Annotated in this window: 55 protein-coding genes, 2 tRNA genes, 2 pseudogenes and 1 other annotated feature (1 of these 60 cut by a window edge); of the genes and pseudogenes, 42 read left to right on the plus strand and 17 right to left on the minus strand. The window is 59.6% G+C overall.

Going from position 1 to position 55,558, the window contains the following annotated elements; all coding sequences use genetic code 11:
- Positions 1-111: 111 nt before the first annotated feature.
- The 4 genes from tal to BN1124_RS04085 all read right to left on the minus strand — a co-directional run bounded on the left by tal (position 112) and on the right by BN1124_RS04085 (position 5,014).
- Positions 112-1,065 (minus strand): transaldolase, encoded by a 954-nt coding sequence (tal, locus tag BN1124_RS04070; RefSeq protein WP_042639448.1) that lies wholly within the window; start codon positions 1,063-1,065, stop codon positions 112-114.
- A gap of 62 nt (positions 1,066-1,127) precedes the next feature.
- Positions 1,128-2,627, minus strand: coding sequence for an L-arabinose isomerase (gene araA, locus BN1124_RS04075; RefSeq protein WP_042639450.1), 1,500 nt, complete (start codon positions 2,625-2,627; stop codon positions 1,128-1,130).
- Positions 2,628-2,642: 15 nt separating this feature from the next.
- Positions 2,643-3,341, minus strand: coding sequence for an L-ribulose-5-phosphate 4-epimerase (locus BN1124_RS04080; protein WP_042639452.1), 699 nt, complete (start codon positions 3,339-3,341; stop codon positions 2,643-2,645).
- On the minus strand, positions 3,338-5,014 hold the full coding sequence (locus BN1124_RS04085; RefSeq protein WP_042639454.1) for a ribulokinase: 1,677 nt from the start codon (positions 5,012-5,014) through the stop codon (positions 3,338-3,340). The genes BN1124_RS04080 and BN1124_RS04085 overlap by 4 nt, the downstream gene beginning before the upstream one ends.
- 385 nt (positions 5,015-5,399) lie before the next feature.
- Here BN1124_RS04085 and BN1124_RS04090 point away from each other — a divergent pair, with 385 nt between their 5' ends.
- The 6 genes from BN1124_RS04090 to BN1124_RS04115 all read left to right on the plus strand — a co-directional run bounded on the left by BN1124_RS04090 (position 5,400) and on the right by BN1124_RS04115 (position 12,793).
- The gene (locus tag BN1124_RS04090) at positions 5,400-6,383 is read left to right on the plus strand and encodes an arabinose ABC transporter substrate-binding protein (RefSeq protein ID WP_042639456.1); all 984 of its coding nucleotides are present in this window, start codon (positions 5,400-5,402) and stop codon (positions 6,381-6,383) included.
- 72 nt (positions 6,384-6,455) lie between these two features.
- Positions 6,456-7,955, plus strand: coding sequence for an L-arabinose ABC transporter ATP-binding protein AraG (gene araG, locus BN1124_RS04095; protein ID WP_042639458.1), 1,500 nt, complete (start codon positions 6,456-6,458; stop codon positions 7,953-7,955).
- 50 nt (positions 7,956-8,005) lie between these two features.
- Positions 8,006-9,007 (plus strand): L-arabinose ABC transporter permease AraH, encoded by a 1,002-nt coding sequence (gene araH / locus BN1124_RS04100; protein ID WP_042639460.1) that lies wholly within the window; start codon positions 8,006-8,008, stop codon positions 9,005-9,007.
- Between the two features lie 132 nt (positions 9,008-9,139).
- Positions 9,140-10,051 carry an arabinose operon transcriptional regulator AraC gene (gene araC / locus BN1124_RS04105; RefSeq protein WP_042639461.1) on the plus strand — a complete coding sequence of 304 codons (912 nt, stop codon included), beginning with the start codon at positions 9,140-9,142 and terminating at the stop codon, positions 10,049-10,051.
- A 386-nt stretch (positions 10,052-10,437) separates the two neighbouring features.
- Positions 10,438-11,826: a glycoside-pentoside-hexuronide (GPH):cation symporter gene (locus BN1124_RS04110; protein WP_042639463.1), complete on the plus strand. Its 1,389-nt coding sequence runs from the start codon at positions 10,438-10,440 to the stop codon at positions 11,824-11,826.
- On the plus strand, positions 11,798-12,793 hold the full coding sequence (locus BN1124_RS04115) for a glycoside hydrolase family 43 protein (RefSeq protein ID WP_231553595.1): 996 nt from the start codon (positions 11,798-11,800) through the stop codon (positions 12,791-12,793). Before BN1124_RS04110 ends, BN1124_RS04115 begins: the two co-directional genes overlap by 29 nt.
- A gap of 141 nt (positions 12,794-12,934) precedes the next feature.
- Here BN1124_RS04115 and BN1124_RS04120 read toward each other — a convergent pair.
- Positions 12,935-13,011, minus strand: a tRNA-Arg gene (locus BN1124_RS04120).
- Between the two features lie 50 nt (positions 13,012-13,061).
- Complete coding sequence (locus BN1124_RS04125; protein ID WP_042639465.1) at positions 13,062-14,216, minus strand: flagellar assembly protein FlgT; 1,155 nt, start codon at positions 14,214-14,216, stop codon at positions 13,062-13,064.
- Positions 14,217-14,490: 274 nt separating this feature from the next.
- Between BN1124_RS04125 and BN1124_RS04130 the strand changes: the two genes are divergently transcribed.
- Both BN1124_RS04130 and BN1124_RS04135 read left to right on the plus strand, forming a co-directional pair.
- A complete protein-coding gene (locus BN1124_RS04130) occupies positions 14,491-15,111 on the plus strand; it encodes a FlgO family outer membrane protein (protein ID WP_042639467.1) in 621 nt (206 codons plus the stop codon).
- A gap of 13 nt (positions 15,112-15,124) precedes the next feature.
- Entirely contained in the window at positions 15,125-15,550 is a 426-nt protein-coding gene (locus tag BN1124_RS04135; RefSeq protein ID WP_042639468.1) for an LPP20 family lipoprotein, read from the plus strand.
- A 282-nt stretch (positions 15,551-15,832) separates the two neighbouring features.
- Here BN1124_RS04135 and pheA read toward each other — a convergent pair whose 3' ends face one another.
- On the minus strand, positions 15,833-17,005 hold the full coding sequence (gene pheA / locus BN1124_RS04140; RefSeq protein ID WP_042639470.1) for a prephenate dehydratase: 1,173 nt from the start codon (positions 17,003-17,005) through the stop codon (positions 15,833-15,835).
- Positions 17,006-17,043: 38 nt separating this feature from the next.
- Positions 17,044-17,166: a sequence feature (Phe leader region), on the minus strand.
- A gap of 149 nt (positions 17,167-17,315) precedes the next feature.
- Here pheA and BN1124_RS04145 point away from each other — a divergent pair.
- The 20 genes from BN1124_RS04145 (at position 17,316) to galE (ending at position 34,818) form a co-directional block, all read left to right on the plus strand.
- Positions 17,316-17,915 (plus strand): HAD family hydrolase, encoded by a 600-nt coding sequence (locus tag BN1124_RS04145; RefSeq protein WP_042639472.1) that lies wholly within the window; start codon positions 17,316-17,318, stop codon positions 17,913-17,915.
- Positions 17,916-18,032: 117 nt separating this feature from the next.
- On the plus strand, positions 18,033-18,893 hold the full coding sequence (locus BN1124_RS04150; protein ID WP_082041420.1) for an adenine nucleotide alpha hydrolase family protein: 861 nt from the start codon (positions 18,033-18,035) through the stop codon (positions 18,891-18,893).
- A gap of 102 nt (positions 18,894-18,995) precedes the next feature.
- The gene (locus BN1124_RS04155) at positions 18,996-19,553 is read left to right on the plus strand and encodes a DUF3157 family protein (protein WP_042639476.1); all 558 of its coding nucleotides are present in this window, start codon (positions 18,996-18,998) and stop codon (positions 19,551-19,553) included.
- Between the two features lie 185 nt (positions 19,554-19,738).
- On the plus strand, positions 19,739-20,368 hold the full coding sequence (locus tag BN1124_RS04160) for an outer membrane beta-barrel protein (protein ID WP_042639478.1): 630 nt from the start codon (positions 19,739-19,741) through the stop codon (positions 20,366-20,368).
- 153 nt (positions 20,369-20,521) lie between these two features.
- Positions 20,522-21,481 carry a YbgA family protein gene (locus tag BN1124_RS04165; RefSeq protein WP_042639480.1) on the plus strand — a complete coding sequence of 320 codons (960 nt, stop codon included), beginning with the start codon at positions 20,522-20,524 and terminating at the stop codon, positions 21,479-21,481.
- Positions 21,482-21,570: 89 nt separating this feature from the next.
- On the plus strand, positions 21,571-22,425 hold the full coding sequence (locus BN1124_RS04170; protein ID WP_042639481.1) for a MerR family transcriptional regulator: 855 nt from the start codon (positions 21,571-21,573) through the stop codon (positions 22,423-22,425).
- A complete protein-coding gene (gene phrB, locus BN1124_RS04175) occupies positions 22,422-23,858 on the plus strand; it encodes a deoxyribodipyrimidine photo-lyase (protein ID WP_042639482.1) in 1,437 nt (478 codons plus the stop codon). Before BN1124_RS04170 ends, phrB begins: the two co-directional genes overlap by 4 nt.
- 1 nt (position 23,859) lies before the next feature.
- Entirely contained in the window at positions 23,860-24,288 is a 429-nt protein-coding gene (locus BN1124_RS04180; protein WP_042639484.1) for a nuclear transport factor 2 family protein, read from the plus strand.
- Positions 24,285-25,001 (plus strand): SDR family NAD(P)-dependent oxidoreductase, encoded by a 717-nt coding sequence (locus BN1124_RS04185; protein ID WP_042639486.1) that lies wholly within the window; start codon positions 24,285-24,287, stop codon positions 24,999-25,001. Before BN1124_RS04180 ends, BN1124_RS04185 begins: the two co-directional genes overlap by 4 nt.
- A gap of 14 nt (positions 25,002-25,015) precedes the next feature.
- On the plus strand, positions 25,016-26,266 hold the full coding sequence (locus tag BN1124_RS04190; protein ID WP_042639488.1) for an NAD(P)/FAD-dependent oxidoreductase: 1,251 nt from the start codon (positions 25,016-25,018) through the stop codon (positions 26,264-26,266).
- Positions 26,263-27,000 carry a DUF1365 domain-containing protein gene (locus BN1124_RS04195; RefSeq protein ID WP_042639490.1) on the plus strand — a complete coding sequence of 246 codons (738 nt, stop codon included), beginning with the start codon at positions 26,263-26,265 and terminating at the stop codon, positions 26,998-27,000. The genes BN1124_RS04190 and BN1124_RS04195 overlap by 4 nt, the downstream gene beginning before the upstream one ends.
- Entirely contained in the window at positions 27,000-28,256 is a 1,257-nt protein-coding gene (locus tag BN1124_RS04200) for an SAM-dependent methyltransferase (protein ID WP_042639492.1), read from the plus strand. The genes BN1124_RS04195 and BN1124_RS04200 overlap by 1 nt, the downstream gene beginning before the upstream one ends.
- Positions 28,257-28,259: 3 nt before the next feature.
- Complete coding sequence (locus tag BN1124_RS04205; protein WP_042639494.1) at positions 28,260-28,739, plus strand: DUF2878 domain-containing protein; 480 nt, start codon at positions 28,260-28,262, stop codon at positions 28,737-28,739.
- The gene (locus tag BN1124_RS04210; protein WP_033130210.1) at positions 28,736-28,954 is read left to right on the plus strand and encodes a TIGR02450 family Trp-rich protein; all 219 of its coding nucleotides are present in this window, start codon (positions 28,736-28,738) and stop codon (positions 28,952-28,954) included. Before BN1124_RS04205 ends, BN1124_RS04210 begins: the two co-directional genes overlap by 4 nt.
- A complete protein-coding gene (locus BN1124_RS04215; protein ID WP_042639496.1) occupies positions 28,911-29,447 on the plus strand; it encodes a chalcone isomerase family protein in 537 nt (178 codons plus the stop codon). The genes BN1124_RS04210 and BN1124_RS04215 overlap by 44 nt, the downstream gene beginning before the upstream one ends.
- 14 nt (positions 29,448-29,461) lie before the next feature.
- On the plus strand, positions 29,462-30,004 hold the full coding sequence (locus BN1124_RS04220) for a DUF3833 domain-containing protein (RefSeq protein ID WP_042639498.1): 543 nt from the start codon (positions 29,462-29,464) through the stop codon (positions 30,002-30,004).
- A 130-nt stretch (positions 30,005-30,134) separates the two neighbouring features.
- The gene (locus BN1124_RS04225; RefSeq protein WP_021140949.1) at positions 30,135-30,602 is read left to right on the plus strand and encodes a Dps family protein; all 468 of its coding nucleotides are present in this window, start codon (positions 30,135-30,137) and stop codon (positions 30,600-30,602) included.
- A 246-nt stretch (positions 30,603-30,848) separates the two neighbouring features.
- Positions 30,849-32,498, plus strand: coding sequence for a hydroxylamine reductase (hcp, locus tag BN1124_RS04230; RefSeq protein ID WP_042640826.1), 1,650 nt, complete (start codon positions 30,849-30,851; stop codon positions 32,496-32,498).
- Between the two features lie 203 nt (positions 32,499-32,701).
- Positions 32,702-33,709 carry an FAD-binding oxidoreductase gene (locus tag BN1124_RS04235; protein ID WP_042639502.1) on the plus strand — a complete coding sequence of 336 codons (1,008 nt, stop codon included), beginning with the start codon at positions 32,702-32,704 and terminating at the stop codon, positions 33,707-33,709.
- 83 nt (positions 33,710-33,792) lie between these two features.
- Entirely contained in the window at positions 33,793-34,818 is a 1,026-nt protein-coding gene (gene galE, locus BN1124_RS04240; RefSeq protein WP_042639504.1) for a UDP-glucose 4-epimerase GalE, read from the plus strand.
- Between the two features lie 128 nt (positions 34,819-34,946).
- Here galE and BN1124_RS04245 read toward each other — a convergent pair whose 3' ends face one another.
- Positions 34,947-35,696 carry a DsbA family protein gene (locus tag BN1124_RS04245; RefSeq protein ID WP_042639506.1) on the minus strand — a complete coding sequence of 250 codons (750 nt, stop codon included), beginning with the start codon at positions 35,694-35,696 and terminating at the stop codon, positions 34,947-34,949.
- 198 nt (positions 35,697-35,894) lie between these two features.
- Between BN1124_RS04245 and BN1124_RS04250 the strand changes: the two genes are divergently transcribed.
- The 10 genes and pseudogenes from BN1124_RS04250 to BN1124_RS04285 all read left to right on the plus strand — a co-directional run bounded on the left by BN1124_RS04250 (position 35,895) and on the right by BN1124_RS04285 (position 44,859).
- A tRNA-Ser gene (locus BN1124_RS04250) sits at positions 35,895-35,982 on the plus strand.
- A 63-nt stretch (positions 35,983-36,045) separates the two neighbouring features.
- A pseudogene (locus BN1124_RS21625) lies at positions 36,046-36,291 on the plus strand (YgjV family protein); the annotation flags it as partial.
- 579 nt (positions 36,292-36,870) lie between these two features.
- Entirely contained in the window at positions 36,871-37,635 is a 765-nt protein-coding gene (locus tag BN1124_RS04260; RefSeq protein WP_042639508.1) for a LuxR family transcriptional regulator, read from the plus strand.
- Positions 37,625-37,783 (plus strand): hypothetical protein, encoded by a 159-nt coding sequence (locus tag BN1124_RS21170; protein WP_156128054.1) that lies wholly within the window; start codon positions 37,625-37,627, stop codon positions 37,781-37,783. The genes BN1124_RS04260 and BN1124_RS21170 overlap by 11 nt, the downstream gene beginning before the upstream one ends.
- 86 nt (positions 37,784-37,869) lie before the next feature.
- Positions 37,870-38,388: a type VI secretion system effector Hcp1 gene (gene hcp1 / locus BN1124_RS04265; protein WP_042040620.1), complete on the plus strand. Its 519-nt coding sequence runs from the start codon at positions 37,870-37,872 to the stop codon at positions 38,386-38,388.
- Between the two features lie 225 nt (positions 38,389-38,613).
- Positions 38,614-40,524: pseudogene (locus tag BN1124_RS04270) on the plus strand (type VI secretion system Vgr family protein); the annotation flags it as partial.
- Positions 40,525-40,605: 81 nt separating this feature from the next.
- Complete coding sequence (locus tag BN1124_RS21630) at positions 40,606-41,382, plus strand: ADP-ribosyltransferase (RefSeq protein ID WP_231553615.1); 777 nt, start codon at positions 40,606-40,608, stop codon at positions 41,380-41,382.
- Positions 41,379-42,179: a DUF4123 domain-containing protein gene (locus tag BN1124_RS04275; protein ID WP_042639511.1), complete on the plus strand. Its 801-nt coding sequence runs from the start codon at positions 41,379-41,381 to the stop codon at positions 42,177-42,179. Before BN1124_RS21630 ends, BN1124_RS04275 begins: the two co-directional genes overlap by 4 nt.
- Positions 42,179-44,173, plus strand: a complete 1,995-nt coding sequence (locus BN1124_RS04280; protein WP_042639513.1) for a phospholipase effector Tle1 domain-containing protein — start codon at positions 42,179-42,181, stop codon at positions 44,171-44,173. Before BN1124_RS04275 ends, BN1124_RS04280 begins: the two co-directional genes overlap by 1 nt.
- The gene (locus BN1124_RS04285) at positions 44,173-44,859 is read left to right on the plus strand and encodes a DUF2931 family protein (protein WP_156128056.1); all 687 of its coding nucleotides are present in this window, start codon (positions 44,173-44,175) and stop codon (positions 44,857-44,859) included. Before BN1124_RS04280 ends, BN1124_RS04285 begins: the two co-directional genes overlap by 1 nt.
- Positions 44,860-44,883: 24 nt before the next feature.
- On the opposite strand, the gene BN1124_RS04290 is transcribed toward BN1124_RS04285, so the two are convergent.
- Complete coding sequence (locus BN1124_RS04290) at positions 44,884-45,444, minus strand: DJ-1 family glyoxalase III (protein ID WP_042639515.1); 561 nt, start codon at positions 45,442-45,444, stop codon at positions 44,884-44,886.
- Between the two features lie 160 nt (positions 45,445-45,604).
- Positions 45,605-46,552, minus strand: a complete 948-nt coding sequence (locus tag BN1124_RS04295; RefSeq protein ID WP_042639517.1) for a ketopantoate reductase family protein — start codon at positions 46,550-46,552, stop codon at positions 45,605-45,607.
- Between the two features lie 213 nt (positions 46,553-46,765).
- Here BN1124_RS04295 and BN1124_RS04300 point away from each other — a divergent pair, with 213 nt between their 5' ends.
- Positions 46,766-47,248, plus strand: coding sequence for a YajQ family cyclic di-GMP-binding protein (locus tag BN1124_RS04300; RefSeq protein WP_042639519.1), 483 nt, complete (start codon positions 46,766-46,768; stop codon positions 47,246-47,248).
- A gap of 102 nt (positions 47,249-47,350) precedes the next feature.
- Here BN1124_RS04300 and BN1124_RS04305 read toward each other — a convergent pair whose 3' ends face one another.
- From BN1124_RS04305 to BN1124_RS04330, 6 genes are all read right to left on the minus strand, one after another.
- Positions 47,351-48,169 (minus strand): nucleoside-specific channel-forming Tsx family protein, encoded by an 819-nt coding sequence (locus BN1124_RS04305; RefSeq protein ID WP_042639521.1) that lies wholly within the window; start codon positions 48,167-48,169, stop codon positions 47,351-47,353.
- 157 nt (positions 48,170-48,326) lie between these two features.
- The gene (locus tag BN1124_RS04310) at positions 48,327-49,718 is read right to left on the minus strand and encodes an AmpG family muropeptide MFS transporter (protein WP_042639523.1); all 1,392 of its coding nucleotides are present in this window, start codon (positions 49,716-49,718) and stop codon (positions 48,327-48,329) included.
- Between the two features lie 85 nt (positions 49,719-49,803).
- Positions 49,804-50,130 (minus strand): hypothetical protein, encoded by a 327-nt coding sequence (locus BN1124_RS04315; RefSeq protein WP_042639525.1) that lies wholly within the window; start codon positions 50,128-50,130, stop codon positions 49,804-49,806.
- A gap of 115 nt (positions 50,131-50,245) precedes the next feature.
- Positions 50,246-50,797, minus strand: coding sequence for a peptidylprolyl isomerase (locus BN1124_RS04320; protein ID WP_042639528.1), 552 nt, complete (start codon positions 50,795-50,797; stop codon positions 50,246-50,248).
- A gap of 14 nt (positions 50,798-50,811) precedes the next feature.
- Positions 50,812-51,384, minus strand: a complete 573-nt coding sequence (locus BN1124_RS04325) for a YajG family lipoprotein (RefSeq protein ID WP_042639529.1) — start codon at positions 51,382-51,384, stop codon at positions 50,812-50,814.
- A 12-nt stretch (positions 51,385-51,396) separates the two neighbouring features.
- On the minus strand, positions 51,397-52,536 hold the full coding sequence (locus BN1124_RS04330; protein WP_042639531.1) for a methyltransferase: 1,140 nt from the start codon (positions 52,534-52,536) through the stop codon (positions 51,397-51,399).
- A 206-nt stretch (positions 52,537-52,742) separates the two neighbouring features.
- Between BN1124_RS04330 and BN1124_RS04335 the strand changes: the two genes are divergently transcribed.
- Positions 52,743-53,051 carry a BolA family protein gene (locus BN1124_RS04335; protein WP_042640832.1) on the plus strand — a complete coding sequence of 103 codons (309 nt, stop codon included), beginning with the start codon at positions 52,743-52,745 and terminating at the stop codon, positions 53,049-53,051.
- Positions 53,052-53,209: 158 nt separating this feature from the next.
- Here BN1124_RS04335 and BN1124_RS21175 read toward each other — a convergent pair whose 3' ends face one another.
- Positions 53,210-53,452 (minus strand): hypothetical protein, encoded by a 243-nt coding sequence (locus BN1124_RS21175; protein WP_156128058.1) that lies wholly within the window; start codon positions 53,450-53,452, stop codon positions 53,210-53,212.
- Positions 53,453-53,484: 32 nt separating this feature from the next.
- Here BN1124_RS21175 and BN1124_RS04340 point away from each other — a divergent pair, with 32 nt between their 5' ends.
- Both BN1124_RS04340 and BN1124_RS04345 read left to right on the plus strand, forming a co-directional pair.
- Positions 53,485-54,828: a Na(+)-translocating NADH-quinone reductase subunit A gene (locus tag BN1124_RS04340; RefSeq protein ID WP_042639533.1), complete on the plus strand. Its 1,344-nt coding sequence runs from the start codon at positions 53,485-53,487 to the stop codon at positions 54,826-54,828.
- 3 nt (positions 54,829-54,831) lie between these two features.
- Positions 54,832-55,558, plus strand: the 5' portion of a protein-coding gene (locus tag BN1124_RS04345; protein ID WP_042639535.1) for an NADH:ubiquinone reductase (Na(+)-transporting) subunit B. 503 nt of this gene lie beyond the right edge of the window; the window shows 727 of its 1,230 coding nt (coding positions 1-727); it begins with the start codon at positions 54,832-54,834; its stop codon lies beyond the right edge, outside the window.

The following is a 55,558-nucleotide window of genomic DNA, read 5'->3' on the forward strand; positions in this document are numbered from 1 at the left end:
CATCTGTATCTCCTGCGATTATTTCATGTGAAGTGGCAATGACGGGGGCTCGAAACAGGGCGGTCCACCCGTGCTGAATGGCCGCCACTGGATGCTCAATGTCTCACGGGATCAGGCCAGCCTGGCCGCCAGCAACTGCTCCAACTTCTGTTGATCGATGGCAAAGGCCCGGATCCCTTCGGCCAGTTTTTCCGTCGCCATCGCATCTTCGTTGTGCTGCCAGCGGAAGGCCGCCTCACACAAGGGCGCGGGCCGCTCGCGGCGTTCACCGCCATCGTTCAGCTGGCGGCTAACCGCGCCTTGTTGGTTGGCAAGTTCATCGAGCAGCGCCGGGCTGATGGTGAGCCGATCGCAACCTGCCAAGGCAAGCACTTCTCCCACGTTGCGGAAGCTGGCACCCATGACCACCGTCTCGTAGCCGTGCTGTTTGTAATAGTGGTAAATGTCGCGCACCGAGATAACGCCTGGGTCTGTTTTGGCATCATAGTCCTGGCCGGTTTTGGCCTTGTGCCAGTCGAGGATGCGGCCGACAAAGGGCGAGATGAGGTAGACACCGGCCTCGGCGCAGGCCCGCGCCTGGGCGAAGCTGAACAACAGGGTCAGATTGCAGTTGATCCCTTCTTTTTCCAGCTGTTCGGCGGCGCGGATCCCTTCCCAGGTGGCAGCCATCTTGATGAGCACTCGCTCCTTGCCGATGCCTTGTGCCCCGTAGAGCGAAATCAGCTTGCGCGCCTTGGCCACGGTCGCGTCTGTATCAAAGGAGAGGCGGGCATCCACCTCGGTGGAGATCCGCCCCGGAATATGGCTCAGCACCTCGCAGCCAATCGCGACTATCAGTCGGTCGGCGGTCTCCATCACCCGATCCGTTAACGGGCTGCTGTGCTGTCTGGCCTGTTCTATGGCGTTTGCCAGCAAAGGGGCGTAGTCCGGATGGGACACCGCCTTGAGGATCAGGGAAGGATTGGTGGTGGCATCTTGTGGCTGGAATACCTTGATGGCCGCGAGTTCGCCCGTATCGGCAACCACTGTGGTGAGGGCGCCAAGCTGCGCCAACAAACTGGTCATAACGTTGTCCTTGGGAAAATGAGGGCAATAAAAAGCCCCCGGGAGCGGGGGCTTGCAAGGGGTTATTGGCAGATCTTGTAGTAGACCTCGTTCCAGCGGATCTCTTGCTTGAACGCCGGGATCTGGGTGGTTTCATCGATCACCAGGAATTCGATGCCCATGATGTCGGCGAAGGTGCGCAACTGCTCGATGTCCACCGATTGGCTAAAGACCGAGTGGTGGGCGGCGCCAGCCAGGATCCAGGCCTCTGCGCTGGTTTGCAGATTTGGCATGGGGTTCCACAGCGCGCTCGCCACCGGCAGATTTGGCATGGATTCCGGCAGATCCACCACTTCGAGCTGGTTGACCACCAGGCGGAAGCGATTGCCCATGTCGATCAAGCTGGCATTGATGGCTTTGCCGGCGGGTGCCGAGAACAGCAGGCGCGCCGGATCGGCCTTCTTGCCGATCCCCAGATGCTTGGCATCGAGCACCGGCTTGGCGGCGGCGATGGAGGGGCAGACTTCCAGCATGTGGGCGCCCAGCACCAGGTTGTTACCGGCCTCGAGATGGTAGGTGTAGTCCTCCATGAAGGAGGTACCGCCTGGCAGGCCATGGCCCATGATCTTGAGGGTGCGCAGCAGGGCCGCGGTCTTCCAATCCCCCTCCCCACCAAAGCCGAAACCTTGTTGCATCAAGCGTTGGCAGGCCAGCCCCGGCAACTGATGCATGCCGTAGAGATCTTCGAAGGTGGTGGTGAAGGCACCGAAGTTGCCGTCGGTGAGGAATTTTTTCATCCCCAGTTCCTGACGAGCCGCCTCATACAGGGATTCACGCTGTGGGCCGCCCGCTTGGACCGCCTCGGTCAGGGTGTAGCTCTGCTCATACTCGGCCAGCAGCGCCTCGATATCGGCGGCGGGGACGGCGTCGATGACTTTGACCAGATCGCCGACCGGGTGATAGTTCACCTGATAGCCAAACCGGATCTGAGCCTCCACTTTATCCCCTTCGGTGACAGCGACGTTGCGCATGTTGTCACCGAAACGGGCGACTTTCATCTTGCGGCTGTCGTGAATGGCAGCGGCGATACGCATCCAGTTGCCGATCTTGGTGTGGGCCTCCTCATCCTGCCAGTGACCGACCACTATGGTGCGCGGCAGGCGCAGGCGAGCGCCCATGAAACCGAATTCGCGGCCGCCGTGGGCGGTCTGGTTGAGGTTCATGAAGTCCATGTCGATCTCGCCCCAGGGCAGATCGCGGTTGAACTGGGTGTGGAATTGCAGCAGGGGCTTCTGCAACTGGCTGAGGGCCGGGATCCACATCTTGGCGGGGGAGAAGGTGTGCATCCACACCATCAGCCCTGCGCATTGCTCGCTGTGATTGGCATCGCGGGCGACGCTACTTATCTCATCGAGGGTGGTGCTGGTGGGCTTGAGCACGATCTTGAGGGGGAGACCCGCGTGCTCGTTGAGTTGCTTGGTGATGGTGTCGGCGTGATCGGCGACCTGCTTCAGGGTGTTGGCGCCATACAGGTGCTGGCTGCCAACCAGGAACCACACTTCCAGTTGCTTCATAAATTCCATGTTCTTATCCTCTGCTTAGGCTTTTGTCTGGCCGTAGTAGGCGTGTTTGCCATGTTTGCGCTGGTAGTGTTTTTCCAGCATGTAGTCGGGCAGGTTGTTTGCCTGCGGATTGATTTGATGGGTGAGCCAGGCCATGCGCGCCACCTCTTCCAGTACTACGGCGTTGTGCACCGCCTCATGGGCATCCTTGCCCCAGCTGAAGGGGCCATGGTTTGCCACCAGTACGCCCGGCATGGTGAGGATGGGGATCTGCTGCAAGGTCTCGACGATGAGGTGGCCGGTGAGCCCCTCATAATCTTCACCGACCTCACTCGGGGTCAGCAGGCGGGAACAGGGCACGGCACCGTTGAAATAGTCGGCCTGGGTGGTGCCAAAAACGGGAATGGCACGACCCGCCTGGGCCCAGGCGGTGGCGTGGGTGGAGTGGGTATGCACCACACCGCCGAGTTCGGGGTAGGTACGATAGAGCACCAGATGGGTTGCGGTGTCGGAGGAGGGGCGCAACGCACCCTCGACCTGTCTGCCCGCCAGATCCAGCACCACCAGATCCTCCAATAGCATCTTGTCGTAGCTGACCCCGCTCGGCTTGATGACCACCAGACCCTGCTCGCGATCGATACCGCTCACATTGCCCCAGGTGAAGGTCACCAAGCCGTGTCTCGGCAGGTCGAGATTGGCGGTGAGCACCTGCTCTTTGAGTCTTTTGAGGTTCATGCCAGGGCTCCTTCGTTGTAGAGGGGCTCGGCGGCATCGCTCCAGTGGAGGTAGCGCTGATACAGCAGTTCGTACTCGGCCACCCTCTCGGCCTGCGGCTGATGGGTGCGTTCAATGCCGCTGGCCATATCCACCTGCGCATCGGCCACATTGGCGTAGATCCCGGCGGCGACGGCGGCAAAGATGGCGGCGCCGAGGGCGCAGCACTGATCCGATGCCACCACCTGGATGGGGCGATTCATCACGTCGGCACAGGTCTGCATGACGGTGGCGGATTTGCGGGCGATGCCGCCGAGGGCGATCACCTGCTCAACCGGCACCTGCTGGCTGGTCATGCACTCCATGATGCTGCGAGCACCAAAGGCGGTGGATGCCACCAGGGCGCCAAACAGATCGGCGGTGTTGGAGCCGAGGTTAAGACCCGTGATGGTGCCTTGCAGGCGTTGGTTGGCGTACGGGGTACGGCGGCCATTGAACCAGTCGAGCACCACCGGCAGATGTTGCAAGTCGAGTTGCTGGTCCCAGGTCGCGGCGAGGCTTGGCAGCAGCTGCTGTTTCTGGGTTTCGACGGCGGTGTGCAGCTCGGGATATTGCTCTGCCAGCCGATCCAGTGGCCAGCTCAGCAGGCGTTGGTACCAGGCATAGATATCGCCAAAGGCGGATTGTCCCGCCTCCAACCCGACCATGCCGGGCACCACGCTGCCATCGACCTGGCCACAGATCCCTTTGATCGCCCGCTCACCAATGGTCTCTTCATCGGCGATCAGAATGTCGCAGGTGGAGGTGCCGATGACTTTCACCAGCGCATTCTTGCTGGCTCCTGCGCCCACCGCCCCCATGTGGCAATCGAAGGCGCCGCCGGCAATGACGACATCACAGCTCAGATTGAACCGCTCGGCCCACGCCGGCGTCAGCCTGCCCACCGGCACATCGGCGGTCCAGGTATCGGTAAACAGCGGGAAATCCAGCGTCTGGGTCAGCAGCGGATCCAGGGCATCGAGAAACTCGGCAGGGGGCAGGCCACCCCAGCTCGGGTGCCACAGGGACTTGTGACCCGCAGAGCAGCGACCGCGCTTGATGTTGGCCGGCGACTCGGTGCCACTCAGGATGGCGGGGACCCAGTCACAGAGTTCCACCCAGTTACAGGCGGCTTCACGTACTGCGGCATCCGCGCGGGAGACGTGCAAGATCTTGGCCCAGAACCACTCGGAGGAGTAAATGCCCCCGATATAGCGGCTGTAATCGGCAAACTGGCCACCGTGGCAGAGGGCGGTGATGGCCTCGGCCTCCTCGATGGCGGTGTGATCTTTCCACAGCACGAACATGGCATTGGGGTTGTCGGCAAATTCGGGGCGCAGTGCCAGTACTCGGCCTTCGTCATCGATGGGGGCGGGCGTCGAGCCCGTGCTGTCGACCCCGATGCCACGGACGGCGGCACGCTGCGCGGCGGACAGCTGGCCGACCACATTGACCACGGCTTGTTCCATCGACTCCATGTAGTCGCGGGGGTGGTGGCGGAACTGGTTCTGGATCGGCTGGCAATATTGTCCGGCCTGCCAGCGCGGGTAGTAGACAACGTGAGTGGCGAGTTCGGCGCCGTCGTGACAACGAACGGCGAGTGCCCTGACCGAGTCGCTACCGAAGTCGAGTCCGATGACGATGTGCTCAAGCATGCTGTGCTCCTGACCATTAATGAATGGGGTGACTGGGGAGCAACCATAGGAGATGAGGCGAGAGGGGAGTTATCAATAGGCTGCTAAAAATATGGATATTTAAGCTGTTAATGTAAGGGTGTGACCGCGTACTTAAATCCGATATATGACGATTTAGCTAAAGATATAGACTAAATAGCTACGATCCCATGGCGTGATCCTGCTCTCAAACTCCCACCGGAAAAACTACTAAAACTAAGCTCGCTCATAGGCACTGAATAACGAAATAAGAATAACATTATGTTTTGAAATGTTTTTATGCTCGCTGTGAATTGAGTGAAGCAAATAAATCAATAAGCAGCTCCTCTTAGATACATGGATTGATTGAACGATTGGAGACAATGGCATGAACAAAATAGTTAAAAGCATGATTGCTGTCGGATTGGCACTTGGCATAGCAAATACTGCTTTTTCTGCCGAACAATTGAAGCTGGGTTATTTGGTCAAGCAGCCGGAGGAGCCCTGGTTCCAGACCGAGTGGAACTTCGCCGACAAGGCGGGTAAAGACCTCGGCTTCGACGTCATCAAGATAGCCGTGCCGGATGGCGAGAAGACGCTGAATGCGATCGACAGCCTGGCGGCAAACGGTGCCAAAGGATTCGTTATCTGCACCCCGGATCCCAAGCTCGGGGCGGCCATCATGGCCAAGGCCAAGAGCATGGATCTGAAAGTCATCACGGTGGACGACCAGTTCGTCAATGCCAAGGGCCAGCCGATGTCGGATGTGCCGCTGGTGATGATGGCCGCCACCAAGATCGGTGAGCGCCAGGGCCAGGAGCTCTACAAAGAGATGCAGAATCGCCAGTGGGATCTGAAGGAATCGGCCGTGCTCGCCATCACCGCCGATGAGCTGGATACCGCCCGCCGCCGCGTCGAAGGCTCCCTGAGTGCCTTGAAGGCCGCAGGTTTCCCCGATGCCCAGATCTATCGCGCCCCGACCAAGGCCAACGACATTCCAGGTGCCCTGGATGCGGCGAACTCCATGCTGGTACAGCATCCAGAGGTGAAGAACTGGCTCATCGTCGGCATGAATGACAACACCGTACTGGGCGGCGTGCGTGCCACCGAAGGGCAGGGCTTCAAGGCCGAGAGCGTCATCGGCATCGGCATCAACGGGGTGGATGCGGTGAATGAGCTGTCCAAGTCGAAGGCGACTGGCTTCTTCGGTTCCCTGCTGCCAAGCCCCGACGTGCATGGCTACAAGAGCATCCAGATGCTGCACGACTGGGTGACCAATGACGTCGAACCCGCCAAGTTCACCGAAGTGACCGATGTGGTGCTGATCACCCGCAACAACTTCAAGGAAGAGCTACAGAAGAAAGGCCTGTAATAGTCGTCATTCGTACTGGCACCGATACCGGCATGGCGCAGAGCCGCCATGCCGGTTGCTTGGAGTGAACACATGAATCAGTCAGTTCCTTATTTGGAGTTTTGCGGCATCAGCAAGGAGTTTCCTGGTGTCAAGGCGCTGCAAAACGTCTCCTTTTCCTGCCATCAGGGCACGGTCCATGCGCTGATGGGAGAGAATGGAGCCGGAAAATCCACCCTGCTCAAGATCCTGAGTGGCTTTCAGGCGCCGACCACCGGGGTCGTCAAGTTGGCTGGGCAGGATCAGGTCTTCCAGAGCACGGTCGATGCCCTGGAGAGCGGGATCGCCATCATCTATCAGGAGCTGCATCTGGTGCCTGAGATGACGGTGGCGGAAAACATCTATCTCGGTCAGCTGCCGACCCGACGCGGGGTCATAGACCGGGAAAAACTCTATCAGGATGCGGCTAAACAGCTGACCCGGCTGGGGATGGATGTGGCACCAGAAACGCCACTCAAATACCTGTCGCTCGGTCAGTGGCAGATGGTGGAAATCGCCAAGGCGCTGACCCGCGATGCCAGCATCATCGCCTTCGATGAGCCGACCAGCAGCCTCTCCGCCCGCGAGATCGAGCAGTTGTTCCGGGTCATTCGCCAGCTGCGCGACGAAGGCAAGGTGATCCTCTATGTCTCCCACCGCATGGACGAAATTTTCGAGCTGTGCGACGCCATCACTGTGTTCAAGGATGGCCAGTTCGTGCGCACCTTCGCCTCCATGGCCGAGGTCAACCGGGATCTGCTGGTCAAGACCATGGTGGGGCGCGAGCTGACCGATATCTATGGCTATAGCCCGCGCCCGCTCGGCGAGGTGGGCTTGCAAGTCAGTGAGCTGATGGGCCCCGGGTTGAAGGCACCCGTCTCATTCGAGGTCAAACGCGGGGAGATCCTCGGCATCTTCGGACTGGTCGGTGCCGGCCGCAGTGAGCTGATGAAGCTCATCTTCGGCGCCGACAAGATGGTGTCTGGCGAGATCTCCATCTTCGGCAATCCGGTGACGATCCGTAGTCCCATCGACGCCATCCGCAGCGGGATCATGCTCTGCACCGAAGATCGCAAGGCGCTCGGCATCATTCCCATCCACTCGGTACAGGAAAATATCAACATCAGCGCCCGTCGCCACAAGGCGTGGGGAGGCTTCTGGATCAACCAGAAGTGGGAGGATGAGAACGCCAGGCTGCGGATCCGCGACATGCGGGTCAAGACCCCGTCACCCCAGCAGGCCATCATGAACCTCTCCGGCGGTAACCAGCAGAAGGCCATTCTGGGGCGCTGGCTCTCGGAAGACATGAAGGTGATCCTGCTCGATGAACCGACCCGGGGCATCGACGTCGGGGCCAAGAACGAGATCTACAACGTGATTTACGATCTGGCCAAGGTCGGCATTGCCGTGGTGGTGGTGTCGAGCGAGCTGCCGGAAGTGCTGGGCGTGGCGGACCGCATCATGGTCATGCGGGAAGGGCTGATCGCGGGGGAGCTATCCCACGATGAGGCCGACGAAATAAAGGCACTGAATCTGGCGATGCCAGCGCGGTAATCCCTTATCACCCCATTCGACAGCGACCCAGAATAACAAGGAGCAATACCATGACTACCACCACCTCAACCGGACAGCAATCGAGCCTGTCCACGGCAAACAGCCCGCGACTGCAATTGGCCCGTATCTGGGATCAATACGGCATGCTCGTGGTCTTCGCCATCCTGTTTCTGCTGGCCTGTGCCCTGGTGCCCAACTTTGCCAGCCTGATCAACATGCGCGGGCTGGGCCTTGCCGTCTCCATGTCCGGCATGGTGGCGTGCGGCATGCTGTTCTGCCTGGCCTCCGGCGAGTTTGACATGTCGGTCGGCTCGGTAGTTGCCTGTTCCGGCGTGGCCTGCGCCGTGGCGATCAACGCGACCGAGAGCATCACGGTCGGCATCTTTGCCGGCATGGCGGTCGGGGTGCTGTTTGGCCTCATCAACGGGATAGTGGTGGCCAAATTCAAGATCAACGCCCTGATCACTACGCTGGCGACCATGCAGATGGCGCGCGGGGTGGGTTATATCATCTCGGACGGCAAGGCGGTCGGCATCGTCGAAGAGGGCTTCTTCGATCTGGGCAACTCCGCCCTGCTGGGCATTCCGACCCCGGTCTGGTTGACCGCACTCTGTTTCATCCTGTTCGGTCTGTTGCTCAACAAGACCACCTTTGGTCGCAATACCCTGGCGATGGGGGGTAATGAAGAAGCGGCGCGGCTGGCCGGGGTCAACGTGGTGCGCACCAAGATCATCATCTTCGCCATGACGGGCCTTATCGCCTCGATCGCCGGCATCATACTCGCCTCCCGCATGACCTCGGGGCAACCCATGACCTCCATCGGCTTCGAGCTGGTGGTCATCTCGGCCTGCGTGCTGGGCGGGGTGTCCATGAAGGGGGGGATCGGCAAGATCTCTTATGTCATCGCGGGGGTATTGATCCTGGGGCTGATGGAGAACGCCATGAACCTGCTCAACATCTCGCCGTTTGCCCAGTACGTGGTTCGGGGCTTGATCCTGTTGGCCGCCGTGCTGTTCGACCGCTACAAACAGGTGCGCAAGGCCCGTATCTGACCCTCATACCAGGCCAGCCTCCCGCTGGCCTGGTTGTTTGCACTGTGTTTCATGTCAATGATTGTGATCCAGCTCAATTATCCCGCATCGGGCTGGCCGCCAGATGGCGTATTCGGAGGATGAATCTCTACAATGGCTGACGCTGATTTTTTTACTGAAACGCTTTTCTCTGCCATGTCCTCGATACAGAAAGACAAGCCAAAACAACTCAACCCCTTGTTGCCGGGATACGCATTCAATGTGTTCCTCGTATCCGACATGACGCCCATCGAGAAGGGCAGCGCGCTCGACTTCATCATCGATCGCCCTGGCGGCATGAAGGGTTTCATCGTCAATCTGACCATCAAGGGAAAGGGGCAGATCTTCCAGGGCGATCAGGCTTTTACGGTCGAGCCAGGCGATCTCTTGCTGTTCCCGCCCGCGGCGGTGCACTGTTACGGCCGGGCGCAGGATGCGCAGGAGTGGCATCATCGCTGGGTCTATTTCAGACCGAGGGCCTATTGGGCCGACTGGCTCAAGTGGCCGCAGGTGGTCGAGAAGGTGGGGCGATTGAACCTGGCCGATGCGCAGTTGCTCCAGGAGTTTGACGATCTCTTCATCGATATCGCGGAGACCCACAAGCAGATCCGCCCCATGTCTGAACAGCTGGCTATGAACCTGCTGGAGCGCCTGCTGATCCGCTGCCATGAAGTGACCTCCCTGACGGAATATTCTCCTATCGATCACCGTGTTCATGAGGCCTGCCAGATCCTGAGCGAGTCGCTCTCGGCAGAAATCTCCATTGAAGCGCTGGCTGAGAGAGTGTTTCTCTCCCCTTCACGCCTTGCCCATCTATTCCGGGATCAGGTGGGGGTGAGCATAGTGCGCTGGCGCGAGGATCAACGGATCATGCGTGCCAAGCTGCTGCTGCAAACCACCCCCCTGGCGGTGGCGGTCATCGGCCAGCAAGTGGGTTATGACGATCAGCTCTACTTCTCGCGAGTCTTCAAGAAGCGGGTCGGGGTTAGCCCGACCGAATATCGGAAATGTGCCGCTCCGCTCTGATGGTTTCATTGCCCCATGAGATCCAATTCTGAGTGCCCGGATGACCCCGGTTATAAAATAGCGATATTGTCACCCTGCCTGGGAATATGGCGGGGTGACGATATTATTTCAGGATGACCGGAATATCGGCTGGTGAGTCAGGGACAGTTCAGGTAAGCGGGTGGTTTATATCCATTTGGCATTGCAATTAAATTAATGCATGCCCAGACAGATTTAAATGATACCCAGCCAACTATTCTCTTTATTATTTTCCCCGGATCCAGCGAACATCACACTTTACTGCCCATGACAACATCATCCATATTCGCAGCACATTCTTGGCAGGTAAGATTTTCATCGAAGATGAATAATGCTGTCCACGCACTTATTGCTCGGGAGAGCTGACGATGGAAAGCAATCGACTATCGGTGAGAGAAAAAATCGGTTATGGAATGGGCGATGCAGGATGCAATATTCTGTTTGGCACCATAATGCTCTTTGTGAATTATTTTTATACCGACGTATTTGGTCTAGCGCCGGCCCTAGTGGGGGTGCTGTTACTCTCGGTGAGAATCATCGATGCAATAACAGACCCTATTATGGGGGCCATCGCCGATCGAACACAGAGCCGATGGGGTCGTTTTCGCCCATGGCTATTATGGATGGCCCTGCCCTTTGCCATCTGCAGCATTCTGATGTTCACGACTCCCGACTGGAGTTATGAAAGCAAGGTTATCTATGCCTTTGCGACCTATTTCCTGTGCTCCCTTGCCTACACAGCCGTCGGTGTGCCTTATTGCTCATTGGGCAGCGTGATTACCAACGATCCGAAAGAGCGTGTCTCCTGCCAATCCTACCGCTTCGTCATGGTAGGTATAGCAACCTTGATCCTATCGCTGACGCTGTTACCCATGGTCGAGTGGTTTGGGGATGGCGACAAGGCGAAGGGCTATCAAATGGCCATGGCGGTGCTCGCTGTCCTCGCCATGTGCATGTATTTATTCTGCTTCGCGACCGTCCGCGAGCGTATTCGTCCGGCGGTGCCAACGAACAGTGATCTCAAATCTGATTTGAAAGACATCTGGAAAAATGATCAGTGGGTACGGATTTTATTGCTGACGCTGTGCAATGTCTGCCCTGGTTTTATTCGCATGGCCGCCACCATGTATTACGTCCTCTGGGTCATGCAACAGAGTACCAGCTTTGCCACTATGTTCATCAGCCTGGGCGTGGTCGGCATGATGGGTGGCAGCATGCTTGCCAAGACCCTGACCGACCGGTTCTGCAAGTTGAAGGTGTTCTTCTGGACGAATATCGCGCTGGCCCTCTTCTCCTGCGGCTTCTATTTCCTCGACCCCCATGCCACCGTGCTGATCGTGGTGATGTATTTCTTGCTCAATATCCTGCACCAGATCCCTTCCCCGCTGCACTGGTCACTGATGGCCGATGTGGATGACTATGGTGAATGGAAAACCGGTAAACGTATTACGGGTATCAGCTTCTCCGGTAACCTGTTCTTCCTGAAACTGGGCCTGGCGATAGCGGGTGCCATGGTTGGCTTCTTGCTCTCCTGGTACGGCTATGACGCGAGTGCACAGCACCAAAATCCGGATGCGGTCCATGGCATCGTCATGTTGTTCACCATCATTCCGGGCATTGGATACCTGATCACCGCCGGGGTCGTGCGGCTGCTTAAAGTCGACACGAAATTGATGAAGCAGATTCAAGAAGATTTGAAGAAACGCCGTACCAATTATCAAGAACTCAATGGTCAATCCGTTGAAGCTGGAATATAAGGAACATCAAATGATGCAACAATCGTGGCCAAACCCCTTCATCGAGCAGCGTGCAGATCCATTTATTCTATACCATGAAGGGCGCTATTACTTTATTGCATCGGTGCCGGAATACGACAGGCTCGAAATTCGCTGTGCCGCCACTCTCGAGGGGTTGGCCAATGCTGCCGCTGTTGTGGTGTGGCGCAAGCCAGATATAGGCCCCATGAGCAACCTTATTTGGGCGCCAGAACTGCACCATATTGATGGAAAATGGTATATCTATTTCGCGGCTGCCCACACCCAGGCGCTTGATGGCCTCAATATGTTCCAGCATCGCATGTTTGTGCTGGAATGTGCGGACAGGGATCCCATGACGGGTCAATGGCTGGAAAAAGGGAAAATAAAGACGCAATTCGATACCTTCAGCCTGGATGCCACCATTTTCCATCATCAGGGGAAGCTATGGTATCTCTGGGCTCAAAAAGCCCCCGATATTCCTGGCAACTCGAATATCTATCTCGCAGAAATGGAATCGCCATGGTCAATAAAAGGTGAGCCGGTATTGCTCAGCAAACCCGAATTACCCTGGGAATGCCGAGGATTCCTGGTGAACGAAGGGCCCGCCGTGGTGGTGCACGGGGAGAGACTCTTTGTGAGTTATTCGGCCAGCGCCACGGATGAGAATTATTGCCTTGGGCTCTTGTGGATCGATATGGCGGCAGATCCGGGCAAGGCCGAAAATTGGCATAAATCCCCGCACCCCGTCTTTACCACTAGCCATGAAAACAAGCAGTTTGGGCCGGGTCACAACAGCTTTACCAAGACGAAAGAAGGTGACGATGTGCTGGTTTATCACGCACGAAATTACACAGAGATTGAGGGCGATCCGCTTTACGATCCCAACCGTCATACCCGTCTGAAAACGATCACTTGGGATGACAAGGGGATGCCTGAATTCGGCATACCGCCAGCTGACCATGACTAGAGGAGGACACCCCCGGTTGTTGCGCAGCTGGGGGGCTTTCAGCCTGTGATGGCTTGGACAGGTTGGCCGACCAAGGGAGCTTGCCAGAGCCAAAAACGACCAAGGGGTTGGCATCTGATGATGCCAACCCCTTGTCTTGTATGGTGTTCCCGACTGGAGTCGAACCAGTGGCCTGTCCCTTAGGAGGGGACCGCTCTATCCAACTGAGCTACGGGAACCTTGTGGCGGGCATTATACAAGAAGCCACCGCCTTTTAAACCCTTGATTCCTATTCCAATACGGCCAAATCACCGACTTGGACGTTAAATGGCGAATATTTGTTCTGACTGCTGATGACGGCGCCATCCTCGAACACCTGCACCACCTCGAACAGGCCATCGGCCGGGTTGCGCATGACCCGGGACTTGCCATAGGGATCGACGAAGTCGGCGCTGTGCTGAATGCGGAACTGATCCCCGAGTTTGACCCCGTTGCGCCTTCCTAAGTTGATGTGAGGGCCGCGCTCGTGCTGGCCGACGATGCGGGCGGTGACCTGGGCACAGCCCAGCTCGGCGATGATGTCCTGGGCTGCTTCCTGCAACTGGTAGTTCACCTCCTGACCGTAACTCGACTGCCAGAACTGGCCGCTGCTGCTGCCGACCTGCTCCCGCTTGGAGAAGGTCCAGTTGGCGCGGCCCTGATACTCCTTGCGGCCGAGCAGGCTGCCGTTGATGCCGTCGAACAGGTAGAGCTGCATGCGGAAATTGCGGATGGGATCCCGGTACCAGCTGGTCAGCTGGTTGCCCTGGGGCTCGAGGGAGAGATCGTCGATGCTGCCGAGCACCAGATACTGGCTGTCGGTGCGCAGGCTCAGGGCCTTGATCTCCTCGAGCACGCTGCGGTCCCCCTGTTGCAGGTGGAGCGGATCGATGCGCAGGTTCTCGTCCAGCCACTGGCGGGTGAGCACCCCTTGCGGCGCCCTGGCCAGGGTTTCGAACAGGCGGCGGGAGAGATCCGCCGGCATGTCGTCGAGGGCGCCGGTGCTCGCCTGATCCGGGTAACGCATCCGCAGGCGAACCAGCGTCAAATCCTTGGCGTACTGCTGGGTCTGGCAGATCTGGCGCTGGGCCAGGATGTCGGCCTGCACCGTGATGTACATGCGGCCGTTGCGTACCTCCTCCCGCTTGAGCCGATACTGGCGGATGTCGCCCCCCGAGCGGATCTGGATCTGCTCGGAGCGCAGGCTGCCATTCTCCAGACGCTGGATGCTGGAGACGGCCGCGCCGCTCGCCAGCAGGGCTTGGCGCAGCGCATCCCGGGTCGCCTGCTCGCGAGCATAGGCTTCATCGCCGTCCAGAATGGCGGCGCTGCCCTGGGCCTCGATGAGCTCGGCCCGGGCCGACAGGCTGGCCAGCAGCAGGGTTAACAGCAGCACTACTTTCATAACGGATACCTTGAATAAGCAGACACCGGCGGCCGGCTGTCGAGAAGACGGCCAGGGCCGGGACTGAGCATGAACACTTGCCGGTTTACACCTTTGCTGCAAATAAAAGCAAGATCCATGCCTCATCCCCCATGCCGCTCCCGCCTGGCCCGGGATCCACGCAAGCTCACCGGGATCTTGGGGGAGGGATAACGAGATCCAGGGCGATTCCCGCCTCAAGTGTTGGCCGTTTCGACCGATAACAGAGTCAGGTGTAGATACAGGAAAGGTATCCATGAACAGATTTATCACGGCGCTGGCTTTCGCGCTGGCGTTGGCCGGCTGCGGGGCCGCCGATCCCATCAACCGGGATCAAGGGGATCCTCGTCAGGCGGCGAAGGGGATGGAGCTCAACTGGCTGGTGGCGCGCATGACCGATCAGCTGATGGAGCGCAAGTCCCTCACTACCCTGAGTGAGCCCATAGCGGTGGCCTCCTTCGTCGATCTCGATACCCTCAAGGACACCAACTGGATGGGCCTGCAGATCGAGGAGAGCTTCATCTATGAGCTCAACCGGCGCGGGGAAGTGGTGGTGGACTTCAAGACCACGGGCAGCATTCAGGTGACGCCCCAGGGCGACTTCGTGATGAGCCGCAACTACCGGGATCTCTCCGCCCGTCTGCCCATCTCCCGCATCCTGACCGGCACCTTCAGCCGCAATTCTCAGGGGATCCTGGTCAACGCCCGCATCATAGACTTGCGCACCAAGATGGTGGAGACCACGGCCCAGAGCCTGATCCCGCAACAATACCTGTCCGGCGCCAGCAACTCCTTTGGCCGGGCATCCGTCAACCGGGGTTACCTGATGCGGGGCGGCCAGAGCCCGTCCGGACATCTGGTCAACCTGACCCCATGACAGGGAGCAATAGATGAAAATTCTACTGGGTTGCCTGATGGCAATGCTGTTGACTGCTTGCAGCGGGAATCGGGTCGTGAACTACGACGGAGGGGGCAAACCGGATGATTTCCCGGTGCTCAAGGCGGTCGGCTACGCGGTGATCGACATCCAGCCGGGACCGTCCCAGTCGGAGAAGATGCTGCAGGCCATTCGCGCCTCCAAGATGGATGCCTACCGGGAACTGGCGGAGCAGCTCAACGGCCAGCAGGTGAGCGGTCGCAGCAGCTACAAGGACTTGACCCAGACCGCCAACACCCTGGATGTGTCCGTGGCCGGCATGGTGCGCGGCGCCCGGGTGGTGGCGACCTATCCCCGTGGCAACACCTATGCCACCGAGCTCGAGCTCGATACCCGCAACCTCTATCACCTCAACCAGCTGATGGCGGGCCAGTTCTAGGGGCCGTCGGCGACAGTGTGAACAAGGCGAGCCAGGGGCTCGCCTTTTTGTTGCCCGGGATCCGGATCTGCCGGGCGTAGCAGGGGGGTTGATCCCTCGCCAGTCTGGAAAAAGGGCCTACGGGCGGCCCAGAGCGTATCAATAAAGTGAATGCTCGGTGCCTATCGTTCAATTTGATTAAACGTGCAGTCGAGGGGGGATGGCTGTGGAGGAGGGGACGGGCGGGCTCAGGCAGAGAAAAAAGAGGCGAGCAGGTTGCTCGCCTCTTGCGGTCGGGACGGCTTATTTGCCCATCAGCACCGGCGGCACCGTGGTCGGCTTGACGTCTTCGCTCGGGTAGCAGCCCAGCACCTTGACGTAGCGGGTGATCTTGGTCAGTTCCAGCAGAGCGGCCTGCATCTGCGGGGTCTGCAGGTTGGCGGACACATCCAGGTAGAACATCTCCTCCCAGGGGTTGCCCTGCACCGGCCGGGATTCCAGCTTGGTCATGTTGATGTCGTGGCTGCGCAGCACCAGCAGGGCCTCCACCAGGGAGCCGGGGCGCTGGGAGGTAGACATGATGAGGGTGGTCTTGGCCGGAATCTGCGGCGCCACGTCGATGGGCTTGCGGGCCACCACGATGAAGCGGCTGTAGTTCTCTTTCTGGTTCGCGAGCTGCTCGGCCAGCACGTCCAGCCCATAGAGCTCGCCGCCCGCCGCGCTGCCGATGGCGGCCGCCTCCGGGCTGCCCAGCTCCTTGACCTTCATCATGGCGCTGGAGGAGGAGTCGCAGATCTCGTGACGTGCCCCTTCCAGCTTGCTCAGGTAATGGGAGCACTGCTGGAACACCTGAGGATGGGCGTAGAAGGTCTTGATGCGGGCCAGATCGGTCGGCACAGCCGTCAGAATGCAGTGCTCTATGGGGTAGGTCAGCTCACCGACGATGGAGAGGGTGGTGTGCTGCATCACGTCGTACACCTCGTTGATGGAGCCCGAGCTGGTGTTCTCGATGGGCAGCACCCCGAAGGCGGCGCGGCCCGATTCCACGGTATCCAGCACCTCGCGGAAGTTCTGGCAGTTCACCTCGATCACCTGATCCTTGTAGCGGGCCAGATACTTGCGGGCCGCGAGACTGGAATAGGAACCGCGCGGACCCAGGTAGGCGACGCTGGTCATGGGCTCCTGCTGCTCGGGGTTGAGCAGGCTCTGCAGATAGGCTTGCTGGGAGAGCACTGAGTCTTCGATGATGGTGTGGTAGATGCGGGTGATGTACTGGGCATCCAGGGCGAGGGGGCGCCCTTTCTGGATCAGGGCGACCAGCAGGTCCTGCTCGCGCTGGGTATCGCGGATGGGGCGTGGGTTGGCCTGCTTGGCACGGGCGACCTCGATGCTGAGGGTCTTGCGCTTGGCCAGCAGGGCGAGCAGCTCCTCATCCAACTGGGTTATGTCCTGTCTGATCTCGTCGAGCGTAGCCATTGTGGTTCCCTATCCAAGTATTCTGTGGTGGTGAATGCAAAAAAAAGCCTCCGCTAGGGGAGGCTCGATTCGTCTTTGTTTTCTATTCATGCGACGACAGGGCCTTCCCTCATGTGGGCCGGATAAACGAGAAAACGAAGAAGAATGGTGCGTGCATGGGGTTGTCCTTAAGGTAACGCCATAAGCATTAAGGGATTTGGGCGTTCGATGCAAGTAAAACTTGCCCGAGGTCGGCGAACGGGGCAGGGTATGCAGCTGGGCGCGATGGATGTTCCCAGGGTATCAAGACAGTTGAGCAGGAGGCGAGGCGATGGCGATTATCTTCGATCTGGGACGGGTGGTGGTGAGCTGGGATCCGGTGGCCATAGTGGGCTCAGTGATGGGCCCGGCGGATGCCGAGGCCTTGGCCGAGCGGCTGTTCAATCACCCGGATTGGCTGGAGGTGGACAGGGGCACGCTCTCCCTGCACGCCATGGCGCGCCAGGCCGAGTTACGTACCGGACTCTCTGCGGCGCAGAACCTCGCCATCTTGCAGGCGGTGCCCGCCTCGCTGCTGCCGGATCCCGCCATGGTGCGCCTCATCGAGCAGTTGCACGGCGCCGGTCACGTCCTCTATGCGCTCTCCAACATGGGCCACGCCAGCATCGACTGGCTGGAGCAACACCAGTCGTTCTGGCGTTTCTTCAGCGGCAAGGTGGTGTCGGCGCGGGTGCGGATGATGAAGCCGGAGCCGGACATCTACCGCTACCTGCTGGTGTCGTTCGATCTCAAGGCGAAGGAGTGCCTGTTTATCGACGACAGCCCGGCCAACGTGGCGGCCGCAGAGGCGCTGGGGATAGGGGGCATGGTATTCACCGATGCGGTGCAGTGCCGCCGGCAACTCATCGAGCAGGGATGGCTGCATGATTGACCCCGGGCTGGCCCCGGGCCCTCAGTCGACCAATACGGATCTCGTTCGACCCCCTTTGAGTCGGGACCGGATTTTATCCCTGTTCTGTAAGCACCTATTCAGCCTGTTGAGCACAAAATGTACGTCAATTTATCATCCGGGGCCGCTGTAATGGATGCCAATGTTGTCGTGCTGAATCGGGGATACGATCAGAGTTTTCAGACCAGGGAGCAGGGGTTTATCGAGACCCTGGCCGGTCATGACGAGCTGATCGTCACCTTCTCCGGCCGGCTGGAATCCTGCTACAGCATGGATCTGTGCCGTGCCAGCGGGGTCCGGTTCCGTGCCATCACGCTGGATAACCCGACCCTCAGCCGCAAGGCGGTGGCCAGGGCCAAGCGCTACTGCCAGCATTACGGCATAGCGCACCAGGTGATCAAGACCGATGAGATGATCTTCAGCGTGCACCTCGGCCATCTCGCCGACGTCAAGGATCCGGTGCGTTACCTCTGCCAGCTGCTGGGGCAGGATCATTCCCCGATCCTGTTGTCGGCCTCTGTCGAAGAGATGCGAGAATACCTGCGCCGTTTCGACAGCCTGCCCCCTAACACGCTCTGGCTCTTTGCCGAGCAGGGCATGACCAACCGGGACTTTCGCTATGGCTTTCAAAAGCGACAGCTGGATCTTTGGGGCAAGGGGGGGGAGAACTGCCTGAGCCGGCGCTTCTCCGATCCCGAGTCGCTGGACAGGCGCCACCTGCGCATGGTCGACATGGCCGAGCAGTTGCTCTGTGACATGGGGCTGGAAGGGGTACAGGTTTACTTCCATACCCTGGCCGACAGGGTCACCACCCTGGCGCGGGTCCAGACGCCCACTAGCCTGCGAGCCCGGGTGTTCGACATGCAGGCAACCATATTGCAGGCGCTGCTCGGTGCCCAGTTCGATCTGGTCACCCTGGACATGGTGCCGGGCGAGGATCCCCATGCCTTGGCCATCTGAGAGCGGGGGAGGGAGAGCACGGTAACGTGAGTCGGGTCATAGGCAAGGACGACCCGACTCTCTATACTGACGCCCTCTGCTTCTCCACCGAGCCATTAACCTATGAAGCCCCTGTCCCGACTGCTGGTTGCCCTCTGCCTCTCCCCTCTGTTGGTCCAAGCCGCCCCTCTGACTCAGGTCACCTTGCCGGATGGACGCCAGGTGCAGCTCAACGACGACTTCACTTGGGAATACCTGCTGGTCAAGCCGGCCACCGCGGCCACCACGGCCGAGGCGGCGACGGGCGCCGCAGTGGCACCTGTGTTGACCGAGCAAGCCCTGACCAATCCGGACATGCTCTCCCAGGCCGTCAAGGATGGCATCACCGTCAAGCTGAACCGGATCGAGGGTGAGGATCCGCTGCAACTGCAATTCATGCTGAGCAACACCGGCAGCCGCAACGTGGTGCGGGTGAACGGCAGCGTCACCCTGTTCAACGCCAAGGGCACTCAGCTGTCGAGCCAGGAGGTGCACTTCTGGGTCGGAGAAAACCGGCTGCCCGACTCCTATCTGCGCAAGGGTGAACAGCGCCCCTCCCGGGACATCGAGCTGGCTCGCCCGGCGGGCCTCAGCGGCAAGCCGCTGGTGCGGGTGCAGATCGACGAAGTCGAGTTTCGCTGAGCTTTGGAAAACGGGCCTCATGGCCCGTTTTCCTGTTCAATTGTTAACCCGGTAACCGCCAGCAATATTTGCTTACATCTGACATCGTTTGGCAACAGCTTGCCGCTCGGCTCCTCACCCTTTGCCCGTCACAATGACCCCATTCCAGTTAGGTCCCGCCTAACTCAACACATGGAGTCAATGAAATGCAAAAAGTCGCACTGTCTGTTCTGGTTCTGGCCGGTCTCTCTTCTACCTCCGTCATGGCACAGGACGCCTTCAGCTACGCCAAGGGCGCCGCTACCTGGGCTCACACCAATTCCGACTTCGTCGGTGGCAAAGACAGCAACAACCGTGACTTCGGTGGTCTGAGCCTGGACTTGTCCAAGAGCTTCGGTTCCAACTACTACGGTCGCCTCGGCTCCGAATACACCTCCCGCAACAGCGGCAACGACAGCATGGCCATCACCAATCTGGGGATGGGGGTGTTCACTCCCCTCAGCACCGGCCTGAACCTGTACGGTGAAGCCGGCCTGATGGGCTACAGCATGGAGCGTGAACTGGCCAACAACGTGAACGACTCCGGCTGGGATAACATCACCCGCAAGCAGAGCGGCAGCCTGTACGGTGAAGTGGGTCTGCGTTACGACCTGGGCGTGATGGAACTCTCCACCGGCTATCGCTACGCCAACATGACCGACGACATGCACGATTTCAAGGTGGGTGCCGCCTACAAGGTCAGCCAGAATCTGGCCCTGACCGCCGATTACACCTACCGCAAGTGGGACCTGCAACAGGGCTCCATCTCCAGCCTGGGTGTGAAGTACAGCTTCTAACGCTTCCTTTCTGTGGTGTCTTGGTTTTGCCCATGGTTTCGGCCATGGGCTTTCTTGTTTGTCCGTTTTTCTTCTCTCATTTAATCTTGTACATCTTTACCTATCTTGTACAACTGCTATAACTGAACGAATAGTTATACGCCGGAGGTTGTCATGTACAAGATTAAGGTGGGGATCAGCGCCTGTCTGCTCGGTCAGGCAGTCCGTTTCGATGGCGGCCACAAGCGTTCAAGCTTCTGTGAACGGGATCTTGGGGCTCACTTTGACTATCACCCCGTATGCCCCGAGATGGCCATCGGTCTGGGGGCGCCGCGCGCCGCCATCCGGCTGGTCAGGCGCAAGGGGGAGATCCGCGCCGAGGCCAGCAACGGCAGCTTCGACGTGACGGACAAGCTGATCGCCTTCAGCGAGCAGCAGGCCGGCCAGCTCGATTTTCTCTCCGGTTACATCCTCTGCGCCAAGTCGCCGAGCTGTGGCATGGAGCGGGTGCGGGTCTATTCTGCCGGTGGCAAGGAAGCGGGCGGTGAGGGCGGTGCCAAGGAGGGGACAGGGCTGTTTGCCAGGGCGCTGATGGCGGCCAACCCCCTGCTGCCGGTGGAGGAGGATGGCCGGCTGTGCGATCCCGTGCTACGGGAGAACTTCGTGCTGCGGGTGTTTGCCTATCACGACTGGCAACAGCTGCTCGCCCGTGGGCTCAGCGCCGCCGCTCTCATCGGCTTTCACTCCCGCTACAAGTATCTGGTGCTCTCTCACGCCACCGGCCACTACCGGGCGCTCGGTACCTTGCTCGGCAATCTGGGCAAAACCAACCTGCAGGAGGTGGCCGAGCGTTACATCCAGGGGCTGATGACGGCCCTGACCTTGCGGGCCAATCGGCGCAGCCACACCAACGTGCTGATGCACCTGCAGGGCTACTTCAAACGGGTACTGACCCCCTCCCAGAAGCAGGAACTGACCGAGGCCATCGACAAGTACCGCGTCGGTATCTTCCCGCTGCTGGTGCCCCTGACCCTGCTGCGCCACCACCTGCGCGAACATCCCAACCCCTATCTGGCCGAGCAGGTCTATCTTAATCCTCATCCGGAAACGCTCAGACTCAGATATGGACTATGAGTAAGGCTGAAGACGACGCTTTCCATGGCCCCGTGGTCGCCACCAAGGCGGCTAACCTGGGGCATCCTCTCTTATCAAATGGACTCCACATGCAAGAAAAGGCGATTTACCCCATCCGCGAGGTCTCACGGCTGACCGGCGTCAATGCCGTCACCCTGCGGGCCTGGCAACGACGCCATGGCCTGGTGCAACCAGCCCGTACCGAGAAGGGACACAGGCTCTACAGCGAACAGGATATCCGGCAGATCGGCGAGATCCTGAGCTGGCTCGAGCGGGGGGTGAGTATTGGCCAGGTCAAGGGGTTGCTGAGCGAGCCGGACCGTCCCCTTGCCAGCGATCACTGGCAGCAGAGCATGGCGCAGTTTGGCGAAGTCATGCTCGCTTTTAATCAGCGCAAGGCCGAGGCCCTGCTACAGGAGCTGCTCACCAGCTACCCCTTCGAGCTGGTTCGTAGCCGAGTATTGCAACCGCTGCTGGATCAACTGCTCGGCCTGTGGCGCGAGCGGCCCGATGGGGAGCTGCTGCAGCGCTTCTGGCTGGGCTGGCTGCAGGCTCACTTCGGTCGCCACCTCATCGAGCAGGAGAAGGGGAGCCCCGTCTGCCTGGCGAGCTGGGGCCAGGTCGGCCCGTTGGACCTGCTCTGGTGCGCCTATGAGCTCGTCAACCAGGGCCAGGAGGTACATCTGATCGGCCCCTGCGAGCCGAGGGGCGCCGCGCTGCTCGGCGGACGGGTACCCGATCGCTGGTTGGTGTTGCTGGGGGCCGGGCTCGGCAAGGGGGATCTGGCCGAGCGATGGCCTGCCTCGGCCCGGCTGTTCGGGGCGCTGGGTAGCCTCTATGAGCCGGCCTGGCTGGCGGAGCAAGCCTGGTCACCGACCCTGTCGGCCGCGCTGGCCGACCCGCGGGCACAGGGTTTGTCGGGCGGCGAGGGCAAGGGATCATGAAACTCGTCTGGTTTCGCAGCGATCTGCGTCTGGCCGACAATCCGGCCCTGCGCCACGCCTGCGCCGATTGGGAGGGCGAGAGAGGCGAGGTCGCGGCTCTGTTCGTCATCAGCCCCGCTCAGTGGCAACAGCACAAGGTGGCCCCCATCCGGCAGCGTTTCCTGCTGGCCCAGCTCGATGAGCTGGGCAAATCGCTGGCGGCGCTTGGCATTCCCCTGCACCTGCTGCGGGTAGAGACATTTGCCGAGGTGCCGGCCGAGATCGGTGCCCTGGCGAGCCGGCTCGGGGTGCGCCAGCTCTACGCCAATCAGGCCATAGAGCTCGACGAGCAGCGCCGGGATCTGGCGGTGAGCCAGGCGTTGCAGGGGCAGGGAGTCCAGAGCCACTGGTTCAACGGCTGCTGCGTGCTGCCGCCGGGGCGGGTGCTGACCGGTTCCAAAGAGATGTTCAAGGTGTTTACCCCCTTCAGCCGCGCCTGGCTCAAGGCCCTGGAGGAGGACGGCTTCGTCATCCACCGTGCCCCGGCGCCGCGGGGGGCGCCGTTGCCATGGCGACCGCTCTGTGAAACGGGTCTGGTCGACCCCGATTTTTGGGATGGGAGCCCGGATCCACGCTGGCCTGTGGGGGAGGCCGAGGCCCAACGCCGGCTGCACGCTTTTCTGGAGCTGGGGGTGCTGGACTATGGGGAGACCCGGGACTTTCCGGCCCTGGCCGGCACTTCCACTCTCTCCCCCTATCTGGCGGCGGGGATCGTCAGCCCGCGCCAGTGCGTGGCAGCCTTGCAGCAGCGGCTCGGCTACCGGCCCCAGTCCAAGGGGCAACCCGGCTTCGTCTGGCTCAATGAGCTCATCTGGCGCGAGTTTTATCGCCACCTGCTGATGCTGGTGCCGGCCCTCTCCATGAACCTGCCGTTCAAGGCCGAGACCCGGGCCCTGCCCTGGGGCTGGGATCCGGCGGCGCTCTCGGCCTGGTGCGAGGGGCGCACCGGTTACCCCATCGTCGATGCGGCCATGCGTTGCCTTAATGCCACCGGCTGGATGCACAACCGGTTGCGGATGATAGTGGCGAGCTTCCTGACCAAGGATCTGCACCTGCACTGGCGGCTCGGGGAGGATTACTTCATGAGCCGGCTGGTGGACGGCGATCTGGCGGCCAACAACGGTGGCTGGCAGTGGGCGGCGGGTACAGGTGCCGATGCGGCCCCTTACTTTCGGGTGTTCAATCCCACCACTCAGGGCCAGCGCTTTGATCCTGACGGCAGCTTTATCCGTATCTGGGTGGCAGAGCTCAAGGATGTGCCGACCGCCCTGTTGCATCAGCCTCACGACTGGCTGGTGCAGCAGGGGAGAGGGGATTATCCGGCTCCCATGGTGGATCATGCCAAGGCACGGCTGAGGGCCATCGAGATGTTTCAGGAACTGGAGAGAAAATAGGATGAAAGAACCGCTGGCCCACTTTATCGTCCTCTACCTGCAACTGGACAGGCAGCAGTTGCACCGGCTGCCGGAGATCTATGCCGAGCAGGTGGTCTTCATCGATCCGGCGCACCGGATCGATGGGCTGGCGGCACTCACCCGTTATTTCTCCTCCCTGTATCAGCGACTGCACTACTGCCGCTTCGAGATAGTGAGCCAGCAGCAGCAGGGCAATGAGGCCTGGCTCGGCTGGATCATGACCTTCTCCCATCCCAGGCTCGCCGGTGGTCAGCCGGTGCGGGTCGAGGGGGCGACCCAGTTGCAGTTCGATGCCTGGGGCAAGGTGTGCCTGCACCGGGACTACTTCGATCTCGGCGCCATGCTCTACGAGCAGCTGCCCCTGCTGGGGCGCCTCATCCGCGCCATCCGCACCAGGCTGGGCGCATGAGCGGGCGGGTGCTGATCACCGGCGCCAGCTCGGGCCTCGGCCGCCAGCTGGCGCTCACATACCGCCAGGCGGGCTGGCAGGTGTGGGGCTGCGGCCGCGACGAGGGGCGGCTGGCCGAGCTCGCGGTTGCAGGGATTATCCCGCTGCGCTTCGATGCCCGCGATGGTGACGCTACTGCCGCGGCGGCCGCTGGCTTGCCGCCGCTGGATCTGCTGATCCTCAATGCGGGTAGCTGCGAATACATCAGGGATGCCCACCAGTTTGATGGCGCCCTGTTCGCCCGGGTCATCGACACCAACCTGGTGGCCACCGGCCATGCCCTTGCCGCCTTCCTGCCGCTGCTTGGCAAGGGATCGCGGCTGGCCATCGTCGGCTCGGCGGTGAGCTGGCTGCCACTGCCCCAGGCCGAGGCCTATGGTGCCTCCAAGGCGGCCCTCGACTATCTGGCGGCCAGCCTGCGCCTCGATCTGCAGGGGACCGGCATAGGGGTGACCCTGATCCGGCCCGGCTTCATCGAGACCCCATTGACCGCCCGCAATCGCTTCGCCATGCCCTGCCTGCTGCCGGTCGAGACGGCGGCCCGGCTCATAGTGCGCGGCCTCGCCGCCGGTCGGTCACAGATCCATTTCCCGTTTCGTTTCATATTGTTATTGCGCCTGCTTGGGGCGCTCCCCTTGGGCCTCTGGCTGCGCCTGGCCCGCCACCTCACTTAGCAAGGATGCCAAGTATGAAGAGAAGGATCGCCATCGTCGGCTCGGGGATCTCGGGACTCACGGCCGGGCACATGCTGCATCGGCACCATGACATCAGCCTGTTTGAGGCCGCCTCCGTGCTGGGAGGGCACACCGCCACCGTCGATATCAGCCAGGATGGCCGCAGTCACGCCATCGACACCGGCTTCATCGTGTTCAACGACAGAACCTATCCCAATTTCCTGAAACTGCTGGCAAAAATCGGGGTGGCCCGCCAACCCACCGAGATGAGCTTCTCGGTCAAGAGCGAGGGGCTGGAGTACAACGGCCACTCCCTGGCCAGCCTGTTTGCCCAGCGCAGCAACCTGCTGCGGCCCCGTTTCTACCGTTTCATCGCCGAGATCCTGCGCTTCAACCGCGCGGCCCGCCGCTGGCTGGCTACACCGCAGACGGGAAGCGGGGAGCCGAGCCTGGGGGCCTTCCTGCAGGGGGGCGGGTTCAGTGACTACTTCGCCCGCCACTACATCTTGCCCATGGGGGCGGCCATCTGGTCATCCACCCTGGCGGACATGCGCGCCTTTCCCCTCGGCTTCTTCCTGCGTTTCTTCGACCATCACGGCCTGCTCAACGTCAGCAATCGCCCCCAGTGGTACGTGATCCCCGGGGGCTCGCGAGAATACATAGCCCCCCTCACCGCCGGCTGGCAGTCGCAGATCCGTCTGGCCTGCCCGGTGCAGGGGATCCGGCGGGTGAGCAGTGGCGTCTTGATTCGGAGCGCCCGCGGCGAGGAGCAGTTCGATGAGGTGATCCTGGCCTGCCACAGCGATCAGGCGCTGGCCCTGCTTGCCGATGCCACTGAGCGGGAGCGGCAGATCCTCGGGGGCATCGTCTATCAGGCCAACGATGTCTGGCTGCACACCGACGTCGCCAGCTTGCCCAAGCGGCGTCAGGCCTGGGCCAGCTGGAACTATCAGCTCGGCGACGACGAGCAGGCGAGGCCCCTGGTGACCTACAGCATGAACATCCTGCAGGGGCTTGAATCCAGCCGCGAGTTTTGCGTCAGCCTCAACCCCGCCGGCAGGGTGGATGAGCGCAAGGTGCTGAGGCGCTTCGTCTACCATCACCCCGTGTTCAACGAGGCCGCGCTGGCGGCGCAGGCATCGCGCGGCGAGATCTGCGGGCAACGGCATACCCACTTCTGTGGCGCCTACTGGTACAACGGCTTTCATGAGGATGGGGTGCGCAGCGCCCTGGATGTGACCCGTCGCTTCGGAGCCGAGTTATGAGCGCCGCCCTCATCAGCGGCATCTGGCAAGGGGCGGTGCGCCATCGCCGCTTCGCACCCAGGCCCCATGCTTTCTCCTACCCTCTGTTCATGCTGGGACTGGATCTGGACGAGTTGTCCGACTTGCAGCTGGGCCCCTGGTTCGGGGTCGAGCGCGCCGGCCTGCTCTCGTTTCGTCGTGGCGATTACCTGCGCGGGACGCGGGGGCCGCTCAAGCAGGCGGTATGGGACAAGGTGGGCGAGCTGGGAGGGGCGGCCCAAGGGGGCAGGGTATTGCTGCTGGGCAATGTACGCTGCCTCGGGTTCTACTTCAGCCCGGTCAACTTCTACTTCTGCTATCAGGGGCGCGACGCCCGCTATCTGCTGGCCGAGGTCTCCAACACCCCCTGGAACGAGCGCCACTATTATCTGCTGGATTTGGCGGCGCTGGTGCCCCACGACAAGGACTTTCACGTCTCCCCCTTCATGGCGCTGGCCATGCGCTATCACTGGCGCATTCGCCCGCCGAGGGAGGAGACCCTGATCCACATCGAGAGTCATCCCCAAAGCGGCGATCCCAAGTTGTTCGATGCCACCCTGGCACTGGCCCGCGCGCCACTGTCCAAGCGGGGGCTCGGCATGCTGTTGCTGCGCTGGCCCTGGATGACCATGCGAGTGCTGCTCGGCATCTATTGGCAGGCGCTGCGGCTCTTCATCAAGCGGATCCCGCTGTTTACCCACCCGGAGACTCACTAATGGAACTGGTGCAACTCACAACCTCCATCCCCCTGCTCGATCGCTTTGCGCGGCAACTGGTGCTCCGGCTGCTTGGGCACCTGCAACATGGTCAGCTGCTGCTGCGTGACGGGGAGGCGAGCCTCACCTTCGGGGAGCCTGGGTCGGATCTGCAGGCCGAGGTGGTGGTACTGGATCCCGCCTTCTACCGACGGCTCCTGCTGGGGGGCAGCATAGCGGCGGGGGAGACCTGGGTGGAGGGGCTCTGGACCAGCCAGGCACCGGTCACCCTGGTGCGGCTGCTGGCCCGCAACATGGGGATGCTCGATCGGCTGGAGCGGCGATTTGGCTGGCTCAGCTTTCCGCTCAACAGGCTGCGGCACTGGGGTAGCCGCAATACTCTGACCGGCTCAAGGGTCAACATCGCGGCGCACTACGACCTCGGCAACCGGCTCTATCAGGGCTTTCTCGACAGCCACATGCAGTATTCCAGCGCCATCTACCCGGCCGCGGATGCCACTCTGGAGGAGGGGCAGCAGGCCAAGCTCAGGACCATCTGCGAACGATTGGCACTGGGGCCGGATGATCACCTGCTGGAAATCGGCACGGGCTGGGGCGGGCTTGCCATCTACGCCGCCCGCCACTACGGCTGCCGGGTCACAACCACCACCATCTCCCAGGCCCAGCACGATCACGCCCGCGACTGGATTGCGGCGGCGGGGCTCGAAGATCGCATCACCTTGCTGCTGGAGGATTATCGCAAGCTGGAAGGGCGCTACGACAAGCTGGTCTCCATCGAGATGATAGAGGCAGTGGGTCATGCCTTTTTACCAGACTATTTCAGGCAATTATCTCGCCTTCTTAAACCCGGCGGCCGCCTGCTGATCCAGGCCATCACCATCGCCGATCAGCGCCACGCCCGGTATGTGCGCAGCGTCGACTTCATCCAGCGCTACATCTTCCCCGGCGGCTGTTTGCCGAGTGTCTCCCAGATGGCGGGACTGCTGGCCCGGGAGACCGACATGCAACTGGTGCGCCTGCATGATCATGGTCACCACTACGCCCGCACCCTGGCCCACTGGTGCGAGCGCTTCCTGGCGCTGGCCCCCGAGCTGCCGAGGCTCGGCTACAGCCAGGACTTCATCCGGCTGTGGCACTTCTATTTCGCCTATTGCGAGGGGGGCTTCTGGGAGCGAGCCATCAGCCTGGTGCAGCTGGAAGCCGCCAAGCCTGGACCGGACGGCTGGTCGGGGGACAGGCCCGTGAACTTCCCTTAAATCATGCGGGGCTGGCTGCAACTGCTGGGGTTCAACCTCTACTGGTGGCTGGCGGTGGTATGGCAGCAGCCGGGCCCGCTGCTGTTGCTGCTGGGGCTGCATCTGCTCTGCTCGCCGGATGCCCGAGGGGATCTGCGGTTATGGCCGCTGGCGCTGGCCGGTTGCCTGCTCGATGCCCTGCTGTGGCGGCTCGGGTTGTTCGAGTTTCCCCATGGCTTTCCCCTCTGGCTGGAGCTGCTGTGGCTCGGATTTGCGATGACCCTGGGCCAGGGGCTGCGCTGGTTGCTGGTGTTGCCCCGCTGGCAGCAGGGGCTGCTCGGCATGGTGGGGGGAACGGGTTCCTATGTGGCGGGAGCCGCCTTGGGATCGGTACACTTGTCATGGGGCATCGGGATCAGCGCCCTCACATTGGCGCTGATCTGGGTGTGGTGGTTACCCGTATTGCTGTGGGTAATGGTCAAGCTGGAGGGTGAGCCAAGATGAGCACCTTTTCGACCGATACGCTGCTGTTTTCGAAGTGGACCAGGGAGGGCCAGCAAGGGCCAAACGCGCACTTCTATCTGGTGGTCTCCTGCCAGCGGGATGCGCAGGGGCTGCTGGCTCGCGTGGTGTTGCAGGATATCAACACCTTGCAGGAACAGGAGATGAACTGGCATGAGCTGGAAGATCCCACCCGCTGGCACATGGGCTGGAACTAGCCTGCTGATCTGGGCGCTGTGCTGGCCACTCGCCGCCAATGCGGAAACGCTCCCCTGGCAGCGACTGCGCACCGTCGGTCAGGGGCAGATGCACTGGCTCTGGTTCAAGCTCTACGACGCGACCCTCTACAGCCAGACGGGCCACTATCGCCCGCAGCACTATCCGCAGGCCCTGACCATCACCTATGCCAAGTCCATTTCCCGAGAGGACCTGCTCGCCGCGACCGGGCAGGAGTGGCAGCGACTCGGGGTGGGCAACCAGGATCAGCGACGCCGCTGGTTGCAACAGCTGGCGACCCTGTGGCCGGATGTGAGCTCGGGGGATGCATTGACCTTCTACGTGGATGACGCCGGGCTTGGCCACTTCTGGTGGCGAGACAAGCCGCTGGGCACCGTGCCTGATCCTCAGTTCCCGGCCGCGTTTCTGGCCATCTGGCTGGCAGACAACAGCCGCGATCCCGCCCTCACCCGCCGCCTGCGCGGCCAACCCTGATACCGGAGTCCCTCATGCCTCTCTACCGCACATGGCGCATTCTGCTGCTGTGGCCACTGTTGCTGCTGGCAGCTTGTGGCGCCAGCCTCGATGACTATAGAGGGCAGGGCCCGAACTGGGATCTCGCCCGTTTCTTCAATGGCAAGCTCGTGGCTCACGGCCTGGTGACCGACCGTAGCGGCGAAGTGACCAGTCGCTTTCGGGTCGAGATGCAGGGGCGCTGGCAGGGTGGCAAGGGGGAGCTGTTCGAGCAGTTCTATTTTGACGACGGCCGCCGGCAGACCCGCACCTGGTTTTTGAACAAGGGGGCGGACGGACACTGGCGCGGCACCGCCTCGGATGTGGTGGGGGAGGCGGTGGGCAAGACGGCAGGCTTTGCCCTCAACTGGCGCTATCAACTCGATCTTGCCCTGCCGGACGGGGAGGTAGTGAGGGTCAGTTTCGATGACTGGATGTATCTGCTGGATGAAGATCGCCTGATCAATCGTGCCGAGATCAGCAAGTTCGGCATTCACCTGGGGGAGGTGATCCTCTATATCGAGCGGCTTGAGCGATGAAAGCATGTGCTTTTCCCGCTGACGATAGTCATTCGCTATCAATGGGCAAGGCACAGACGATTGTCCTTTGAGTCTATACGGGGATATTCTAGCCCTGTTCCCGAATTTGATGTCCACCTGGAGGTAAATGATGAAGAGCCCAATCGGTCTTGATACCGTCCAATCGCAAGCCCTGGCCGCCGAGCTGAACAAGTTGCTGGCCAGCTACCAGATCCTCTACATGAACGTGCGCGGCTTCCACTGGAATATCCGCGGCAACCAGTTCTTCGAACTGCACCTGAAGTTCGAGGAGATCTACAACGATCTGCTGCTCAAAGTCGATGCCCTGGCCGAGCGTATCCTCACCCTGGACGGGGTGCCCATGCACAGCTTCAGCGACTACTTGAAGGTCTCCGCCATCCCCGAGCAGAAGGGGCTGCACGATGGCCGCGCCTGCGTCGAGTCCCTGCTGGAGAGCTTCCGCGAGCTGCTGGTGGCCCAGCGCCGCATCCTGGGGCAGGCCGCCGAGGCCGGTGACGAGGGCACGGCCTCCATCCTCTCCGACTACGTGCAGCAGCAGGAAAAGCTGGTCTGGATGCTGCGAGCCTATCTGGCCTGACGTCAAAGGGGCTGGATGCAGCATAATTAAGGCTGATCCGCCCCTGTTGTGCTCGAATATTGTTGCAAGCCTGAGTCGTCTTTCCCCTATATCTACCCCTTTGCCGCCCTGTTTGGGCGGCTTTTTTGTTTTTGATCTGCATCAATGAATACTTAATTGGTAAATTGAATGCCTATTAAGTTTTTACCGGGGGGAATAGAATCGCCACAAAACAAGTAACTGAAATGTCCAATTAGGAGAGGCATGATGTTTTGTGTGCAATGTGAACAGACAATTCGTACCCCGGCAGGCAATGGCTGCGCTTACGCGCAAGGTATGTGCGGCAAGACGGCCGAAACCTCGGATCTGCAGGATGTGCTGATTTATACGCTGCAAGGCCTCAGCGCCTGGGCGTTGGCCGCCCGCGAGCACGGTATCGTCGATGACGAGATCGATGCCTTCGTGCCCAAGGCGTTCTTCGCCACCCTCACCAACGTCAACTTCGACTCGGCTCGCATCGTCGCCTACGTCAATCAGGCGCTGGCCCATCGTCGTCACCTTGCCGCTCGCCTGGCCGAGCTGGCGGTGCAAGTGAACGAACTGCCCGCCGCCGCCGGTTTCGAGCCCGGTGACGAGCTGCTGGCCCAACTGGCCAATGCACCGCAAACCGCGGTCAACCGCGGCAAGCATGAAGTCAACGAAGACATCATGGGGCTGCGTCTGCTCTGCCTCTACGGCCTCAAGGGCGCCGCCGCCTACATGGAACACGCCCGGGTGCTGGATCAGCAAGACAGCGCCGTGGCCGCCGAATTCCACCGCATCATGAGCTGGCTGGGCACGGATCCGAGCGATCTGGATCCCCTGTTCAAGTGCGCAATGGACATCGGTCTGCTGAACTTCAAGATCATGGAAATGCTGGATCTCGGTGAAACCACCGCCTTCGGCCACCCGGAGCCGACTCAGGTCCGCGTCACCCCGGTGCCGGGCAAGTGCATCCTGGTCTCCGGCCATGACATGGTGGATCTCAAGCTCATCCTGGAGCAGACCGCAGGCACTGGCATCAACGTTTACACCCACGGTGAGATGCTGCCCGCCCTGGCCTACCCCTTCTTCAAGCAGTACCCGCACCTGGTGGGCAACTATGGCTCCGCCTGGCAGAACCAGCAGAAGGAGTTCGCGAACTTCCCCGGCGCCGTGGTGATGACCTCCAACTGCATCATCGACCCGAACGTGGGCGACTACAGCGATCGCATTTTCACCCGTTCCATCGTCGGCTGGCCTGGCGTGACCCACCTGGAAGGGGAAGATTTCTCCGTCGTGGTTGCCAAGGCGCAGGCGCTGGAGGGCTTCAAGCACGTTGAGCTCGAGCACTTCATCACCATCGGCTTTGCCCGCAACGCCCTGATGCAAGCTGCCCCTGCGGTGATCGACAAGGTCAAGGCCGGCGAGATCAGCCACTTCTTCCTGGTCGGTGGCTGTGACGGCGACCGTGCCGAGCGCGCTTACTACACCGAGTTTGCCAAGGCGATTCCGCAGGACAGCCTGTTGCTGACCCTGGGTTGCGGCAAGTACAAGTTCAACAAGCTCGACTTTGGCGACATCGGCGGCATCCCCCGCCTGCTGGACGTGGGTCAGTGCAACGACGCCTACTCCGCCATCCAGCTCGCGCTGGCGCTGTCCGAGGCGTTCGAGTGCGGCGTCAACGATCTGCCGCTGACCCTGGTGCTTTCCTGGTTCGAGCAAAAGGCCATCGTCATCCTGCTCACCCTGTTGGCGCTCGGCGTGAAGGACATCCGTACCGGCCCGACCGCACCGGCCTTCCTGACCCCGGCCCTGCTCAAGGTGTTGGAAGAGCAGTTCGGTCTCAAGGGAACCACTACTGCAGAGGCGGATCTGGCCGAGATCCTGGCTGCTTGATCAAGGTGCGGGAGACATAGTCCGGTCTCAAGGGCACCACCAGGGCCGAAGCCGGTCTGGCCGAGATCCTGGCGGCCTGATCCGGGCTTTTTCCGGCCAGACGCATTTCGCATGTTGTAAGCCTTTGGCGAGCCGATTGGCTCGCCTTTTTTTCAAACAAGGCTGTTCATCAGACCTTTTACATTCGATAGAGGAGCCTAGTGATGAGCTCAACGTCTCTCACGCTCAGATGCACCGCACGCCGGGCGGATACCCACGATGTGACCAGCTGGCAATTTGCCTCGCTAACGGGCGACCTGCCCCCCGTGCTGGCCGGCCAGTGCATCACCCTGCACACCGAAATAGACGGCAAGCCCCAGTGCCGCGCCTATACCCTCTCCTCCAGCCCGCAGGATGCCTGTTGGCAGGTCACCATCAAGGACGTGGGGCTGGTCTCTCACCATCTGCACCAGAGCCTCCAGGTGGGGGACGAGATCCGGGTCGAGGGCCCCTTCGGCGACTTTCATCTGACCGCCTTGCCCTGCGAGCGACCGCTGCTGCTGAGCGCGGGCTCCGGCATCACCCCCATGTGGGCCATGCTGCGGGACGAGCTCGCCAAGCGACCCGAGGCGGATGTTCGCTTCATCCACAGCGCCCGTTCCCCCCAGGATGTGATCTTCGCGGGTGAATTGGCCGCCCTGGCAGAGGCACATCCCGGTGTGCGCCATGGGCTGGTGTTGGAGCAAGCCCCCGAGACTCACCCCTGGGTTGGTCGGCTCAGTCCGGAGATGCTCAAAGAGCTGGCGCCAGACTTGCTCAGCCGCCACGCCTACCTGTGCGGGCCGGCGCCTTACATGACGGCGGTCTGCACCATGCTGACGGCGCTGGGGCTGCCGGCAGATCAACTGCATCAGGAGTCGTTTGGCCTGCCTTCTGTTGCATCAGGAGCGGCGCCGGTTGCGGCCGCCGGCGACCATTTCTGGCTGACCCTCAAGAAGAGCGGCAAGAAGGTGAAGATACAGCCGGGACAGACCCTGCTGGCCGCGCTGGAAGGGGCGGGGGAGACCATGATGGCGGCCTGTCGCGCCGGGGTGTGCGGCTCCTGCCGCTGCACCACCACCGGTGAGATAGAGCGCCAGAGCGTGATGACGCTGAGCGCGCAGGATCTCGAAAACGGGGTGGCGCTGGCCTGCTCCTGCATCGCCAAGGGGGATGTCAGCCTCGACTATTGATGGCGCCATGAGCATCCCTGTCTTCTCCCGTTGAAACCGGGCGGGTACACTTGGCCCAGTTTCAACGGAGCACGGGATAAAAAATGACAATCTTGGTCACGGGGGGCGCCGGTTACATCGGCTCCCACACCCTGGTGGAGCTGCTGGAGGCCGGGCAGCAAGTGGTGGTACTGGATAACCTCTCCAACGCATCGCCGGAATCCCTCAAGCGGGTCGAGCGGATCACCGGCAAGGCGGTCACCTTCGTCGAGGGGGATATCCTCGACCGTGTTTGCCTGCAGGCGTTGTTCGCCAAGCACAGGATCGAATCGGTTATTCACTTTGCCGGATTGAAAGCGGTAGGGGAGTCCAGCCAGATCCCGCTCACCTACTACCAGAACAACGTGACCGGTACCCTGGTGCTGTGCGAGGAGATGGCCATGGCCGGGGTGTTCCGGCTGGTGTTCAGCTCCTCGGCTACCGTGTACGGGGATCCGGCTTCGGTACCGCTGCGGGAAGACTTCCCTACCGGCGCCACCAACCCCTACGGTCGCTCCAAGCTGATGGTGGAGGAGATACTGCGGGATCTTGCCAAATCCGATCCGCGCTGGGCCATCGTCCTGCTGCGCTACTTCAACCCAGTCGGCGCCCACCAGAGCGGTCTCATCGGCGAAGATCCCAACGGCATCCCCAACAACCTGCTGCCCTACATCAGTCAGGTCGGGGTGGGCAAGCTCAAGGAGTTGGGGGTATTCGGTGACGACTATCCGACGCCGGACGGCACCGGGGTACGCGACTATATCCACGTGGTGGATCTCGCCATCGGCCACTTGAAGGCGCTGGCACGCATCGCAAGCGACACCGGGGTGTTTACCTACAACCTCGGCACCGGCCAGGGTTACTCGGTGCTGGAGATGATCCGTGCATTCGAGGCGGCCAGTGGTCGCCCCATCCCTTATCAGATCAAGCCCCGCCGCCCCGGCGACATCGCCGAATGCTGGGCCGAACCTACCCTGGCCCGTGACGAGCTGGGCTGGCAAGCGATGCGTGGGCTGGAGCAGATGATGGTGGACACCTGGCGCTGGCAAAGCCAGAACCCGAATGGCTATGGTCCTGCTGCGAAGCCGTGATCAAGGGTCATGCGCAGCTCTTCGCCTTGCTGACCGCTTCTCGCGACGGCCTATCAGGCTTGATGGTTTGCAGCATGAATAAAAAACGCCCCGACATTGCGGGGCGTTTTTTATGGGGGCGGGCAGGATTACTGAATGCTCTTGCCCGCGCGCACGTCCTTGATGATGGCCTGCAGGCTGGCCAGATCGCGCGGGGCACCACGCAGGATCTGATCGCCGATGATGAAGGCCGGCGTGCCCGAGATGCTCATGGCTTCGGCCAGGGCCCGGTTGGTGCCAAGGTTCTGATCGATGCTGCCATCCTTGATCTTCGCCTCGACCTTGCTCCAGTCCACCCCGGCGGCCTTGGCGACGGCTTTCACCTGGGCTTCGTCGGACAACGGGCCCTGATGGGCATACAGCTTGTCGTGGAAGGCCTGGTACTTGTCGGGCTGGCCGAGCTGTACCGCCAGCGCCGCGCGGGCGGCGTAGTAGGAGGTCTCGCTCAGGATGGGGAACTGCTTGTAGATGTAGCGGATCTCCTTGTCTTCGCCGAGCAGTTGCTGGATGAGCGGATGAGCGCGCTTGCAGTAGCCGCAGTTGTAGTCGAAGAACTCGACCACGGTCAGGCTGCCCTTGGGGTTGCCGCTTTCAGGATCCTTGTTGGAATAGAGCTGCTTGGCATGAGCCTCGATCAGCGACTTGTCGTTGGCGGACTGCTGGCTCTCCTGCTTGGCGCGCAGGGCGTTGGACATCTCGACCAGTATTTCCGGGTTCTTCACCAGATAGTCGCGCACTATCTGCTCGACATCCGTCTTGGTCAGCTCACTCGCCTGCAGCGGCGCCGCAAGCAGGGTCGCGCCAGTCAAGGCGGCGATCAGGGCATGTTTGATTCTCATAGGTCCAACTTGCTGGGAATATCGTGGAGGCCACTATAGTGGTTGAGTCTGTTTTCAAGTCAAGTTGTCCGGCTTAAAAAGCACGGCTTGTGCCCAATTTACGGGTTTTATGCGTCATTTAGCCCAATAAATCGGCAAACAGTCAGGGCGGGGATTTACAAGCCAGATCGCGATGGGTAATATTCTGCGCACTGCTGCGGAGGGGTGGCAGAGCGGCTGAATGCACCGGTCTTGAAAACCGGCGATGGGCGACCATCCGTGGGTTCAAATCCCACCTCCTCCGCCATTTATATAGCCCAATCGATTGAATCGGTTGGGCTTTTTTGTGTCTGAAAATTCTGGTGCGTACCCGTTGGTGTTGCTCCCTCTGCTGGCCAGCCTGTTGCAAACCTGAGCCGCCTTCTGCCTGAATGACAACCTGCGGCGGTGCTGGATACTGCTAACTCCCCTCTAGTGGCTGGTCAGCATCCTGCTGATGGGCGCCCCCGTGACGGCCCTGATGGAGGGACTCTTTCTCATCAGCCATCTGGTGAGTTATTACCGCTTCCACGTTCGCAAGACACCCATCCAGAAGGATTGCCAGCAGGCACGATGAAGGGCCCTATGGCCAGTCCATCCAGGGAAAAACCTGCTCGATACCGCCAGAATAGGGCCCATCATTCGTGGTATGAATGATGGCTCGATAGTCATAAATCAGAAGAATAATCAGAGAGCGAACGTGGGCAATCGCCAGCCATCTTGGCGGCGACTTCCGGGTCCTGGCTTTCCCCGTCGGTCTGGAGACGTTTTGCAACAATAGGGCGTGGTGTACTTGGCTAAGAGTCGGGCTGCCAGGGCCAGCAGCCTCGCCTTGCCCACGCCAGAGATCCTCATGTCAGTTGAGGAGTGGCAGTTGACTATGCTGGCATCTGTGCTTTTAACACATTGAATTTATGCATGATTATCGAGATAAATCATATAATGCCTTATTAATCATGTAATAACTGGTGTTTTAGAGGATTTGATGAGCATTGTCCTCGTCCGACATGATTACGCATTTATGTACTCCAAGTAGCTGAATAACTTGTTCTTTATTTTTTGTATCTCAATTGTTTCAACCTGTTAACATGCGATTCAGCGCCCATTGGGTTTTCTGTTGAACAATAGAGCTACCCTTTCCAAGCGACATCGTGACATGGATACAACTGACGCATTAGACCTCATCTCCCAGTTCGACCGAGCCGGCGATGAAGGCACCATAGTGGCCTTGCTGCGCAAGCTGACGGTGCAAATGGGGTTCGATCATTTTCGTCTGGCGCTGATTTTCCCGAATACCATACAACGGCCGGATGTCATCATCTTCAACGGCTGCCCGCAGGCCTGGGTGGATGCCTATACCCGGGCCAATTTCCTGGCCATCGATCCCGTGGTGCTGCGTGGCATGGTGCAGAGTACCCCTATCCTGTGGGCGGACCTCATGAGCGAGGGAGCCTGCGATGAGCAGAGTCTGGCGGTCATGACGCTGGCCCAGGAGGCAGGGCTGCGCGATGGCATCACCTTCCCCTGGCACGGTGCCAATGGCCATGTAGGCCTGCTCTCCCTGATCAGCCGCGAACCTCGCAGCAGTCAGCAGTGGCTGGCCGTTACCCCTTCTCTCACCTGGTTATCCATGCATATCTTCGAGGCCGTTGCCCGGGTATGCCTGGTGGGTCTGTCGCCCCACGATGCCTTGAGCCTGCGCGAGCTGGAAGTGTGCCGCTGGGCGGCGGAGGGCAAACAGGTGAGTGACATCGCCCAGATCCTGGGGATCACCCCGCGTACTGTGACGTTTCATCTGAACAACGTGGTCACCAAGCTGGGGGCGAGCAGCAAGTGCCAGGCCATCTCCTGGGCCCTCAAGCAGGGGGTCGTCAGATTGAATGTCGAGCTGGCGTCTCTGGTCAATGTGGATGAGAAGTAGTGATCTCGTCTTTATGGAGCAAAAAATGGCGCGCAATTCAGAGTTTTATGCCGCCTGGGCAATCATTGGTGGTTTAAAAGAGGGTGAGACACAACTTGTTGCGCCATTCATGCTGATGATTGCGCAGGGTTTGCTAGTAACACATTGAAATATATCAATAAAAATGAGTGGCATGGTCACTGCTAAGGGTTTCGGTCGAGTGTCATTACCGTTCAACCCATCAGGAGCATACCCATGCCAACTCCATGTTATATCAGCATCGAAGGTAAAACTCAGGGCAACATCACCGCCGGTGCCTTCACCTCTGACTCCGTCGGCAACATCTTCGTGCAGGGCCATGAAGACGAGATGCTGGTTCAGGAATTCCAACACGTCGTCACAGTGCCGACTGATCCGCAATCCGGCCAACCTGCCGGCCAGCGTGTCCACAAGCCGTTCAAGTTCACCGTCGCGCTGAACAAAGCCGTACCGCTGATGTACAACTCCCTGGCTTCCGGCGAGATGCTGCCGACAGTGACCCTGAAGTGGTACCGCACCTCGGTCGAGGGCAAGCAGGAACACTTCTTCTCGACCGTGCTGACCGACGCCACCATAGTCGACATCGACTGCCAGATGCCGCACTGCCAGGATCCGGCAAAGTCCGACTTCACCCAGCTGATCCAGGTCTCCCTGGCCTACCGCAAGATCGACTGGGAGCACACCGTTGCCGGCACTTCCGGTGCCGATGACTGGCGCGCGCCCATCGAGGCTTAATCCTCGGTGTTATCGAGCTATTCCTTGTAGTGCATTTCTGGGCCTGACTGCCAAGTCAGGCCTGTGCAAGCTTTCTCCAACCTGCCTGTCCTGGCCGGTTGGAGCTTTTGTGTTTTGCCATCTGGTCGGGCGGGCCGGATGGCAAAGCACAACAGAGGCCAGTCGTGATCTGTCCCACCATGGCATTCGGCTTGGGCAGCGGGCAGGCAGGATAAGGAGCCACTGATGGCAGACAGCACAGGATTACAATTCACCGTCAAGGTGGGGGCCTTGCCCGAGAGCACCTTCGTGGTGGCCGAGTTCGCGCTGGAAGATGCGTTAAACGGCCCCTTCCAGCTGAGGCTGGAACTCGCCAGCCCCCAGTCGGACGTCGACTTTGGCGCCGTGCTGGACCAACCCTGCGAGCTGATGGTGTGGTACAACGGTGAGCTGCAGCGGCGGGTCTGCGGTGTGGTGAGCGACTTTGCCCAGGGGGACAGTGGCTTTCGCCGCACCCGCTACCAGCTGTTGGTGCAACCGGCCCTGTGGCGGCTCTCCCTTCGTCAGAATTCGCGCATCTTCCAGGCCCAGAAGCCGGACGAAATCCTCAGTATTCTTTTGCAAGAGCATGGCATCACCGACTACGCCTTTGCGCTCAAGAACGAGCACGCTAAGCGGGAGTACTGCGTCCAGTACCGGGAGACGGACCTCGCGTTCCTGAACCGCCTCGCCGCGGAAGAGGGGCTCTTCTACTTCCACGAGTTCGAGCAGGGCAAACACCGGCTGGTGTTTGCCGACGATGCCGCAGCGCTGACTGCCGGCCCCGAGCTCTTCTTCAATCTCGGCAACCGCTCCTTGGAGCAGGGCGCTTATGTGCGCCAGTTCCACTACCGGGAGGCAGTGCGCCCGAGCGATGTGGAGCTCAAGGACTACAGCTTCAAGACCCCGGCCTATGGCCTCTCCCACAAGAAGCTTGGCGCCGAGCTGTCCCATCAGCGCGATACCTATCAGCACTTCGACTATCCGGGCCGCTACAAGCTGGACCCGAGCGGCAAAGCCTTTGCCCAGCACAGGCTCGATGCCCTGCGCAATGACGCCGTCACCGGCCAGGGCAAATCCAACTGTGCGGCGCTGCTACCGGGTCAGACGTTTTCCCTCACCGAACACCCGAACGGGGCGCTCAACGCCGACTGGCAAGTCGTGCGCATCAGTCACACCGGCTCGCAGCCCCAGGCGCTGGAAGAGGAGGGGGGCAGCGGCCCGACTGTCTACCACAACGAATTCGGAGTGGTGAAGGGGAGTACCACCTGGCGCGCACGCATCGGCAGCCCACAGGCGCCCCACAAGCCCATGGTGGACGGCCCGCAGATCGCCATCGTGGTGGGCCCGGAAGGGGAAGAGATCTACTGCGACGAGCACGGCCGGGTGAAGCTGCAATTCCCCTGGGACCGCTACGGCTCGAGCAACGACCAGAGTTCCTGTTGGGTGCGTGTCTCCCAGGGATGGGCCGGCGGTCAGTACGGCATGATGACTATTCCACGCATCGGCCACGAAGTGATTGTCTCCTTCCTAGAAGGGGACCCGGACCAGCCGATTATCACGGGCCGTACCTATCACGCCACCAACCGCCCCCCCTATGAGTTGCCGGCCAACAAGACTCGCACAGTACTGCGCACCGAAACCCATCAGGGGGAAGGCTTCAACGAGCTGAGATTCGAAGATCAGGCGGGCAAGGAAGAGATCTATATCCACGGTCAGAAAGACCTGAACCTGCTCATCGAGAAGGATACGGCCTGGCACATCAAGCACGACGAGCACAGGGACATCGACAATGAGCGGGTGACCCGCATCAAGGCCAATGACCATCTCACGGTGAATGGTGAGAAGCGGGATCACATCAAGGGTGACTATTCGCTCACCGTGGATGCGTCCATGCACCAGAAACTGGGGCAATCCCTGCTGGTGGAGGCGGGCAGCGAAGTGCATCACAAGGCGGGCATGAAGATAGTGATGGAAGCGGGCTCAGAGCTGACCCTGAAAGTGGGGGGGAGCTTTGTCAAGATAGACCCGAGCGGCGTCACCCTCAGCGGTGGATCCATCAAGATGAACTCCGGCGGCAGCCCGGGGGTAGGCTCCGGCTGGGCTGGGCAGATGCCAGTCCAGCCCGGCGAGGTGGAAGTGGTGGCGCCGCCACCGGCAACTTTGCCTGCTCCAACCATTCAAAAAAGCATGGAGTCCATGGCGCCGCTGGCCAAGCCTTGCCCACTGGCATCGACCCCCAAGCCTCCACCACCATCGGCGCCTCCCGCGCCTCCCGCGCCTGCTGGGGGACCATCGATTCCACCACCGCCTCCACCTGTGGTTTCCAAAGGGGCTGGTGCTAAGCCTGCCAAGAAATGGGCGACGGTAGAGATTTCCAAGTCAGATGAAGCTCTCCGGTATTACTCGGCGCAGGGTTACACCCTGCTTAACAGCTATCTGCGTGGACGTCCCTACAAGCGGCAGGAGGCTGTCGATACCCTGCTTAGTCGCAGTTATCTGAATCACGAGCCGACATCCGAGGCCGAGTTTAATCAGGGTATGCAGGCCTATGTAACGGATGTGGAAACCGGTCTTGCAAAGCAACCTCCATCACCCGAACTGCAATTCGTGTACCGGGGGTTAGCACTGGACAAACCGGAACTCGCAGCCTTGAAGGAGGAGTTCACGAGAGTAGGCAAGGTGATCACTGAGGCTGGATTTATGAGTACCTCACCGGATAAGGCTTGGGTCAATGACAGCCTGTTGAGGATCAGTTTGCCTGCTGGCCATAGTGGCCGCCTGTTGGGCGAGGCTGCTCATTTCAAGGGAGAGGCGGAAATGCTCTTCCCAACCAAGACCCGCCTCAGAGTCGATCGTGTGGTTACCTCCTCGAGTGAGGAGTTTGATGCCTTGCTCAGCACAATTCCGACCTCAGACAATGCTTCGGACAACAGGGGCAGGATCAAGCGGCTGATTGAGGTCACCGTCTTATGACGCTATCCGAATGGTTCAAAAGTGGGCTGTCTGGCAAGCGATATGTTGTCATGGATGGGGCGCTGGCTCCGTCTGCCGTGGCTGATTTCTATTCTTCTGACGGGGAAAATGCCATCCCGTTGTTTGCCGGTACACCGTTTGAAGATCAACTTGAATCTGGCCCCTGGTTGCTGCCTGATCCTTCTGCGGCATTTGTTGCAACTCATCCTTCCCCAACGGGTTTTGGCCTGATTTGCGATCAGCCCATCGAGATTGTGCAGCGTCATTGGCAGAGCCTGATTGAGGCGATCCGTGAGGGGGAGGCGGTCTGGTTTCGCTTCTCGGATCCCTGTATTTTGCAGCCAATGCTCAACGCCATGACACCCGATGAGCTCGACAGTGTGCTGGGGCCTTGTACTGGTTTGTGGATCCATGGGGAGGCCTTCATGCGTACACCGGATGCCAAGTTCCAGCCAGCATCGCAGATCCCCTGGCTCCATATCCGGGCACATCATCTGGCCGCGCTCTACGACGAAAATCGTCATGCCTATATCTTGCGCCGGCGTTTCTGGCAGACCATGACAGGTATGATGGAACTTCATCCAGACCCGAAAGACGCTATCCTGCCTGTGCTCAACGCAGCTAACCTGGCATGCCTGAAAGAGGATGTGCTTGACGGTGTGGTGGCTGGCGCCTTGACCTTGCAGGTGGGTCTGCCCCTTGACAGCATACGGGCTCCCTTGATGTTGACCGATGATGAGATGTCTCAGGTGGCCAACTGGCTGCACAAGTATCAAGCGAAGACAGGAGTTTCTTGATGGCGGCAGATCCCCATTGCATCCCTTGTGAGCGTTACGAGAACTGGATAGAGATCGATGTTCGTGATGAACACAATCAGTCGTTCAAGGGGCTCAAGGCCATCTTGACTGACGAGACAGGCAAGTCAGAGACAGTCACACTGAAAGACGGACCTACCTTGGTGCGCGGTTTTGCGGTGGGTCCCGTGGACGTGAAAATAGAGACCCAACCCTGGCTCAAGGCGGCGCAATCTCGAGAAAGGCTCAAAGAAGGAGAATTGAGCGAAGTCCCTGCCTATACCGACAAGCTATCTGGATATGAGAATTCCAAACGGGAGCATATCAGGGTCACCACAGGGGACCTCTGCGAGAGTGAACCTTCAACCCCGCTGCCGGAGGCTCACCAGAAGGGCAAGGCAGGCAATGCACGCTTCTTTACCAAGCACTCCTATGTAATTGAAGTGAAAGGCTATCAAATCAATACTCTGCGGATCGGGGTATTCTTCGATGGTACCGGCAACAATACTCGTAATGCTCAGGCCGGGTTGCAAAAGGTAGAGCAGTGGTTACTGGAGACTTGCTCTGATCCACACCAGCGGGAAAAGGAACTGCGTGCTTGCCAAATGGGCCAAAGCCCGGTCGAAGGGAGTTCGGCCAATGATGTGACCAATGTGGGTAAGCTATTTGAGCAATATGACATAACGGCTGGAGCTCTGGTCGCTCACAGCTATATCAGTGGTATTGGGACTCGAGATCCAATTGCGGGAGACAATGGTCCTGAATATCGTTCGGACGATACCCTGACCCAAGGACTGGATCTCGACTTCGGTGGGGAAGATACCTCCATCATTGGAAAAGTGACATTAGCTTGCGAAATCAAGATTATCGAAAGTATCCAGCTTGATCTGGGACGGGTGTTGCCCGAGATCGACAATATTGGTCGTATTGAGTTTGATGTGTTTGGTTTTAGTCGTGGTGCAGCAGCAGCTCGCCACTTTGTTAATACACTCGACCAGAAGGCCATTCACCCTCTGGCTAAGGCTGTAGCTAACACCCCCTCTATTCGGTTAAAGGCTGGTTTTGATTGGGCTAGTCGGAACGATGTACGCTTTACCTTTGTTGGATTGTTCGATACCGTCGTTTCCTCTTATAACTCCAGGGTCAACGTCAATCTTAAGGCTGATTGTGCGCAACGAGTGGTACACTTGACGGCGCAGGATGAGGTGCGAAAGCATTTTCCATTATACCGTATCACAGATGTAACGGGTAGTAATATTCCGGCTAATTTTACCGAGATGGCACTACCGGGGGCTCACTCCGATATAGGGGGAGGTTACTATAGCCGATGGAGCCTAGGTAATCCCAATAGCGATCCCGCTCTGATTGAGTGTATCGAACTAGAACGTTTCATGAGCGTGGAAAGCGTCGATATCCCAGACACTATGAGCAGTGCATATATTAAAGCCAAAGCTTATGCCGAAGAAAAAAAAGCTAAGGGGTGGGTGGAAGAAATTCATCAAAAATTATCTCGTGGTGCAGTACCACCTTTGGGATTTATTAGTCTGAAACCTTATTCTTTTCGTCGCCCGGAGGGGAAAAACAGTTCTGGTCCAGGCAAGAAATCAGTCTATGTTGAAGTGTTAATGAATAGGGTTGTGGAGGGGGAATATTCCCGTATCCCACTACATATGATGGTGGAGGCAGGGCGTGCTGTGGGGGTCCCATTTAATGAATGGAAACCTGACGATAGGGCATTACAACTTGAATCACTCTCACCAAAACGGCCAGCAGTTGACTTGAAAGCTCTGGACCAGCTTTGGGCACAATCAGCCATAAAACAAGCGGTAGCAGATGATTTAGCCCATAATTTATCCTCAAATATATACCGTGCCTTGCGCCGTGATTATTTGCATCATAGCGCTAGTAACCAGGGTATTGCTAATCCTGCTGATATCAATAAATCCGAATCAAGTATCAGCAAGGAGAGACGGACGCTGATAGGGAACAAGGGGTAATGATGCCAAAACGATTGTTGATCCTAGGCTGCTTTTTTTGGTCGCTGACAGTTGCTGCGGTAGAGCCAATCTATTGGATTTATGGCACGGGTAGTAATATCGATAGCACCAAAAATACCAAGACAGAGTTTTATCGTGGTGGAAAGCAAATTTATGCTGACCGCTTGGCTGGTGGCGGTGGGGGGGGCCTGTTAGCTGATCGTATTAAGGGGCAACGTTATTACTGGGCTGGTGGTGGGGGTCTCCCTACAGATGGAGTATCTGTACCTGATAAAGCCGTGGTTGAGATTGTCTCGTTTCATGATCGTAAGCGCTACCGTATCAAAGTCGATTTGCCCGCTGATCTGGAGAAATGGATACGGCAAAAGTTCATGGTCGATGGCAAGCTTGAGCGTCGCCATTGGCTCTATTTTGGGTTAGCTCCCGGAGGTTACTTTGAGGTACTTCTGCAGGGTTTTAGGGTTAGCCCTGATTTACTGCTCACTCGAGGTATTGCCGAAGAAGTGACCGACGACTGGTATGATAAAAAAGTCTCGGTAGCTCGCCAATATGGCATGGATGATTTTGACAAAAAATATGGCGAGCTATTCAAGCAATATCCTGTATCGCTCGGCATGGATTGGGCTCCCATCATGGATGCCTACCGCGCCAAGCAGCCCAAAACAGATATAGAACCAGTCAACTAGCCAGCAGTATCCAAAAACTTCGTTTTATGGCATTACCATGGGGCCGGCGACGGCGAGGGCGGCTTGGTCGCCGCGAAGCGCCCGCACAATTTCGAGGGCGAATTCGATGGCGCTGCCGGGGCCCTGGCTGGTGATAAGGCGATTGGCTTCGTCTCGCACCACCCGCTCCGTGCTCAGCTGAGCGGGGGGGAGTTGGGCCTGAAAGCCCGGGTGGCAGGTGACCCGGGCATCTCCCAGCAGATGATGGTGCTGCAGCACTACCACGGGGGCGGCGCAGAGGGCGGCGCGCCAGCGGCACAGCAGAGCCTGCTCCTTGAGCAGGTCGATGGCGAGGGGGGTATCGCGGATCGCCTCGCTGCCGGGCAGGCCGCCCGGCACGACGATGGCCTCGAAGTCACGGCTGGTCAGCTCGTCGATGTGGCAGTCGGTCACCAGCTGCACCCCGCGGGAGGCGCGGATCTGGCGCTGTCCCGCGGGGCAGCAGGAGGCGAGCACCACTTCGATGGAAGCCCGTACCAGGGTGTCGACGATGGCAACTGTCTCGATCTCTTCCGAGCCCGGGGCAACCAATACCAAAACGCTCATTCTGTACTCCTCGCTATGTGGGCTTGCCAAGGTTCGCATTCGAGCCTCTTTCAATCGCTAACTTCTGATACTGGCTCCGATTGTTCGACCCCGCGATGGAGTCATTTGGCCGGATGGGGCAAACGGTGGTGATGACCTCATCCACGCCCACCCCCCAGGCTTAACTCTTCTCTTTGATGGCCTGATAGAGCCCCTGATTGACCGGCACCGCGATGCCGTGCTTGGCGGCGCGTGCCAGCAGGAAACCGGTGATGGCCTCGATCTCGGTCTCTCGACCCAGATCCATGTCCTGATACATGGAAGAGTAATTGTCGGCGGTGAGCTCCACCACCATCATCACCCGGCGCAGCAGCTCATCGCTGCTGGTGGCTTGGCCCTCGGCCTGCATCACATCCGCGACTTCCACACAGACTTGCTGCAGGACATCGGCGAAGCGGGGGCCGGCCAAGTCGCCATTCTTGAGTTTATAGAGTGCCGTCAGCGGATTGATGGCGCAATTGATGGCGAGCTTCTGCCATTGGCGGGTCAGGATCTGCTCATCCCAGCCGGCTTGGCCGAGGGCGCTTGCGAGATCCTCTGCCAGATAGGCGTGAGCCTTGGCCGCGTCATTGACAGGGCCTAGCCAGGTTTCGCCCTTGCCGGTGTGACGGAACACGAAGTGGCCCCCTTGCATGGCACCGTGGCTGGTGACGCCAGCGATCACCGGGTTATGGGGGAACAGCTGCACCACCTGCTCGGCGATGCCCATGCCGTTGTGCAGCAGCACTATGGGAGTGTCTGTTGCCAGGATACCCACCAGCGGCGTCAGGGCGGGAACGACCTGGTTGGCCTTGGTCATCACCAGCAACCGCTTGATCTTGCCGGGCTGACTGACGAAGCCCCGCTCGATGGCGAGCAACTGGGTGTAGCCCTCGAGAGAGGTGAAGTCGATACCGGGATGCAGGGTGGCGCGGTGCCGGTCGCGCAGCAGGACGCGAGTCGGTTGATCGCTCAGGGTCAGCAGGGAAGCGAACACGCCACCCAGGGCACCACAGCCCAGTAATGTCCATTGAGGAGAAGAGGGGTGTCGGCTTTTTTCAAGGTTGTTGTCGCGTGATCCGCTTGGCATGGAGAGACTCGATCAGGGTAGGGGTTGCAATCCGATCAACCGGCTACCTGGGATAAGTGAGATGTCGCTTGGCGGACACTATCGGGTCTCGCCATTCCTGTGCGCAGGGGATTCTAGCAGAGCAACCCCATCGAAATCAGCAAATTTGCCCGTTTTCTGGTAGATTTGCCCACCTATAAGCACAACCTAAAGTACAGCATGAGGAGCCCGGTTATGCCGTCATTCGATATTGTCTCTGAAGTCAAAATGAACGAGGTGTTGAACGCCGTCGATAACGCCAATCGTGAACTGGCGACCCGTTTCGATTTTCGTGGTGTCGAAGCCAGCTTCGAGATGAGCAAGGAAGAGGTCAAGCTGGAGGCCGACGCCGATTTCCAGCTCAAGCAGATGGTCGAGATCCTGCGCGGGGCCCTGCTCAAGCGCAACATCGAGAACAGTTCCATGGAAGTGGGGGACAGCGTCCACTCCGGCAAGCGCTTCCATCTGAACGTCAAATTCAAGCAGGGGATCGAGAAAGAGATCGCCAAGAAGCTGGTGAAGCTGATCAAGGATTCCAAGATCAAGGTGCAGGTTGCCATCCAGGGCGACGAAGTGCGCGTCACCGGCAAGAAGCGTGACGATCTGCAGGAGGCCATGGCGCTGGTGCGCGGGGCCGAGCTGGGTCAGCCGATGCAGTTCCAGAATTTCCGCGATTGATGGCGAGGGGGAAGGGCAAATCCCTTCCCCCTTGTCTCAGACCGAGCCATAAAAAAACCGGAGCAGCTGCTCCGGTTTTTTGTGTCCGCGATACGAGTTCGATTAGAACTTGTAGGTCACGGAGAAGTAGTGGCCGAAACCAGTGGATTTGAAGCCATCGGAGTTTTGAATGCCATAAACGTCATTGAAGTATTTCAGGCCGTAACCGACGGCGTAGCGGTCGGAGTGCCAGTACAGGCCGTTAAACATGGCGGTACCGTCAGTCGACTGGGAAGCTACATCATAAGTATCAGCGCCAAACAGGTGATCCAAATAACCTTGATAGGCGATGAAACTACCGTTGGAGAAGGTATAGAAGGGTTTGAACCAGTTCATGGAGAATTGATAGCCGTTCCAATGACCTTCTTCTTCCTTGAAGAAATTATTCTGCAGAGAATGACGAGCATACAGGTTCATGCCTACCTTGCCAAACCAAGGTACCATCACATCTGAGCCCAGACCAATCATGGTATCGAATTGGTCATCACTAACGTTGCTGAGGCTTGCAATGTAGAGTTCTTGTACCGGGCCAAAGGAAAGATCTTTACCCGTCAGTGCGTCCAGAGACAGGCGTGGAGCGAACTTCATGAAGATATTTTGACCATCATGCTTATCGCTCTTACTGGTGTTGAAAATATCAAAAACATCAACATAGCCATAAAGGTCAAACATACCTGAACGACCACCAAACTCCATTTCGAAGTAGGTATCGTCGTAACCAGAACCACTGTAGGGCATCTGATCGATGGTGTGCATGAGGTTGAACTGCATCCACTTGTAGTCGTTTTTATGGATGTCACCGCTGTAGTCGGCAGCGAAGGCCGGAGTAGCGGCGGCAGCCAGCAGACCGGCAGCGATCAGAGTCTTGGTAAATTTGGCCATTTTATTGGTCTCTTGTGTGTTTAGTTGAGGTTTTCCGTAGCCTGCCCACAAGGAGCGGGAGGGATTCTAGCCAATTAATTTCAACGGATAAACAAGAGCCAGGGAACTTTCTCAGGATCTGTGAGTCCAATCACCCCCTAAATGGCGCAAACGCTTGCTATTTGTTCGCTTGTGGTAACAAATGCTTGTGCCGTTTGGCAACCATGATGATCAGCACCATCACCGGAATGCCGAGCAGGCTGGTGCCGATGAAGAAGCTGCTGTAGCCAAACTGCTCGACGAAATGACCGGAAAAACCCGCAAGCAATTTGGGCAGCAGCAGCATGATGGAGCTGAACAGCGCGTACTGGGTGGCCGAGAAGGCGACGTTGGTCAGGCTCGACAGGTAGGTCACGAAGGCCGCAGTGGCGATCCCCGCGCTGAGGTTGTCCAGCGAGATGATCAGGGTCAGCAGTTCCAGATCGTGGCCAACCTGGTTGAGCAGGGCAAACAGTAAGTTGGTGCTGGCGGTGAGCACTGCGCCGAGAAACAGGATGCGCAGGGTGCCAAAGCGCATCACCAGCACGCCCCCGAGCGCAGCCCCCACCAGCGTCATGATGACGCCATACACCTTGGTGATGGTGGCCACTTCCGTCTTGCTGAACTGCAAATCCACGTAGAAGCTGTTGGACATCACCCCCATCACCACATCCGAGATGCGATAGCAGGCGATGAGTCCGAGGATCAGCAGGGCAGAGCCGCCATGGCGGCGGAAGAAGTCGGCAAAGGGACACCAGATCGCCTCATAGACCCAGGCTCCCAGCCCCGCCAGCGGCGTGGGCCAGCCCTGGCCGAGCAGCAGCGCCTTGCGCTCCGCCTGTTGTACATTTTGCCGGCTGATGTCGATGTCCGGCTCGTGGCAGCACAGCGTCGTGATGACGCCGAGGGACATCAATCCCGCCATCAGCAGATAGGTGAGCTGCCAGCCGCGATAGTCATAACCGCTGTTGCTGCCAAGCCAAGCCGCCAGCGCCAGCGCACCGGCCCCCGCCATGATCATCGCCAGCCGGTAACCCGTCATGTAGGAGGCCGCCATGGCCGCCTGCAGCCGCTCCGGCGCCGACTCGATGCGATAGGCATCGATGACGATGTCCTGGGTCGCCGAGGCAAAGGCCACCAGCAGGGCAAACAGGGCGAGCTGGGCGAGCTGGGTCTTGGGATCGCAGTAGGCCATGCCCACCAGGGAGAGGGCGACCAGCAACTGGGAGAGCAGCATCCAGCTGCGGCGGCGCCCCAGCAAGCGGGAGAGCAGGGGCAGGGGCAGCCTGTCGACCAGCGGCGACCATATCCATTTAAAGCCGTAGGCCAGCGCCACCCAGCTCATGTAACCGATGTCGGTCAGGCTGACATCGGCCTCACGCAGCCAGAACGAGAGGGTGCCGAACACCAGCAGCAGCGGCAGACCGGAGGAGAAGCCCATGGCGAACAGGGTGAGCACTCGCCCCTCCAGATAGACGGCGAGGGCATCTCGCCAACTGGTAAGGCGGCTTGGCGGGCGGAGAGTGTTCAAATGCCTGACTCCTCTGGGAAAAGGGGGTCATTTTGTCAGGTTCGCGGGGGATAGCCAAGGCAAGCCGAGTGCGGCCATCAGGATTTCAGGGGCGTGAGCCGAGGCAATGAGGTGGGCAGGGGCCTTCCGCCGTGAGGAAGTTGGCGCAGGCCAGCAGTTGCAAGCGCAGCCAGCTGTCGGTGATGAGCTGTTGCTCGTCCCATTGATGCAGACTGTGCAGCAGGTGCCAGAAGACGGCCTCCTGTGTGCTGGCCGGTTGCTTGTCGGGGATATGAGGCAGGGTTTGCCAGTGGGAGAGGAGCTGCCAGCTCAGATCTTCCAGCTGTCGATAGGGCATTTCCCGCGCCAGAAAGTGGCGAACCGCCCGGGCCAGCGGGATGGCGTGTTGGGTTATGTAGTCGCGATAGATCACCGGCGCCTCCTTGTTTCTCCTCTGGATCATGCTCCGGAAATGGGGCAAGGCCAGAGTATAGAAAGGGGCGCCGGCGATCTTGGCAGGGATGCGGCGGAATGTGATCCGGTCCGCGTTATTTGTCTGCCAGCAGCACCACTTTCTTCAGGATGATGGGGCTGGTCGGCACGTCGTTGGCGCGCAGGATCGAGCTGTAACCCGTCTGCACCTGCGCCAGTTTGTCCAGCACCTCCATGCCCTGCACCACCTGTCCGAACACGGTATAACCGGCGCCGGCATTGGCGTTGAGATTGTCGTTGTCCACCAGGTTGAAGTAGAACTGACGGGTGGCGCTGTCGACCGCCTGGGTGCGCGCCATGGCGATGCTACCGCGCTTGTTGGGCAGGCCGCCCTTGGACTCGTTCACCACGGGTTCGAAGGTCGGCAGCGGCTGGAATTGTTGGTTGTAGCCACCCCCTTGCACCACGAAGTTCTGGATCACGCGATGGAACAGGCTGCCGTCATAGCTGCCATCGCCCACGTAGCGCAGGAAGTTCTTCACCGTCTGCGGCGCCTGCTTGGGAGCCAGCTCGATCACGATATTGCCGTGGTTGGTCTCCATCCTGACCTTGGGGCCGGCGAAGGCCAGTGGGGCGATCAGCATGGCCAGTAACCAGAGTTTCTTCATCTATATATCCTCGCTCAGCTCGGCTGGCCCTTGAGATAACCACGCAGCGCCTCGTCAGCCATGATCTGCTGCAATAAACTGCCAAGCTGCTGGTTCAGGGTGGATTCCAGATCGGCCATGCTCGGCTCACCCGGTTCTTCCTTGCTGGACGACATGTTGAACTGCTTGGTCAGCTTGTTGCCCTGGAAGTCGGCGATCACCTGCAGGCTGACCTTGGACTTGGTGACGTAGGTGAAGGTTTTTTCCTCCACGGTGACGGCGGCGGTGGAGACGGCCAGGGTCAGGTTGGTCGTACCGCTGTTGCCCACTTCCAGCCCCTGGCTGCGCAGGCCTTCCGCCAGCTTCTCGGCCAGCAGGTTGTTGAGGGGCTGCTCGCTGTTGACCAGCACGGCGGCCTTCTCTTTCTTCTTGATGGAGAAGACATAGGCGGCTTCACGCTTGTCCACCCCTTCCATGGTGATCCTGTTACCGGAGTAGTACTGCTGGTTGGAGGGGATGACCTGCGGATTGAGCATGGCGGTCTCCGGCCAGTGAGTGGCACAACCACCCAGCATCAGGGCGGCCAGCAGCAAGAGTGACTTTTTCATCATGGTTTTCCTTTAGCGTTTGATGGCTTTCAAAATAACGAATTTGCTGTTCGACGCAACGACTTGTGCATTGGCAAACAAGCGCTTGAGTTTGTTGTGATAGTCCAGATGACGGTTGCCTACTATCCAGAGTTCCCCCCCCTGAGGCAACACCCGGTGCGCATCGGTGAACATCTGCCAGGCGATGTGATCGGTGATCGCCTGCAACTGATGGAAGGGAGGGTTACAGAGGATCCTGTCCGCTGCTCCCACCGCCACCTCGTCGAGACAGTTGTTGACCATGAAGTGGGCACGGGGAAGGGCGTCTGGCAGATTGTGCTCGACGTTCAGCCGCGCCGAAGCGACCGCCATATAGGACTCATCGATGAAGGTCACCTCCACCTCGCTGTCCCGTGCCAGCAAGGCCAGCCCAAGCACACCGTTGCCGCAGCCCAGATCGATCACCCTGCGTGCGCTATGGATGGGCAAATTATCCAGCATGAAGCGGGCACCTATATCCAGGCTGGTGCGCGAAAACACGTTGGCGTGGTTGTGGATGAGCATGTCGGTGCCCTCCAGCGGCCAGACGGTCGGGAAGGGATTGTCCGGCGCCGGGTGCTCGGCCGCGTCGTCAATGGTGCAATGAATGAGGCGCGCCTTCTTCCAGGCGAGGGAGGTTCTGGTCGCTCCCAGGTACTTTTCAAACAGCTTGAGGGTCGAGCTATGGATGTCTTTTGCCTTGCCCGCCGCCAGGATGCGGGTCGCCGGTGTCACCACCTGGCGCAGCGCCAGCAGCTGTTGCTCCAGCAACGCCTGATATTTGGAGACCTTGATCACCACCAGCGCGGGGGCCTGGGGCAAAGGGGCCAGGGCATCCTGCAACCGGACTTGTCCGGGATCCAGCTCGTTTTCCACCAGATTGGCCAGGGTCGCCCGCTCGCTGATATAGGAATCGGTCACACAGACAGGCGCATGAGCGTGCAGGTAGGCGGCCAGGGCACCGAAGGCATCGTTCATGATGATGACGGGGCCGTCCTGCTCGAGGGGCGACTCGGCGAGCTCGTTGATCAGATACTCGTCCGCCGCATCCCAGGCCTGCAGGGGATCCTGGCTCTGCCGCGGGTAACGATAGAGGGTCAGACGACAATGGGCTGTGTCGAGCAGGGTTTGCATAAGAGAGAGTCCAACCTGTTGCAAAGAGAGGTGTCCGCCGGGGATTGCCCGGCAGGCAGATAAAGTGGCGCTATTCTAGCGGCGGCAAAGAATTTCACCAGTCCGGTGCGCCCCTGAAAGCGCCCAATTCCCACGGGTTGATGTATCCGGCGCGCAACCCTGGCTACAATGGCCACACATCCATCGAGGGAGTCTTTACCGTGAGCATGCAACAACAGATCGAGGCCAAGCTGGCCGCCGCCTTGTCCCCCAGCCACCTGGAGGTGATCAACGAGAGCTATATGCACAGGGTGGAGCCGGGCTCCGAGAGTCACTTCAAGGTGATCGTGGTGAGCAAGGCATTCGAGGGCCAGCGTCTGCTGGGGCGTCATCGTCAGGTCAATGCCGTGCTGGCCGAGGAATTGGCTGGTGCAATCCATGCATTAGCACTGCATACCTATACCGACGCTGAATGGCAACAACGAGAACAGGCCCCCAAAACGCCGAGTTGCGTCAGCAAATCCCCCTTCGCCTGAGCTCCTTTACCTTTTAATTACTTAATCCTCGACCAGTTAATAAATTACCTACATTTTCAATTTTCAGATGCCTGAAAGTGGGAGAGGGCGGGCCTGGGTGAGGATTATTTTTTCTAATCAATGGTTTCCTCTTCCTTAAAGTACCTCCATTGAGGTATTCAAGTAAAAAATCCTTTAAAACCACGGGTTGCAACGGCGGGCCGCAAATATTCATTAGAGGTTAATTTTGTGATAGCGCGGGGGTTTTCCCTATTTTGCGTGGCGACGAACTTGCCGAAGGTGGTAAACTCAAGCGCTTTTGAATGAACCTGTATGTTGCTGATTTGTTTGTTTTCCCGACAATTTGTCGCGACCTTGACGGGCTCATTCAACAACTCGTCGGGATCTGTTCCCGGCGCCAACCTGTCTTCCCTTAACGGTAGTGCAAGTGAGTATGATTACAATTAAAAGAGGACTGGACATCCCCGTGCTGGGTGCTCCGGAGCAAGTAATCTACGATGGCCCGGCCATCACCCGTGTTGCTACACTCGGCGAAGAGTTCGTGGGGATGCGTCCTACTATGTTCGTCAAAGTAGGTGATCGCGTCATTAAAGGTCAGGAGCTCTTCGAAGATAAGAAGAACCCCGGCGTTAAATTCACGGCTCCTGCCACAGGTGTAGTTTCTGAGATCAACCGTGGTGCCAAGCGTGTTCTGCAATCTGTCGTCATCGATCTCGATGGCTCCGACGAGCAGGTAACCTTCGAACACTTTGCGTCTGCCGAGCTGGCACAGCTCGAGCGCAGCAAGGTGCAGGATATCCTGGTCGCGTCAGGTCAGTGGACCGCTCTGCGTACCCGTCCATTCAGCAAGGTGCCCGCCGTGGGTTCTGCCCCGCGCGCCATCTTCGTCACCGCCATGGACACCAACCCGCTCGCCGCCAGTAGCGATCTGATCATCAAGGAACAGGCCCAGGCCTTCCTCGATGGTCTGGCCGTGCTGACTCGCCTGACCGATGGCACCGTCCATGTCTGCAAGGGCGAAGCCAGCCTGCCGCACGCCTCCCTGGCACAGGTCAAGGAAGCCGTGTTTGTCGGCCCGCACCCTGCCGGTCTGCCGGGCACCCACATCCACTTCCTGGATCCGGTGGGCGCCAAGAAGGTGCAGTGGTACATCAACTATCAGGATGTCATCGCCTACGGCAAGCTGTTCACCACAGGCCAGATCTTTACCGACAAGGTGATCTCCCTGGCCGGTCCGAACGTGGTCAAGCCACGCCTGCTGCGCACCCGCATGGGCGCCTGCATCAGCCAGCTGACCAACAACGAGCTGCGTGCAGACGAAAACCGTGTCATCTCCGGTTCCATTCTGAGTGGTGCCAAGGCCGAAGGGGTTCATAACTACCTGGGGCGTTACCACAATCAGGTGAGCGTACTGGGCGAAGGGCGTGAGAAAGAGTTCCTGGGCTGGGTCAATCCGAGCGCTGACAAATTCTCCATCACCCGCACCACCCTCTCTCATTTGATGAAGGGCAAACTCATCAACTTCACTACCACCACCAACGGTAGTGATCGCTCCATGGTGCCTATCGGCAACTATGAGCGCGTGATGCCGCTCGACATCCTGCCGACCCTGCTGCTGCGGGATCTGGTCTCCGGCGACACCGACAGCGCCCAAGCGCTCGGCTGCCTGGAGTTGGATGAGGAAGATCTGGCGCTCTGTACCTTCGTCTGCCCAGGCAAGACCGAGTACGGCCCCGTCTTGCGAGAGTGCCTGACCAAGATAGAACTGGAAGGTTAAGCGATGAGTTTCAAGCAACTTCTTGAAAATATGGAACATCACTTCGAGCCGGGTGGAAAGTACGCCAAGTACTACGCCCTGTTCGAGGCGGCGTACACCCTGTTTTATACCCCCGGGTCCGTGACCCGCAATGCCGCCCACGTCCGTGATGCGATCGATCTGAAGCGCATGATGATCATGGTGTGGCTGGCCGTGTTCCCGGCCATGTTCTGGGGCATGTACAACGTCGGCAACCAGTCCATCGCCGCCATTGCCCACCTGGGCTCTGCGGCCGGTGCCGATACCTGGCAATATACCATCGCCACCCTGCTCGGCGCCTCGCTGGATCCGGCCCTGGCTGGCATCGGCAGCAAGATGCTGATCGGCGCGGCCCACTTCCTGCCCATCTACCTGACCGTGTTCCTGGTCGGCGGTTTCTGGGAAGTGCTGTTCGCCATGGTGCGCAAGCACGAGATCAACGAAGGCTTCTTCGTGACCTCCATCCTGTTCGCCCTGATAGTGCCGCCCGAGCTGCCCCTGTGGCAAGCCGCGCTCGGCATCACCTTCGGCGTGGTGCTGGCCAAGGAAGTGTTCGGTGGTACCGGCAAGAACTTCCTGAACCCGGCCCTGGCGGGTCGTGCGTTCCTGTTCTTCGCCTACCCCGGTCAGATCTCCGGCGACGCCGTCTGGGTAGCCGTCGATGGCTTCTCCGGCGCGACCGCGCTGAGCCAGTGGGCCCAGGGCGGCCAGA

It is taken from the genome of Aeromonas eucrenophila (assembly GCF_000819865.1).
Lineage (GTDB): Bacteria > Pseudomonadota > Gammaproteobacteria > Enterobacterales > Aeromonadaceae > Aeromonas > Aeromonas eucrenophila.

Excerpts from the sequence above, each read along its gene's own strand:
- tal (WP_042639448.1), bottom strand. The coding sequence starts at position 1,065 with ATGACCAGTTTGTTGGCGCAGCTTGGCGCCCTCACCACAGTGGTTGCC.
- araA (WP_042639450.1), bottom strand. The coding sequence starts at position 2,627 with ATGGAATTTATGAAGCAACTGGAAGTGTGGTTCCTGGTTGGCAGCCAG.
- BN1124_RS04080 (WP_042639452.1), bottom strand. The coding sequence starts at position 3,341 with ATGAACCTCAAAAGACTCAAAGAGCAGGTGCTCACCGCCAATCTCGAC.
- BN1124_RS04085 (WP_042639454.1), bottom strand. The coding sequence starts at position 5,014 with ATGCTTGAGCACATCGTCATCGGACTCGACTTCGGTAGCGACTCGGTC.
- BN1124_RS04090 (WP_042639456.1), top strand. The coding sequence starts at position 5,400 with ATGAACAAAATAGTTAAAAGCATGATTGCTGTCGGATTGGCACTTGGC.
- araG (WP_042639458.1), top strand. The coding sequence starts at position 6,456 with ATGAATCAGTCAGTTCCTTATTTGGAGTTTTGCGGCATCAGCAAGGAG.
- araH (WP_042639460.1), top strand. The coding sequence starts at position 8,006 with ATGACTACCACCACCTCAACCGGACAGCAATCGAGCCTGTCCACGGCA.
- araC (WP_042639461.1), top strand. The coding sequence starts at position 9,140 with ATGGCTGACGCTGATTTTTTTACTGAAACGCTTTTCTCTGCCATGTCC.
- BN1124_RS04110 (WP_042639463.1), top strand. The coding sequence starts at position 10,438 with ATGGAAAGCAATCGACTATCGGTGAGAGAAAAAATCGGTTATGGAATG.
- BN1124_RS04115 (WP_231553595.1), top strand. The coding sequence starts at position 11,798 with ATGGTCAATCCGTTGAAGCTGGAATATAAGGAACATCAAATGATGCAA.
- BN1124_RS04125 (WP_042639465.1), bottom strand. The coding sequence starts at position 14,216 with ATGAAAGTAGTGCTGCTGTTAACCCTGCTGCTGGCCAGCCTGTCGGCC.
- BN1124_RS04130 (WP_042639467.1), top strand. The coding sequence starts at position 14,491 with ATGAACAGATTTATCACGGCGCTGGCTTTCGCGCTGGCGTTGGCCGGC.
- BN1124_RS04135 (WP_042639468.1), top strand. The coding sequence starts at position 15,125 with ATGAAAATTCTACTGGGTTGCCTGATGGCAATGCTGTTGACTGCTTGC.
- pheA (WP_042639470.1), bottom strand. The coding sequence starts at position 17,005 with ATGGCTACGCTCGACGAGATCAGACAGGACATAACCCAGTTGGATGAG.
- BN1124_RS04145 (WP_042639472.1), top strand. The coding sequence starts at position 17,316 with ATGGCGATTATCTTCGATCTGGGACGGGTGGTGGTGAGCTGGGATCCG.
- BN1124_RS04150 (WP_082041420.1), top strand. The coding sequence starts at position 18,033 with ATGTACGTCAATTTATCATCCGGGGCCGCTGTAATGGATGCCAATGTT.
- BN1124_RS04155 (WP_042639476.1), top strand. The coding sequence starts at position 18,996 with ATGAAGCCCCTGTCCCGACTGCTGGTTGCCCTCTGCCTCTCCCCTCTG.
- BN1124_RS04160 (WP_042639478.1), top strand. The coding sequence starts at position 19,739 with ATGCAAAAAGTCGCACTGTCTGTTCTGGTTCTGGCCGGTCTCTCTTCT.
- BN1124_RS04165 (WP_042639480.1), top strand. The coding sequence starts at position 20,522 with ATGTACAAGATTAAGGTGGGGATCAGCGCCTGTCTGCTCGGTCAGGCA.
- BN1124_RS04170 (WP_042639481.1), top strand. The coding sequence starts at position 21,571 with ATGCAAGAAAAGGCGATTTACCCCATCCGCGAGGTCTCACGGCTGACC.
- phrB (WP_042639482.1), top strand. The coding sequence starts at position 22,422 with ATGAAACTCGTCTGGTTTCGCAGCGATCTGCGTCTGGCCGACAATCCG.
- BN1124_RS04180 (WP_042639484.1), top strand. The coding sequence starts at position 23,860 with ATGAAAGAACCGCTGGCCCACTTTATCGTCCTCTACCTGCAACTGGAC.
- BN1124_RS04185 (WP_042639486.1), top strand. The coding sequence starts at position 24,285 with ATGAGCGGGCGGGTGCTGATCACCGGCGCCAGCTCGGGCCTCGGCCGC.
- BN1124_RS04190 (WP_042639488.1), top strand. The coding sequence starts at position 25,016 with ATGAAGAGAAGGATCGCCATCGTCGGCTCGGGGATCTCGGGACTCACG.
- BN1124_RS04195 (WP_042639490.1), top strand. The coding sequence starts at position 26,263 with ATGAGCGCCGCCCTCATCAGCGGCATCTGGCAAGGGGCGGTGCGCCAT.
- BN1124_RS04200 (WP_042639492.1), top strand. The coding sequence starts at position 27,000 with ATGGAACTGGTGCAACTCACAACCTCCATCCCCCTGCTCGATCGCTTT.
- BN1124_RS04205 (WP_042639494.1), top strand. The coding sequence starts at position 28,260 with ATGCGGGGCTGGCTGCAACTGCTGGGGTTCAACCTCTACTGGTGGCTG.
- BN1124_RS04210 (WP_033130210.1), top strand. The coding sequence starts at position 28,736 with ATGAGCACCTTTTCGACCGATACGCTGCTGTTTTCGAAGTGGACCAGG.
- BN1124_RS04215 (WP_042639496.1), top strand. The coding sequence starts at position 28,911 with ATGAGCTGGAAGATCCCACCCGCTGGCACATGGGCTGGAACTAGCCTG.
- BN1124_RS04220 (WP_042639498.1), top strand. The coding sequence starts at position 29,462 with ATGCCTCTCTACCGCACATGGCGCATTCTGCTGCTGTGGCCACTGTTG.
- BN1124_RS04225 (WP_021140949.1), top strand. The coding sequence starts at position 30,135 with ATGAAGAGCCCAATCGGTCTTGATACCGTCCAATCGCAAGCCCTGGCC.
- hcp (WP_042640826.1), top strand. The coding sequence starts at position 30,849 with ATGTTTTGTGTGCAATGTGAACAGACAATTCGTACCCCGGCAGGCAAT.
- BN1124_RS04235 (WP_042639502.1), top strand. The coding sequence starts at position 32,702 with ATGAGCTCAACGTCTCTCACGCTCAGATGCACCGCACGCCGGGCGGAT.
- galE (WP_042639504.1), top strand. The coding sequence starts at position 33,793 with ATGACAATCTTGGTCACGGGGGGCGCCGGTTACATCGGCTCCCACACC.
- BN1124_RS04245 (WP_042639506.1), bottom strand. The coding sequence starts at position 35,696 with ATGAGAATCAAACATGCCCTGATCGCCGCCTTGACTGGCGCGACCCTG.
- BN1124_RS04260 (WP_042639508.1), top strand. The coding sequence starts at position 36,871 with ATGGATACAACTGACGCATTAGACCTCATCTCCCAGTTCGACCGAGCC.
- BN1124_RS21170 (WP_156128054.1), top strand. The coding sequence starts at position 37,625 with ATGAGAAGTAGTGATCTCGTCTTTATGGAGCAAAAAATGGCGCGCAAT.
- hcp1 (WP_042040620.1), top strand. The coding sequence starts at position 37,870 with ATGCCAACTCCATGTTATATCAGCATCGAAGGTAAAACTCAGGGCAAC.
- BN1124_RS21630 (WP_231553615.1), top strand. The coding sequence starts at position 40,606 with ATGGCGCCGCTGGCCAAGCCTTGCCCACTGGCATCGACCCCCAAGCCT.
- BN1124_RS04275 (WP_042639511.1), top strand. The coding sequence starts at position 41,379 with ATGACGCTATCCGAATGGTTCAAAAGTGGGCTGTCTGGCAAGCGATAT.
- BN1124_RS04280 (WP_042639513.1), top strand. The coding sequence starts at position 42,179 with ATGGCGGCAGATCCCCATTGCATCCCTTGTGAGCGTTACGAGAACTGG.
- BN1124_RS04285 (WP_156128056.1), top strand. The coding sequence starts at position 44,173 with ATGATGCCAAAACGATTGTTGATCCTAGGCTGCTTTTTTTGGTCGCTG.
- BN1124_RS04290 (WP_042639515.1), bottom strand. The coding sequence starts at position 45,444 with ATGAGCGTTTTGGTATTGGTTGCCCCGGGCTCGGAAGAGATCGAGACA.
- BN1124_RS04295 (WP_042639517.1), bottom strand. The coding sequence starts at position 46,552 with ATGCCAAGCGGATCACGCGACAACAACCTTGAAAAAAGCCGACACCCC.
- BN1124_RS04300 (WP_042639519.1), top strand. The coding sequence starts at position 46,766 with ATGCCGTCATTCGATATTGTCTCTGAAGTCAAAATGAACGAGGTGTTG.
- BN1124_RS04305 (WP_042639521.1), bottom strand. The coding sequence starts at position 48,169 with ATGGCCAAATTTACCAAGACTCTGATCGCTGCCGGTCTGCTGGCTGCC.
- BN1124_RS04320 (WP_042639528.1), bottom strand. The coding sequence starts at position 50,797 with ATGAAGAAACTCTGGTTACTGGCCATGCTGATCGCCCCACTGGCCTTC.
- BN1124_RS04325 (WP_042639529.1), bottom strand. The coding sequence starts at position 51,384 with ATGAAAAAGTCACTCTTGCTGCTGGCCGCCCTGATGCTGGGTGGTTGT.
- BN1124_RS04330 (WP_042639531.1), bottom strand. The coding sequence starts at position 52,536 with ATGCAAACCCTGCTCGACACAGCCCATTGTCGTCTGACCCTCTATCGT.
- BN1124_RS04335 (WP_042640832.1), top strand. The coding sequence starts at position 52,743 with ATGCAACAACAGATCGAGGCCAAGCTGGCCGCCGCCTTGTCCCCCAGC.
- BN1124_RS04340 (WP_042639533.1), top strand. The coding sequence starts at position 53,485 with ATGATTACAATTAAAAGAGGACTGGACATCCCCGTGCTGGGTGCTCCG.